The sequence below is a fragment of the Nonomuraea sp. NPDC049750 genome (assembly GCF_040659625.1).
Classification (GTDB): Bacteria; Actinomycetota; Actinomycetes; order Streptosporangiales; family Streptosporangiaceae; genus Nonomuraea.
This window is the reverse complement of sequence record NZ_JBFANB010000015.1, coordinates 216,898-261,823: the sequence shown is the minus strand read 5'-3', so window position 1 is coordinate 261,823 and position 44,926 is coordinate 216,898. Positions and strand designations below refer to the sequence as shown.

At 68.5% G+C, this 44,926-nt stretch carries 48 protein-coding genes, 1 tRNA gene and 2 pseudogenes (1 of these 51 cut by a window edge); 27 read left to right on the top strand and 24 right to left on the bottom strand.

Going from position 1 to position 44,926, the window contains the following annotated elements; translation table 11 throughout:
• A partial coding sequence (locus tag AB0J16_RS34365) for a non-reducing end alpha-L-arabinofuranosidase family hydrolase (protein WP_358547192.1) occupies nucleotides 1–330 on the top strand: 330 nt, incomplete at its 5' end.
• A gap of 116 nt (nucleotides 331–446) precedes the next feature.
• Here AB0J16_RS34365 and AB0J16_RS34360 read toward each other — a convergent pair.
• Nucleotides 447–2,426, bottom strand: a complete 1,980-nt coding sequence (locus AB0J16_RS34360) for a right-handed parallel beta-helix repeat-containing protein (protein ID WP_358547191.1) — start codon at nucleotides 2,424–2,426, stop codon at nucleotides 447–449.
• Between the two features lie 876 nt (nucleotides 2,427–3,302).
• Between AB0J16_RS34360 and AB0J16_RS34355 the strand changes: the two genes are divergently transcribed.
• The 3 genes from AB0J16_RS34355 to AB0J16_RS34345 all read left to right on the top strand — a co-directional run bounded on the left by AB0J16_RS34355 (nucleotide 3,303) and on the right by AB0J16_RS34345 (nucleotide 8,809).
• Nucleotides 3,303–4,415, top strand: a complete 1,113-nt coding sequence (locus AB0J16_RS34355; RefSeq protein ID WP_358547188.1) for a hypothetical protein — start codon at nucleotides 3,303–3,305, stop codon at nucleotides 4,413–4,415.
• A gap of 21 nt (nucleotides 4,416–4,436) precedes the next feature.
• Nucleotides 4,437–5,168, top strand: coding sequence for a hypothetical protein (locus AB0J16_RS34350; protein ID WP_358547186.1), 732 nt, complete (start codon nucleotides 4,437–4,439; stop codon nucleotides 5,166–5,168).
• Nucleotides 5,169–5,326: 158 nt separating this feature from the next.
• Nucleotides 5,327–8,809: a serine/threonine-protein kinase gene (locus AB0J16_RS34345; RefSeq protein ID WP_358547183.1), complete on the top strand. Its 3,483-nt coding sequence runs from the start codon at nucleotides 5,327–5,329 to the stop codon at nucleotides 8,807–8,809.
• A 58-nt stretch (nucleotides 8,810–8,867) separates the two neighbouring features.
• On the opposite strand, the gene AB0J16_RS34340 is transcribed toward AB0J16_RS34345, so the two are convergent.
• The 3 genes from AB0J16_RS34340 to AB0J16_RS34330 form a co-directional block, all read right to left on the bottom strand.
• Complete coding sequence (locus AB0J16_RS34340) at nucleotides 8,868–9,251, bottom strand: hypothetical protein (protein WP_358547181.1); 384 nt, start codon at nucleotides 9,249–9,251, stop codon at nucleotides 8,868–8,870.
• Between the two features lie 118 nt (nucleotides 9,252–9,369).
• Entirely contained in the window at nucleotides 9,370–9,699 is a 330-nt protein-coding gene (locus AB0J16_RS34335; RefSeq protein WP_358547179.1) for a hypothetical protein, read from the bottom strand.
• A 78-nt stretch (nucleotides 9,700–9,777) separates the two neighbouring features.
• A complete protein-coding gene (locus AB0J16_RS34330) occupies nucleotides 9,778–10,371 on the bottom strand; it encodes a TetR/AcrR family transcriptional regulator (protein WP_358547177.1) in 594 nt (197 codons plus the stop codon).
• 119 nt (nucleotides 10,372–10,490) lie between these two features.
• Between AB0J16_RS34330 and AB0J16_RS34325 the strand changes: the two genes are divergently transcribed.
• On the top strand, nucleotides 10,491–12,665 hold the full coding sequence (locus AB0J16_RS34325; protein WP_358547175.1) for an MMPL family transporter: 2,175 nt from the start codon (nucleotides 10,491–10,493) through the stop codon (nucleotides 12,663–12,665).
• A 58-nt stretch (nucleotides 12,666–12,723) separates the two neighbouring features.
• Here AB0J16_RS34325 and AB0J16_RS34320 read toward each other — a convergent pair whose 3' ends face one another.
• The 4 genes and pseudogenes from AB0J16_RS34320 to AB0J16_RS34305 form a co-directional block, all read right to left on the bottom strand.
• Complete coding sequence (locus tag AB0J16_RS34320; RefSeq protein ID WP_358547173.1) at nucleotides 12,724–13,386, bottom strand: ATP-binding protein; 663 nt, start codon at nucleotides 13,384–13,386, stop codon at nucleotides 12,724–12,726.
• A 412-nt stretch (nucleotides 13,387–13,798) separates the two neighbouring features.
• Nucleotides 13,799–14,005, bottom strand: a pseudogene (locus AB0J16_RS34315) (Tn3 family transposase); the annotation flags it as partial.
• On the bottom strand, nucleotides 14,006–14,554 hold the full coding sequence (locus tag AB0J16_RS34310; protein ID WP_358547171.1) for a GNAT family N-acetyltransferase: 549 nt from the start codon (nucleotides 14,552–14,554) through the stop codon (nucleotides 14,006–14,008).
• A gap of 3 nt (nucleotides 14,555–14,557) precedes the next feature.
• Nucleotides 14,558–15,856, bottom strand: a complete 1,299-nt coding sequence (locus AB0J16_RS34305; RefSeq protein WP_358547168.1) for a helix-turn-helix transcriptional regulator — start codon at nucleotides 15,854–15,856, stop codon at nucleotides 14,558–14,560.
• A gap of 201 nt (nucleotides 15,857–16,057) precedes the next feature.
• On the opposite strand from AB0J16_RS34305, the gene AB0J16_RS34300 reads away from it, so the two are divergent.
• From AB0J16_RS34300 to AB0J16_RS34285, 4 genes are all read left to right on the top strand, one after another.
• Nucleotides 16,058–16,390: a hypothetical protein gene (locus tag AB0J16_RS34300; protein WP_358547165.1), complete on the top strand. Its 333-nt coding sequence runs from the start codon at nucleotides 16,058–16,060 to the stop codon at nucleotides 16,388–16,390.
• A gap of 246 nt (nucleotides 16,391–16,636) precedes the next feature.
• Nucleotides 16,637–16,831, top strand: a complete 195-nt coding sequence (locus tag AB0J16_RS34295) for a hypothetical protein (protein WP_358547162.1) — start codon at nucleotides 16,637–16,639, stop codon at nucleotides 16,829–16,831.
• Entirely contained in the window at nucleotides 16,828–17,454 is a 627-nt protein-coding gene (locus tag AB0J16_RS34290; RefSeq protein ID WP_358547159.1) for a hypothetical protein, read from the top strand. The genes AB0J16_RS34295 and AB0J16_RS34290 overlap by 4 nt, the downstream gene beginning before the upstream one ends.
• Nucleotides 17,455–17,470: 16 nt before the next feature.
• Nucleotides 17,471–17,764, top strand: coding sequence for a hypothetical protein (locus tag AB0J16_RS34285; protein WP_358547158.1), 294 nt, complete (start codon nucleotides 17,471–17,473; stop codon nucleotides 17,762–17,764).
• Between the two features lie 62 nt (nucleotides 17,765–17,826).
• On the opposite strand, the gene AB0J16_RS34280 is transcribed toward AB0J16_RS34285, so the two are convergent.
• On the bottom strand, nucleotides 17,827–17,961 hold the full coding sequence (locus tag AB0J16_RS34280) for a hypothetical protein (RefSeq protein ID WP_358547156.1): 135 nt from the start codon (nucleotides 17,959–17,961) through the stop codon (nucleotides 17,827–17,829).
• A 131-nt stretch (nucleotides 17,962–18,092) separates the two neighbouring features.
• On the opposite strand from AB0J16_RS34280, the gene AB0J16_RS34275 reads away from it, so the two are divergent.
• Nucleotides 18,093–18,386 (top strand): tyrosine-type recombinase/integrase, encoded by a 294-nt coding sequence (locus AB0J16_RS34275; RefSeq protein ID WP_358547153.1) that lies wholly within the window; start codon nucleotides 18,093–18,095, stop codon nucleotides 18,384–18,386.
• A 5-nt stretch (nucleotides 18,387–18,391) separates the two neighbouring features.
• Here the strand turns inward: AB0J16_RS34275 and AB0J16_RS34270 are convergent.
• Nucleotides 18,392–18,465: transfer RNA gene (locus AB0J16_RS34270), tRNA-Pro, on the bottom strand.
• 63 nt (nucleotides 18,466–18,528) lie between these two features.
• The gene (locus AB0J16_RS34265; protein ID WP_358547150.1) at nucleotides 18,529–19,422 is read right to left on the bottom strand and encodes a metallophosphoesterase; all 894 of its coding nucleotides are present in this window, start codon (nucleotides 19,420–19,422) and stop codon (nucleotides 18,529–18,531) included.
• Nucleotides 19,423–19,521: 99 nt separating this feature from the next.
• Here AB0J16_RS34265 and AB0J16_RS34260 point away from each other — a divergent pair, with 99 nt between their 5' ends.
• On the top strand, nucleotides 19,522–19,977 hold the full coding sequence (locus tag AB0J16_RS34260) for a GatB/YqeY domain-containing protein (RefSeq protein ID WP_225302470.1): 456 nt from the start codon (nucleotides 19,522–19,524) through the stop codon (nucleotides 19,975–19,977).
• 48 nt (nucleotides 19,978–20,025) lie between these two features.
• Here the strand turns inward: AB0J16_RS34260 and AB0J16_RS34255 are convergent, their stop codons facing one another.
• Nucleotides 20,026–22,203 carry a transglycosylase domain-containing protein gene (locus tag AB0J16_RS34255; protein WP_358547146.1) on the bottom strand — a complete coding sequence of 726 codons (2,178 nt, stop codon included), beginning with the start codon at nucleotides 22,201–22,203 and terminating at the stop codon, nucleotides 20,026–20,028.
• A gap of 277 nt (nucleotides 22,204–22,480) precedes the next feature.
• Between AB0J16_RS34255 and AB0J16_RS34250 the strand changes: the two genes are divergently transcribed.
• The gene (locus AB0J16_RS34250; protein WP_148036282.1) at nucleotides 22,481–22,777 is read left to right on the top strand and encodes a WhiB family transcriptional regulator; all 297 of its coding nucleotides are present in this window, start codon (nucleotides 22,481–22,483) and stop codon (nucleotides 22,775–22,777) included.
• A gap of 44 nt (nucleotides 22,778–22,821) precedes the next feature.
• Here the strand turns inward: AB0J16_RS34250 and AB0J16_RS34245 are convergent, their stop codons facing one another.
• Nucleotides 22,822–23,949, bottom strand: coding sequence for an ArsA family ATPase (locus tag AB0J16_RS34245; RefSeq protein WP_357954467.1), 1,128 nt, complete (start codon nucleotides 23,947–23,949; stop codon nucleotides 22,822–22,824).
• Nucleotides 23,946–24,941, bottom strand: coding sequence for an ArsA-related P-loop ATPase (locus AB0J16_RS34240; RefSeq protein WP_358180291.1), 996 nt, complete (start codon nucleotides 24,939–24,941; stop codon nucleotides 23,946–23,948). The genes AB0J16_RS34245 and AB0J16_RS34240 overlap by 4 nt, the downstream gene beginning before the upstream one ends.
• Before the next feature lie 112 nt (nucleotides 24,942–25,053).
• Here AB0J16_RS34240 and AB0J16_RS34235 point away from each other — a divergent pair, with 112 nt between their 5' ends.
• The 4 genes from AB0J16_RS34235 (at nucleotide 25,054) to AB0J16_RS34220 (ending at nucleotide 27,321) form a co-directional block, all read left to right on the top strand.
• Nucleotides 25,054–25,209 (top strand): hypothetical protein, encoded by a 156-nt coding sequence (locus tag AB0J16_RS34235; RefSeq protein ID WP_165959776.1) that lies wholly within the window; start codon nucleotides 25,054–25,056, stop codon nucleotides 25,207–25,209.
• The gene (locus AB0J16_RS34230; RefSeq protein WP_358547143.1) at nucleotides 25,206–25,664 is read left to right on the top strand and encodes a RidA family protein; all 459 of its coding nucleotides are present in this window, start codon (nucleotides 25,206–25,208) and stop codon (nucleotides 25,662–25,664) included. Before AB0J16_RS34235 ends, AB0J16_RS34230 begins: the two co-directional genes overlap by 4 nt.
• Nucleotides 25,665–25,732: 68 nt before the next feature.
• Nucleotides 25,733–26,536, top strand: a complete 804-nt coding sequence (locus tag AB0J16_RS34225; protein ID WP_358547140.1) for an NUDIX hydrolase — start codon at nucleotides 25,733–25,735, stop codon at nucleotides 26,534–26,536.
• On the top strand, nucleotides 26,533–27,321 hold the full coding sequence (locus AB0J16_RS34220; RefSeq protein WP_358547137.1) for an MBL fold metallo-hydrolase: 789 nt from the start codon (nucleotides 26,533–26,535) through the stop codon (nucleotides 27,319–27,321). The genes AB0J16_RS34225 and AB0J16_RS34220 overlap by 4 nt, the downstream gene beginning before the upstream one ends.
• Before the next feature lie 3 nt (nucleotides 27,322–27,324).
• Here AB0J16_RS34220 and AB0J16_RS34215 read toward each other — a convergent pair whose 3' ends face one another.
• The gene (locus tag AB0J16_RS34215; protein WP_185069893.1) at nucleotides 27,325–28,005 is read right to left on the bottom strand and encodes a Crp/Fnr family transcriptional regulator; all 681 of its coding nucleotides are present in this window, start codon (nucleotides 28,003–28,005) and stop codon (nucleotides 27,325–27,327) included.
• Between the two features lie 62 nt (nucleotides 28,006–28,067).
• On the opposite strand from AB0J16_RS34215, the gene nth reads away from it, so the two are divergent.
• On the top strand, nucleotides 28,068–28,769 hold the full coding sequence (nth, locus tag AB0J16_RS34210; protein ID WP_358547134.1) for an endonuclease III: 702 nt from the start codon (nucleotides 28,068–28,070) through the stop codon (nucleotides 28,767–28,769).
• 66 nt (nucleotides 28,770–28,835) lie between these two features.
• A complete protein-coding gene (locus AB0J16_RS34205; protein WP_358547208.1) occupies nucleotides 28,836–29,456 on the top strand; it encodes a CoA pyrophosphatase in 621 nt (206 codons plus the stop codon).
• 53 nt (nucleotides 29,457–29,509) lie between these two features.
• Here the strand turns inward: AB0J16_RS34205 and AB0J16_RS34200 are convergent, their stop codons facing one another.
• Complete coding sequence (locus AB0J16_RS34200) at nucleotides 29,510–30,046, bottom strand: HEAT repeat domain-containing protein (protein ID WP_358547129.1); 537 nt, start codon at nucleotides 30,044–30,046, stop codon at nucleotides 29,510–29,512.
• Nucleotides 30,047–30,126: 80 nt separating this feature from the next.
• Between AB0J16_RS34200 and AB0J16_RS34195 the strand changes: the two genes are divergently transcribed.
• Complete coding sequence (locus AB0J16_RS34195) at nucleotides 30,127–31,317, top strand: MarP family serine protease (protein WP_358547126.1); 1,191 nt, start codon at nucleotides 30,127–30,129, stop codon at nucleotides 31,315–31,317.
• On the opposite strand, the gene AB0J16_RS34190 is transcribed toward AB0J16_RS34195, so the two are convergent.
• From AB0J16_RS34190 to acs, 5 genes are all read right to left on the bottom strand, one after another.
• Nucleotides 31,314–31,757 carry a DUF309 domain-containing protein gene (locus AB0J16_RS34190; RefSeq protein ID WP_358547123.1) on the bottom strand — a complete coding sequence of 148 codons (444 nt, stop codon included), beginning with the start codon at nucleotides 31,755–31,757 and terminating at the stop codon, nucleotides 31,314–31,316. The two genes, AB0J16_RS34195 and AB0J16_RS34190, sit on opposite strands and share 4 nt — an antisense overlap.
• Complete coding sequence (locus tag AB0J16_RS34185; protein ID WP_358547120.1) at nucleotides 31,754–32,674, bottom strand: alpha/beta hydrolase; 921 nt, start codon at nucleotides 32,672–32,674, stop codon at nucleotides 31,754–31,756. Before AB0J16_RS34185 ends, AB0J16_RS34190 begins: the two co-directional genes overlap by 4 nt.
• Nucleotides 32,664–33,080: a phage holin family protein gene (locus AB0J16_RS34180; protein ID WP_358547118.1), complete on the bottom strand. Its 417-nt coding sequence runs from the start codon at nucleotides 33,078–33,080 to the stop codon at nucleotides 32,664–32,666. Before AB0J16_RS34180 ends, AB0J16_RS34185 begins: the two co-directional genes overlap by 11 nt.
• A gap of 31 nt (nucleotides 33,081–33,111) precedes the next feature.
• Nucleotides 33,112–34,320, bottom strand: a complete 1,209-nt coding sequence (gene nhaA / locus AB0J16_RS34175; protein ID WP_358547115.1) for a Na+/H+ antiporter NhaA — start codon at nucleotides 34,318–34,320, stop codon at nucleotides 33,112–33,114.
• A 310-nt stretch (nucleotides 34,321–34,630) separates the two neighbouring features.
• Nucleotides 34,631–36,604, bottom strand: a complete 1,974-nt coding sequence (gene acs / locus AB0J16_RS34170) for an acetate--CoA ligase (RefSeq protein WP_358547111.1) — start codon at nucleotides 36,602–36,604, stop codon at nucleotides 34,631–34,633.
• Between the two features lie 227 nt (nucleotides 36,605–36,831).
• Between acs and AB0J16_RS34165 the strand changes: the two genes are divergently transcribed.
• The 5 genes and pseudogenes from AB0J16_RS34165 (at nucleotide 36,832) to AB0J16_RS34145 (ending at nucleotide 42,080) form a co-directional block, all read left to right on the top strand.
• Nucleotides 36,832–37,563, top strand: a complete 732-nt coding sequence (locus tag AB0J16_RS34165) for an oxidoreductase (protein WP_358547108.1) — start codon at nucleotides 36,832–36,834, stop codon at nucleotides 37,561–37,563.
• A 929-nt stretch (nucleotides 37,564–38,492) separates the two neighbouring features.
• Nucleotides 38,493–39,533 (top strand): septum site-determining protein Ssd, encoded by a 1,041-nt coding sequence (gene ssd, locus AB0J16_RS34160; protein WP_358547105.1) that lies wholly within the window; start codon nucleotides 38,493–38,495, stop codon nucleotides 39,531–39,533.
• Between the two features lie 83 nt (nucleotides 39,534–39,616).
• Nucleotides 39,617–39,835, top strand: coding sequence for a hypothetical protein (locus tag AB0J16_RS34155; RefSeq protein WP_358547102.1), 219 nt, complete (start codon nucleotides 39,617–39,619; stop codon nucleotides 39,833–39,835).
• Nucleotides 39,832–40,662: pseudogene (locus tag AB0J16_RS34150) on the top strand (TadA family conjugal transfer-associated ATPase); the annotation flags it as partial. The gene AB0J16_RS34155 and the pseudogene AB0J16_RS34150, both read left to right, overlap by 4 nt.
• Before the next feature lie 32 nt (nucleotides 40,663–40,694).
• Nucleotides 40,695–42,080, top strand: coding sequence for a recombinase family protein (locus tag AB0J16_RS34145; protein WP_358547099.1), 1,386 nt, complete (start codon nucleotides 40,695–40,697; stop codon nucleotides 42,078–42,080).
• Here the strand turns inward: AB0J16_RS34145 and AB0J16_RS34140 are convergent, their stop codons facing one another.
• From AB0J16_RS34140 to AB0J16_RS34130, 3 genes are all read right to left on the bottom strand, one after another.
• Nucleotides 42,081–42,812 (bottom strand): hypothetical protein, encoded by a 732-nt coding sequence (locus AB0J16_RS34140; RefSeq protein ID WP_358547095.1) that lies wholly within the window; start codon nucleotides 42,810–42,812, stop codon nucleotides 42,081–42,083.
• Nucleotides 42,809–43,255 (bottom strand): hypothetical protein, encoded by a 447-nt coding sequence (locus AB0J16_RS34135; protein ID WP_358547092.1) that lies wholly within the window; start codon nucleotides 43,253–43,255, stop codon nucleotides 42,809–42,811. The genes AB0J16_RS34140 and AB0J16_RS34135 overlap by 4 nt, the downstream gene beginning before the upstream one ends.
• A gap of 116 nt (nucleotides 43,256–43,371) precedes the next feature.
• Nucleotides 43,372–43,854, bottom strand: a complete 483-nt coding sequence (locus AB0J16_RS34130; RefSeq protein WP_358547089.1) for a hypothetical protein — start codon at nucleotides 43,852–43,854, stop codon at nucleotides 43,372–43,374.
• A 147-nt stretch (nucleotides 43,855–44,001) separates the two neighbouring features.
• On the opposite strand from AB0J16_RS34130, the gene AB0J16_RS34125 reads away from it, so the two are divergent.
• The 3 genes from AB0J16_RS34125 to AB0J16_RS34115 all read left to right on the top strand — a co-directional run.
• A complete protein-coding gene (locus AB0J16_RS34125; protein ID WP_358547086.1) occupies nucleotides 44,002–44,238 on the top strand; it encodes a helix-turn-helix transcriptional regulator in 237 nt (78 codons plus the stop codon).
• Nucleotides 44,239–44,356: 118 nt separating this feature from the next.
• Nucleotides 44,357–44,509, top strand: a complete 153-nt coding sequence (locus tag AB0J16_RS34120; protein WP_358547083.1) for a hypothetical protein — start codon at nucleotides 44,357–44,359, stop codon at nucleotides 44,507–44,509.
• A 40-nt stretch (nucleotides 44,510–44,549) separates the two neighbouring features.
• Nucleotides 44,550–44,926, top strand: the 5' portion of a protein-coding gene (locus AB0J16_RS34115; RefSeq protein ID WP_358547080.1) for a lamin tail domain-containing protein. It continues 88 nt past the right edge of the window; the window shows 377 of its 465 coding nt (coding positions 1–377); it begins with the start codon at nucleotides 44,550–44,552; its stop codon lies off the right edge, out of view.

Sequence of the window (44,926 nt, the reverse complement as noted above, 5' to 3'; positions counted from 1 at the left end):
CAGCTCCAGGGCCAGAACCGATACCTCATGCTCGTCGAGGCGATCGGCTCGCAGGGCCGCTACTTCCGCTCGTTCACGGCCACCAGCCTGGGCGGCACGTGGACACCGCAGGCCGCGACCGAGGGCAACCCCTTCGCCGGCAAGGCCAACAGCGGCGCCACCTGGACCAACGACATCAGCCACGGCGATCTGGTCCGCACCAACCCCGATCAGACCATGACCGTCGATCCCTGCAATCTGCAGCTGCTCTACCAGGGACGTTCCCCCAGCTCGGGCGGCGACTACGGCCTCCTGCCCTACCGGCCGGGTGTGCTGACACTGCAGCGCTAACGGCGGAGGTGATGATCTCATGAGAGCGGCTGCGACACGGGGTTCCGCGTCGCAGCCGCTCTTTCGCGCGTAGCGTGTCAGGAAGGTCGGCGAAGCGCCGTCACCGGGTCTTTCGCTCAAGCATTCCCGGGACGGATCGCCACATCATCAATCTGGAACGCGGGCCCGGCGGTGCTCGCGTTCCAGACAAAGGTCCAGTCGACGCGGGTCGTGCCCGCGGGCGGGGTGAACGTGCCGGCCGCTTCGGTCCAGGCGGTCTTCTGGGCCAGGGAGATGGCGTCGGTACGCAGCACCGTGCCGGACTCGTCGCGCCAGCGTACATTCCACGTGACGGCGGGCATGGTCGCCACCGCCTCCCGATACCACAGCGACACGTGGTAGCTCGTACCGGCGACCACACCGCTGTAGCCGGGGTAGTTGTCAAGCGCTACCGCGCTGCCGCCCGACTGAGTGCTGGTCATCTGCAGCGAGCCCGTGCCACCGTGCGCGCCGCCGGTCTGGTGCGCCACGCCGGCCCCGTACCACGGGGCGTAGGGCGAGGTCGTCGAGCCGGACTCGAAGTCCTGCTCGGTGATCGCCGGCGGGGCGGGCGTGCCGCCGTCGAACGTGCTGCCGGCGTCCTGGCCGTACTGGGGGCCGACCCACAGCCCGGGCACGATGCGATTGCCCATGTCGGTGACCCTGAACTGCCACGGTCCTGTGTAGGTGTTGTCGTGCCAGGAGTTGTGCGAGTCGTGGACGATCGACTGCTGGATCACGGCGCCCTTGTACGGGGACCAGTCTGGGTAGGTGCCCCAGTTGGACAGCAGGGCCATGTGCCCGCAGTACTGCGTCGGGCAGCCGCCGTTGACGGCGCTGGGGTCGAAGGCGAACGTGTTGTGGTGGACGTCGACGTTCTTCGTCCACCAACGGCAGTTGGTGTAGAGCGGCTCGCTGGCGATGGCGGGAGCCGAGCACTGTGAGGTGTTGGTCGGCCCGACGATCAGCGTGCAGTCGCCGGTCGTCGAGGCTGGGCTGTTGCAGAACCGGTCGGCGTTCGCCCACGCGGTGATCCCGCCCCAGTTGTTCTCGAGCCGGTTGCCGGTGATCTCGATCTTGCTGGTCCGCGCCTTCAAGCGGGGCTCACCATCCGCCTCGGACAGGTAGATCGCCGCTTCGGGGAACGGGTCGCCCTTCGCTGCCCGCTCGGCACCGGAGGCCCAGGCGTTGCCGCGGATGGTGTTGTTCCGGATCACGGCGTTGTAGCTGATCTCGTAGAAGATCGCGAGCGACTCGTTGCGCTCGATGAGGTTGTCCTCGATGAGGAAGTCGTTGTTGTTGGTGTCCGCCCAGACCCCCGGCCCGTGGTTGCCGTGGACCCAGTTTCCGGTCACGTCGGCGCCGTTCACCGCCCAGAACTTCATGCCACCGGTACATCCGCACCCGGGTTCCTGGTGCTCCCAGTCCTCGGTGTTGTTGCCGGTGAACTCGTTGTCCGCCACAACCAGGCCGGTGATGGTGTTGCCGGACTTGTAGGCGTTCAGGCCGTACTGCCCGTTGTCTTTGAGGCAGTTGCCACGGATCTGGTTCGTGGCCCCGGCCATCAGCCCCGCGCCCGCGTTGTCGCGGATCGTGTTGTGCTCGACGACCCAGCCGTCGCCGGAGTCGTGGTTGACCACACCCTGATCCTTCGGTGCGACGAACCCGGTGATGGTCAGGTACCGGATCGTGACGCCGGTCGCCTGCTGAGTGAACGCGAACAGATTCAGCCGCTGCCCGTCCAGTACCGCGCCGGGCGCGCCGATGAACGTCGCGCCGTTGCCGGGCATGATCTGGGAGTACTTGTCGGTGCCCAGCGTGTGCGTGCCGGTCTCGAAGTAGTACGTGGTGTTCGCCTTGCGTAAGTCCACGCCGCTGTTGTCGCCCTTGGGGACCACGACCGCGCCGGCGGGCGGTGTGGTCGGGCCGTTCAGCGACGAGCTGCCGCAGACCGCTGCCGTTGCCGTTGCCGTCGTCGAATCGGTTGTCGCATCGACCGCGTCGCCACTCGCCGGCGTCGCGCCGCCCATGACAACCGTGGCGAGGGCCATCAGCGCCAGTGGCCAGGTTCTTCGCATTCCCGTTCTCCTCTGGATTTTCGGCCAGCCTTAACTGCATTTGGCTGCTGGCCGTCGCCACTGTAGCCAGATCGCGCCTGCCCCTAAGATCGAACTCTGAAAATGGACTGCGGGCCGGTGCCGGCGTCCTGCGGATCAGGGACAGCGATAGACATCACGTCCCTGAGATGTCCCCCACCTGCGGCGCACACGTCCGCAGGTCAGGCGTGGATGAGGGGCAGGGACAGCGGAGACTGAGGGTTTCGGCTTCCGGCCGTATCCGCGACTTCCGGGACGTGACCTTCCACCGGCCGAACGCCCCAACTGGCCCCACGCCAGCGACAACCGGGCCCTGTTCCTCAACGCCAAGGGCGGACCACCCACCCGTATCTCGGCTGGACCCGGGGCCGGCCTGCGCCCCGTCCCATGCCGGTCCCCTCAACGAATCCTCAACAAGTTCTCAACACCGTCCGGCGCACGATGTGGATCGCCAGCTGGTCAACAGGACAAAGGGAGGCAACATGCGATTCGGCACCAAGACGGTTGGCATGCTGGATACGGCGACTTGATGAGATGACGGCGTCAAAGCCCTTTGTGCGAAGCGGGCCGAAATTGGACAGGGGGCCGACGAATGGCTGATAAGCCGAGAGCAGCGGCGACCCTTTTCCTCAAGGCTGCCCATCTATTGGCGCCCGATACGTTCTGTTTTCAAGGAGGATTCGCGTGAATCGGCCCAGGCGCGTAATCGTGGCAGTGGTGGCCGCAGGTCTTCTCACCTCCTGCGGAGGAGGTGCGGGAAGCGATGCCTCGGGAAAGTCGCACGGTCCCCGGACCGGCACGCCGACGCCGTCATCGTCCGCCTCCCCTGAGCGTGTCGCGCCGAAGACACAGCTGTCGGTGCCCAGCCTCTATGACACCTCCCGCGGCTGGGAGTCGGACCTGCCTGGGGACCAGCTCACCCTGCCGCACTCCGGGGCGGTCGCCGTCTTCCGGCAGGGCGGCAAGAACGACGGCACCTTCACCGTGCTCGATGTGACCAGCGGCCAAAGTCTGTGGAAGAGCGAGGTGAAGGGCCCTGGCCTGATGTCAGCGCTCTCGGTCACCGTGCAGGGAATGGACTACCTGGTCGCCTCCGCGTCCGGCTTTCAGGGCGCGGACGTGGTCAGCAAGGGTCGGCAGGTCACGACGATCGACATCTTCCCGGCCCGTGCCGCTGGAGACGGCGTCAAACCGGCTCACCATCTCGAACTGGACGGCGAGGGTGCGGTCGTCAACGGCGGTGGCGGACTGCTGGTGCAACTGGACAACGACGTGGTGGTGACCGTGGATCCGGCCACCGGCGCGACGAAGACGTACGACCTGAGGAAGATGAAACCCCCAGCCAGCGAGTGCAGGCTGTGTTTCGCCTCGACCAAGGCCGTAGCCGTCACCCCTCGCGGGCCGTTGCTGGCTACCAACACCCAGCCCCGCCGCCACTACTGGGTGCCGGGAGCCTGGTCAGGCGGAACTCTCACCACCGACAGCGACCACAAGCTCTTCATCGCCCCGGTCAAGGACTCCCTCGTCGCGCAGTGGCGCGATGAAGGCGTGCCCAACGACACGTGGGCCGTCCTGGACCCCGCCACGGGAAAGGCTCGCGCCAAGGTCGACTGCGCGCCGGATCAGGGCGTGACGGCCGACGACTCCAAGGGGGCCTCCCTGTCTGCCGACGGCCGCTATCTCATCCGCGGCCACACGGTCTTCGACTTGGACAAAGGCACCGGCCACTGCTTCGAGGAGACCGACCGCGACAAGCCGGTCCACCTGACCGCTGTGACCGATGACGGCGTCGCCTTCGGCATCGGCGCCTCGACTGCCGACCAGGCCGACCCGCGGGTCACCATCGACCTCGCCACAGGCCAGGTCCAGCTCGGCAACTACGTCGTGGCTCCCTTCGGCGACTACTCCGGATACGGTCTGTTCTGGGAAGACTCCACGAACACCATGGTCGCCTATCCACACGCCAAGTGACCTCACGCGTAGGAGCAGCCCGTGAACGAACTGGTTGACGTCATCGCCACGTGGCTCGACGGCCGTTCGACCACGGGCATGGTGGTGTGGGGGTGGCCCATGCTGGTGTGGGGCCGTGTCGGGAAAGTCATGTTGTACTTCGCCGCGCTGTCTATCGTGTTGGACCTTCTCGACCCCGAAAAGCTGCGGAGGCGGGGCGGCGAATTGAAGGTTCGCGCTACCGACGCTCTCGACCGTGCCCGGCTCAGGCTGTCTCAGGCCGGCGTGGCCCGCCTCAACACGAATGTCCGCAACCACTTCACGTACGGAATAGCCACTGATCAGTGGGGCGTTACCGCCCACGTGTTGCCTGTGCGCGATAGTCCGGGCTACGTCCCCCGCGCGCTGGGCTGCTCGCTTGAGGAGTACCAGGCGTTCCATCAGAGCGTCATCGCAGAGCTGCCCCGCGTCCACGCGGGAGACGACGACAATCCGTGCGCCGGCGCACATGAAGATCTGTGCGCCGGACAGCATGATCACATTTCTCTGCGGATCGCCGCGTTCCTGGCGGAACACGTGCCTGACGATCGGCAACGGTTCTTGAAGGGCGGCTGGAGCTGGCTGCTCGCCAAGGCAGCGTGGTGGGCTGTGAGGGGCGCTTTCGAGATGCTTCTCGGCGCGCTCCTGCATCGCACCCGGCCGTTGCATCTGTTCCGCTGGGTGGCGTTCGCCCTGGTGCTGGTCGGCGGACCGCTCGACATGCTCGCCGCATGACTTGTCGCGCCCTGGCCGACCCCGCGTACGCTCACCAGCGTGCTTGGGCTCCACGCCGGTGTTCAGCACCCGGTTGATGTCCTTGACCTTCAGCCCATCCGGAGTTTCCCGAAATGGCACGCTCAATAGCTCCTCTCACCCCATCCGACCCGCGGCGTTTGGGGCGTTACTGGCTGGCCGGCCGGCTGGGCGCGGGCGGCCAAGGCGTCGTCTACGAGGGCTACGGGGAGGCGGGAGAGCGGGTCGCGATCAAGGTCCCCAGGTACGACAGCGCCGAATCGCGCACCAGACTCGCGAAGGAGGCGGCGGCGGCCCAGCAGGTGGCCTCGTTCTGCACCGCCAAGGTGATCGAGGCACAGGTCGATTCGGCGCCGCTTTACATCGTCAGCGAGTTCGTGCCAGGGCCGAGCCTGCGGCGGGTGGTGGCGGAGTCGGGGCCGTACGAGAAGGACGCGCTGCGCCGGCTGGCGATCGGGGTGGCGACCGCGCTGACCGCCATCCACCAGGGCGGGATCGTGCATCGCGATCTCAAGCCGGACAACATCATCATGGGGCCGGACGGACCGCGGCTGATCGATTTCGGCGTGGCCCGTGAGGTGGGGCCGACGACGAGCGGGCCGATCATGGGCACGCCTGGATACATGCCGCCGGAGGTGTTCTCGGGGCGGGGCGCGAGCGAGGCGGCCGACCTGTGGGCGTGGGCGATGGTGGTGCTGTTCGCGGCCCGGGGCAAGGACGTGATCGAGGAGGGGGATCCGGCCGCCGTCATTGGGCGGGTGATGGAGTTCGAGCCGGACGTGTACGGCCTGCCTGAACCCCTGGATGCGCTGGTGGCCGCAGCGCTTGCCCGCGATCCCACGGAGCGGCCGGCCGCTGGGAAGGTGCTGCTGCGGCTGCTGGGCCATGGCGGTGAGGCGCCGCTCGGCCGCGGCGATGACCTGCTCGAACGCGGCCTTACGCAGGCTGGTGCCCTGACCGGACGGTCCGAGCCCGATCTGGGCGCGATCGCGGAGGAGCTCTACGGTGAGCTGACCGAGGCCGAGCGTGTGACCGCGCCCGAGGTGTTCCTGCGGATGATCGACGGTGACGAACTCCGGCCCGTCGGCAGGGACGAGCTGCCGGACTCGCAGGCCGTGGACGCGATGCTCACCGTGTTCGGCGCCGCGGGCCTGGTCACCCGGTCCGGTGCCGCGTACGAACTGGCCGCCCCCGGGCTCCTGCACGCCTGGCCCCGGCTGCGCGATTGGGTGGCGGGCAACCGCGAAGGGCTGCCCGTCCACCGGCGACTCGCCGAGGCGGCCGCGCTGTGGAACGAGCACGGCAGAAGACCGGTCGACCTGCTGCACGGCTCGGCACTCGACCGGACGCTGCAGTGGGCCGCCACCGCGCACAAGGACCTCACGCTGGGACGGCGCGAACGCGAGTTCCTCGACGAGGCGGTGAGCCTGGCCCGTACGAGGGCGAGGAGACGCCGTCTGGTCGCGGCGGCCCTGGCCGTACTGCTCGTGGTCGCGCTCGGCGGGCTCGGCACCGCAGAGTACCTGCGCAGGGAGTCGAGCCGTCAGCGCGACGACGCGCTGGCGCGGGAGCTCGCGCTGCGAGCCGCCGACCTGCGGCAGAGCGATCCTCAGGTCGCGAAGCTGCTGAGCGTGGCCGGCTGGCGGTTGAGTCCGGAGCTGCCCGAGACCCGCGGCGCGCTCTACGACTCGCTCTCTCAGACCGCGACCTCCGTCTTCCTCGACCCCGACTACACGGCCGCGACCGTGCAGAACCTCAGCCAGGACGGGCGCGTGCTCGTGTCCGTGGACGGCGGGACGGCCAGGATCTGGGATGTCACCGGCCAACGGCGGATCGGCGTGCTGTCCGGGGTGAGCGCGGAGGTGTTACAAGCCGCGCTCGCCCCCGATGGGCGCACCCTGGCCCTCCTCGACCAGGAGGGGGTACGACTGTGGGACACGCGCACCGGAAGACCGCTTGGCGCCCCCATCGCCCGTCAAGGCAGGCGATCGGGCGGCGGCACATTGAGCTTCGACGGCTCCGGGCGCTACCTCGCCATCCCCTGGGGAGCGAAGGCCCTGCCCGAATGGTGGGACGTCGCCAAGCGTAAGCGGCTCACCGCTCCCTCGGGAGCCGCGCTCAACGCGATCAGCCGCGACGGCCGCTTCGGCTACGTGGTGAAGGGCTATAACGCGGAGTTGTGGGACCTGCGCCGGGGCAAGAGGACGCCGATCGCGCCCGAGCGGGACAAGGGCGTCATTAACCAGACCACCTTCAGCGATGACGGCAAGATGATGATGACCACGGAGCTGGTGAATTCGAGAGAGACGAGCAGGATCCGTATGTTCGAGGTGCCGTCCGGTGAGGGGGTGATGGGCCAGGAGGGCGGGGCGGGCCCGGGGGGCGGGGTGGGGCCGGAGGCCGGTTTCGTCTTCGGCGATGCTTTCATCGCGAACTGGGGCGGCCGGGAGCAGCTGACTTTTCAGCGGCGCTCCACCTATGGCCCGGGATACAGCCAGGCCATGCCCGGCTTCTTTGACACGGTGTACAGCCAGGCCCTGCCCGCCTTCGTCGGCGGGCTCCGCTTCGACCTCGCCGACCGGGCCGTCCGCTATCTGGACGAACATGGCGCCGTTCACACCGAGGACGTCTCGATGCTGTTCGACCGGCCGATCGGCGGCGGCAGCGAGAGCGGGAACGTACGGCTGGCCCCTTCCACGCGCGTGCTGGCCGCGATCTGGGGGGACCGGATAGAGGCCAGGGACACGGCGACGGGCCGCGCTTTGCTGAAACTGATCAGCCGGTCGGGCGGTGGCGGCGCGACCGCCTTCAGTCCCGACGGCCGCCGGCTCGCCCTGGCCGCCGACGACACGGTCCACATCGTCGATCTGACCGGGTCTAAGGTGTCGGCCCGGCTCAAGCTGGGGGGCGGCGTCGAGCAGGGCGCCCAAGCGCTGGCGTTCAGTCCGGACGGACGCACGCTGGCCGTGTCGCGTTACGGGGAGCACGGTCGCGTCGAACTGTGGGACCTCGAACGCGGATCTCGACGAGCGGAGACCGGGACGGGCGCGAAAGACCTCGCCTTCCGCCCCGACGGACGGCTGCTGGTTACCGGAAACCCGCTCCAGCTCATCGATCCGGAGAAGGGCGCCACCCGGCCTCCCGAACAGGGCACCGGGCAGCTCGCCGGCGCCTTCGCCTTCAGCCCGGACGGCCGGCAGGTGGCCTTCTCCGGGCCCGGCCGGCTCACTCTGTGGGACGGCGACGTCAGGACCAGAATCGCCGAGTTCCCCGCGGTGCCGGGCAGCGAGGTCACCATGCTGGCCTGGTCGCCTGATGGGCGCACGATCGCGACGTACGAGAAGGGCTTGCGTGTACGTCTCTGGGACGTGCCGAGCCGGCGACCGCTGGGCGTCGTCTTCGACGGCAAGCAGGCGGCGGACGGCGCCGATGGCGGGTGGGTGGCATTCTCCGCGGACGGCACGAAACTCCACACCGCCGCCCCCGACGGCACGATCCGTGTGTTCGACGTGGACGAGCGGCACGTGGCCGCGACCCTGTGCGTGCGCGCCGGTCGTACGCTCACCGCCAGTGAATGGTCCCGCCACCTGCCTGGCATCGAACCATTCACGATGTGCCCCTAGCTAGTAGAGCCTTGCTGTTTCCACGACCTTGGATTGCGACGGACGCGCCGGCGCAAAACTAGCCGAAGGCCCTTCGGGGTACTGTGGCGCTCACCGTGGTGCCATTTCCTGGTACGCCATTGACGGTGAGGCGGCCGCCTATTCCCGCGAGCTTGACCCGTCTGCCGCTCAGGCTGGCCTCATACGCCTTGGCCGACGTGCCGAGGCCGTGATCGCTGACGGTCAAGCGCAGCCCCCCGGGAGCCACGGTGAGGGCGATGGAGACGGTACGGGCCCGTGCCTGCCGTTCCACTTCCTGCAGAATGTCACGGATCGTGCCATGGACGATCTCGGTGATGAGGGCGGGAAGGGGTTGTTCCGGCAGAGCCCATATCTCCACGGTGATCCCGGTCCGCAGCGACCATTCCGCCAGGTGATCTTCCAAGGCGTGTGAGGTGGCCATGCGACTGCCTGATTCAGAGCTATTGATCATCTGCTTCTTCCACTTCTGGGCAATAAGTCGAGTACGCCTGATCAGGCCCGTCCGGCGGGCAGTCGCGGGCTGCTCTGCGCGATTCGGCCTAGCGGACCATCTTGAGCCCGGTGTGCCAGACGTACCCGTGTCCCCCGCCGCCCAGGTTCCAGACTTCGGTCCACTTCCAGGTGGGCTTGTTGTCCCAGCAGTAGCCGTGGAACTTGGTGCCCTTCTTGGCCACCCGGTAGCTGGAGCTGAGGCTCTTGCGCTTGTGCACCTTGACCGCCCACTTCGCCTGGACGACGCAGGGCCACAGAGCGGTCGAGGCCTTGGTGGCGCCTTCGGTGGCGCTGGTGGCGTGCGCTGAGGAGACCAGCACGCCGGAGGTGAGCGCGGTCGCCACGGCCAGTGTGGCGATCTTTCCTACGGATCTCATGTCCGGAAATGTAGGTTTACAGGTGTTGAGGATTTGTTGAGGATCCGTCGAGTAGTCACAGAACTCAGGAAACGGCCCTTAGCTCAGGTAGCTCACGAGCATGTGCTTGAGCTCGTCCACGAGCTCGGCGCTGCGCTCGGGCGACTCGGTGGTGATCATAGGCATCACCGCCTTCACCATCGACAACACCATCGTGCCCATGAGCAGGGCCCGGTGCTCGGACAGTCCCGGCCGCAGGCGGCGCAGCATGCCCGCGATCTGCCCGGCGATGTCCTCGTGCAGCCGTTGCGAGGCCGCGGCGAACCTGTCGCCCGTGGCCGAGCCGTAGAGCAGCGACCAGTACGCCGGTGAGTGGCTCTTGAACCGCACGCTCTCGTCCACGAGCTGCCCTACCAGCACCTCCAGCGGGACGTCCGGGGTGACCTCGGCCAGCTTGACGGCCCAGAACTCCTGGCGGTCGTCGGTGTAGCGGGACACCAGCCCGTCCAGGATCTCCTCCTTGTTGCGGAAGAACTGATAGAGCGAGCCCGGTGACATCCCCGCCCGCGCGGCGACCTGGTTCGTCGTCATGTCCGGGTATCCGACCTCGGCGATCACCAGTTCGGCGGCGTCGAGGATCTCCGCCATGCGCTTCAGACCCCTCGCCTGTCGGCGGACCGTGCGTTCAGCCATGCGGCACCTCGTTGACAAATACGAGCATTTACTTGTATTTCTGGTTCGAGACAGCAAACACGAGTAGTTTACCGAGTTTTGATCGGAGACCCCATGCGAACCGCCCTGGGACTCACGCGATGACGGTCGGCACGCGGCTCCGCCCCGTCCACGCGGCCACCGCGGAGCCGCCGCTGCGCAGGCTCGGCTACTTTCTGGTACGCCGCCGCCGGCTCGTCCTGACGCTGGCCCTGCTCGGCCTGATCGCGGCCGGAGTGCTCGCCGCGGGCGCGGTGCCCCGGCTGTCGCTGGCCAGGTTCGAGGCCCCGGGCTCGGAGTCCGACCGGGCGCAGGCCGAGCTGGTCGAGCGGTTCGACACCGGCAACCCCGACATGATCTTCCTGGTGACCGCCAAGAGCGGGACGGTGGACGATCAGGCGGTCGAGGCCGCGGGCAGGGAGCTGACCGCCCGGATCGGGGACGAGGCCGACGTCGCCGAGGCGGACTCGTACTGGACCCGCGGCAGACCCGCCACGATGCGCAGCGAGGATGGCAGGCACGCGCTCATCGTGGTCCGCATCCCGGGGGACGCCGACCATGTGCGGACACAGGTGCTGCCCAGGCTCGTCCCCGAGATCACCCGAGGCACGGACCTGCTGGGGGTGCGGGCCGGGGGAGGGGAGGAGGTCTTCCGTGAGACCGTGCCGCTGGCCAGGCAGGACTTCGTCCGGGCCGAGCTGGTCATCTTCCCGCTGGCGTTCGTGCTGCTCTGGCTCTACCAGCGGCGCGCGATGGCGGCCCTGGTGCCGATCCTGGCCGGCCTGTTCGCGATGATGATCGGGCTCGCGCTGCTCCGTGGCGTCCTGACGTTTACCGAAATTTCGACGTTCGCCCTGAATCTCACGCTGGCCATGGGGCTCGGCCTCGGCATCGACTACTGTCTCTTCGTGATCCACCGCTTCCGCGAGGAGACGCGGGGCGGCAAGGACCGGGCGGCGGCAGTCGCGGGGGCGGTCGAGCACGCCGGCCGGACCGTGCTGTTCAGCGGCCTGACTGTGGCCACGTCGCTGGCCGTGCTGTTCGCGTTGCCGTTCGACTTCCTGCGCTCCTTCGCGTACTCGGGCATCGCCGTCGTCATCGGCGGCCTGGTCGCGGCCGTGCTGGTGCTGCCCGCCGTACTCGCCTCCATCGGCGGCACGATGCTACCCAGACGGGAGCGGCCGGAGCGGGCGACGGGGTTCTGGCACGGGCTGGCCACCCGCGTGATGCGCCGGCCGCTGGTGTTCGGCGGCCTGGCGACCGTACTGCTGCTGGTGCTGGCCTCGCCCTTCCTGGGCCTGCGCTTCGGCGTGGCCGACGACCGCATCCTGCCCCTGGAGGCGTCCTCCCGGCAGACGCAGGAGGTCGTGCGTCAGTCGTTCCCCGCCGAGGAGACCGACGCCATCCAGCTGGTCTCGCGCGAGGCGGTGACGGCGGACGTCACAGCGTACGCGACGAGCCTGTCCCGGCTGCCCGGCGTAGCCCAGGTGGACTCCGCCGCCGGGTCGTTCGCCGGCGGGCGGCAGGTGGGCGACGGAGACCCGTCCAGGTTCCAGGGCGAGGGCACGTGGCTGTCGGTGGTCCCGTCGGCCGCGGCCCTGGCCGACGACCCCGTGCGGCTCGTCCAGGCCGTACGCGCGGTGCCGCCGCCCTTCGAGGTGCTGGTCGGCGGCTATCCCGCCGAGCTGTCCGACTACCGGGCCTCGGTGGTGGACCGGCTGCCGCTGGTGCTCGCGCTCATGCTGGGCGTGACATTCGTGGTCCTGTTCCTCATGACGCGCAGCCTGATCATCCCGATCAAGGCGACCCTGCTGAACGTCCTCAGCCTCGGCGTCATGTTCGGCGCCATCGTCTGGATCTTCCAGGACGGCAACCTGTCGGGTCTCCTCGGTTTCACCCCGACGGGCACGCTCGACCCCAGCATCCCCATCCTCATGCTCTGTGTGGCCTACGGCCTGTCGATGGACTACGAGGTGTTCCTGCTGTCGCGGATCAACGAGGAGTACGACAGGACCGGCGACACCGAGCAGGCGGTGGCCGCCGGCCTGCAGCGGGGCGCTCCGCTGATCACCGCGGCCGGCGGCATTCTGGCACTCACCTTCGCCGCGTACGCCACCGCGCAGGTGATGTTCGTGCAGATGCTGGGCGTCGGCATGGCGGTGGCCGTGCTGGTGGACGCGACCGTGATCAGAGCGGTACTGGTGCCGAGCCTCATGCGCCTGGCCGGACCGCTCAACTGGTGGCCCAGAGGTCGCGCGTCCACCCCTGCTAGGTGACGGCGATCCCGGATCCGTCACTCGGTCACTCGGCCGCCGGCCAATGTCGTTTCCGCGGCTAGGAGGCGTTGCCGTGTGCGAGCGAGGGCCATCGGTCCGCGGCCCACTCCGGCCAGCCCAGCCACCCCGGTGGCGGGCCGGGGATGTCGCCGCCGCCGAGTTCGCCGGCATCTGGTGCCTGGAACTGCTTCCGCCATTTGTCGATGTCCGCCTCGCTCATCGGAAATGTCGTGTGCGGTGCGGTTGCTTGGCGATGTGCGATCCGGGCGCGTTGGACGTCCTTGTCGATAGGCAGGTAGATGACTTGGCAGGATGCCCCGGCTGATGATGCCAGCCAGCGCAGTGCCGACCGTTCGTCGCGGCTCCAGAGCCCGAAGTCGAGCACGACGTTGGTGCCCAGTCGCAGCGCTCGCAGGGCTAGTGCGATGAGCCGTCCCTCCAGCATGTCGCGCTTGCCGTCGGGCTGCGACCCGTCGAACAGGGAGATCATCCACTCGTCCGGGGTCAGTCGCAGCGCGCGGTGCGCCGCGGCGAGTTCTTCGGCGCGGGTGGTCTTTCCGGCGCCGGGGAGCCCGACCATCAGGAGAAGCTTGGCGGGTTCGGGCCGCACCTCATGGTTCGGCTTCGCGTTCGCGGTGGCCGCGGCCGGCTTGTCGGCGACGGACGCCTTGCACGTGCGAGGGAAAGGATCTTGGTGCGTCGGATGGAACTGCTGGGACATGGATTTGCTCCCCGGATCACGCAGGACGATCCGGCAGCGCGGCGAGACACGCGATTGGGCTGCCGGCGGGACACTGATCCGGCGGTACGCCCTGGCACCGACCCCAGCGGGCAGGCGATGAGGCCGCGGTTTACCGCAACCGCGATACCGCCGCTAAGCGGCGGCGCGGATGTTCATAGCGGCGAAGCAACCCATGCCGCCACCATAACCGACAGCACCAGCATGGTCGTCGACCGCGTCCGCGATCAGTGACCGTTCGGTACTGCCACTGCCGATCAGCGCGGCGGCTCCAAGCCGTCCTCATCGTCGTCTGTGTCCACCACGTTGAGGGCCAGGGCTTCGCGCAGCCGGCCGAGTTCGTCAGGGTAGAGCGCCACGGTGGTCCACCGGCGGATGGCCCGCCGTGGGTGTCGATGTGATTGGCCTCGACGTCCATCGCGGTGTCATGGTGCATTGCCCCGTCGATCATTGCCGCGACCTCGGACGCGGAGCAGTTGATGACCTGCGAGTGGATCACCATGGACTTGCGTTCGATGTGCAGCAGATCAACTAGCCGGATTAAGAATGTAACCCCGTAACTCCGGACCTTAACTCGGGAGAGGCTCCCCGATGGACCCATTCACAGCCCTGCTGATCGCCGCGAGAGGTCGATCACCATCGCGTCGGTGACGACCGCATCCGGTGCGGACCGGACGGTGCCGACGATCTGCCACCCCCACCGCTGGTACATCGCGTGCGCTGGCGTGTCCGGCCGGGACAGCAGTGTCGCGCATGACTCATCGCGGGTGTCGAGGAGCTCCACCAGCAGCTGCTTGCCGACACCGAGCCCACGGTGCTCTGGCAGGAGATCCAGCTCGACCACGGCGAGCTTCGGCGCATCTAGAGCGCCCTGGGGAGGTGGCGTGGCCTCGCCGCCCCACCAGCGGCCAGCCGCCATGGTGAACCCGAACGCGAACCCGACCGGTTCGCCGTCAAGCTCGGCGGCCACCAGTTCGAAGCCGGGCAGCTTTACCTGCTTGCCCGTGCGTTCACGGAAGCGCTCGGGCGAGTAGTTCGGTCCCGAGTTGTATGGCGGTTCTGCCCGGATCGCCAGGTAGATACTCACGTATGGCTCGCCCAGGACGGCCTCGGCCTTCTCCCCGACCATGTGCCGGAACGCGAATCCCACCACTCACGCCCTCTCACTCGGCGGCAACTGCAGGTAGGCGCGGTATTCCATCGCTGGCGGCCTCGTCCGCTCGACGGCAGGCACCGCCTCCAGAACCGTCCCGGCGAGGTGCCGCAAGTAGCGTGTGCGACCGGGAGGGAGCGCGGTGAGCACGTCCTGAGCCTGCTCGATGCCGTCCGAGATGGCGCCGCGGCGGATCACGGTGATCGCCTGATGGAGTCGTATCTGTGCCATCTGCCGAGCATGCGCGGCAGATCCAGATACGCCCGGATATGCGGCCAGGGCTTCCTCCTGCGCCGCCGGGGCAGCCTGGTGGCCGAGGAGCGTGTACACGAGGGATCTGGTGTGCTGCATCCGCTCCACTGGCCAGCCGTACACCGAGGTCCGATCCTGCGTCACGTCGGCGGGCAACTGCTCGAAGACGCGCGCCTGCTGCGCGAGTGCGGTCTCCGCGCCGACGCGGTCGCCGAGCAGCGCGAGCACGTGGGCGCGGGCGCCGTACGCGCTGGCGGCGGCTCGGCATGGCCGATCCTGTACCGCGTGCAGAGCGGCATCAATCCTGGTGCTCACCAGCGGCAGGGGGCGTTGTTCGTACAGCGCCTGGACCGCCTCGATGGCGTTGATCGCGCCCAGCAGTTCGGGCTCATCAACGCGGGCCGCCGCTCGACGGGCGCTCGCCCACCATTGGCGCGACTCGCGCTCGTTACCGACGTTGCCGAGCGCGAACGCCAGGAGCATGGCCATGCGGGCGTTGACGACCTCCCAAGCCCGCACCTCGTGCGAGGGGGCGCCAAGCGTCAGGCGCTGCAGGGCAAGGAGGTCTTGGGACAGGTCAGTGATGATGTCGACGCGTTCTCGCACGATGAGGGCGTATTCCCAGGCGAGCTCTTCCCACTCGCTGAGCTGCGAGGAGCCGAGGCGATCGTCGACGAAAGTACGGAGGTTGTCGAGGGCGCCGAGGATGTTGGCCGCGGGCCCGGCTGCGCCGAGCGCCGCGAGCCCGCTGAGGAGCTGTCTGCGTATCTCGTCCATTTCCCCGCTACTGATCGAGAGGTTTGGTTTGACGTTGCATGCCCGCAATTCGACTAGTTCCGACATTACGGCATAGAGATTCGCCAATCGCCCGTTTGTGTTGAGTGTGGTGTCGATCTTCTGGATGGCGTCAATGGGTGGCCGATGGACACCTCGTTCCCATTTTCCCAGCTGGGAGTAGTCCACTGGGATGGCCGCCGCGACCGCGCGCAAACCCATACCGGTGCGTTCGCGTTCTAGGCGCAGGAGGGCCCCAAAGAGGGGCCACACGGATGCGTCTGACTGCGATGGTACGCCCACTGTGTCCTCGGATTCCGTGGCGCGTTGACCTGCGCCACGCCGACACTCTGGCGACGCCCAGTTGCCTGTCACCACTATGGCATCACCGAATGCTGACGCCGCGAAGAAGCAGAAACTCACGCATGCGGCAAGCAACAGGAAAAGGCCATTCGAGGAAGTGACTTCTAGCCGATGAGGAACGCCGAGCCGTACACAACCCTTGAAGTCGTTGACCCGGACATAAGCCTGGTGGTGACGCAGGAGGCGCCCGTACTGGACTGGACGGCTCGCCAGCTGTCGGTGCTGTGCAACACCTATCCCGGCTGGGACATCGGCTATGACCGCGACTCGACCGGCAAAGTGCGGTGGACAGCTGAACTGCGCCGGATCATCACCCTCGACATGGTGAAGGCCGGGGTTGTGCGGTACATACGACAGCCGGATGCGATTGCGCTCGCCGCGACGCTGGCTTGGCAGTCGTCTCTCGTCCACAACGGTCGAGCCCATAACGACTTCGGCAAATGATCTCCCCGGCGCACCGTGTCGCCCCCGTCACGGTGCGCCGGGTGGGTGGCCCCGCGACTCGTTGGCCCGCAGCCCAGATGGCTGTGGCCGGAGGGACGGCGCGGGGCCACCATCAAGGCTTCCGGCACGCCGCCTGGTCCCTGTGGGTCGTTGCCGGATGCGTCCTCGCCCGTTCCGGACCGGCAGGGGCTGGCCGGGGCCCGTATCCACCGCACGGGGCCCCGGCCCTCGACCATAGGGAGAGCGGTGCCAAAAGATCCGCCGAATCCGCCGCCAGAGCCACAGGAGTCCGGCTGTCCGTCGTGCGGCCCGTTCAATGTCAGGGTCGCCGACGGCGTCACCATCTCGACATGCAGCAAGTGCGGGCTGACCCTGCCGTGGCTGGCCGCCGGATTGGTGAACGAGGCCATGTGGCACATGGACGCGTTGGAGGCGGCATGACCACGACCGCCGTCCGGGTGCCGTACATCACCGCCTACAGCGAAGAGCTTGCACCGCATCCTCTCGCGTTCACCGCGGACCCTGAGGCGACGGACGGGGTGCGGCTCAGCTACGCCGACGCCGTCCCGCAGGACTGGATGTACGGCGTGCTCTGGGCGCGGCAGGGACTACACCGACGAGGCCGTCCTGCGTGGAAGGTCGTCAACACGATCCGGCAGCGCCGGTGCATGCTCCGTCTGCTCTGCCAGGTGTGCGGCGAGGCGGCGGCCGATTCCGTGGACAGCCGGATCTCGTGGGTGCTGGCCGACGATCCCGGCGACACGTCCGCCGGGGCGGGCTACACCAACGCACCGCCCACGTGCGCCCGCTGCATCCCGGAGGCGATCGCCGGCTGCCCGCGCCTGCGCCGTGGTGCGGCCGTCTACAGCGTGGGCAGCGCCGAGCCGTACGGCGTCATCGGCGATGTTCTGCAGCTGTCACGGGATCGGCCGGTCGAGCTGGAGCGCAATGTCGTCATCTCTCTCGACTCCTTCGGCCGCTTGGAGTACACGCTCGCCAAACAGCTGCTGGTCGTGCTCGAAGACCTGCGGCCCACCCCGATCCAACACTGGCCTTCAACCTGACCGCAAAGGGAGATCCGTGGAGCCACAAGACATCACCAGCCGCCGTGGGGCGTTCACCGTCATTGTGGGTATCGTGGCCACCCTTACCTTTACCGGGGCGATCGTCGGAGCGGTGCCCGCCGTTGACGGCGGCGGAATGGCTGACGGGCCGGTCGTTCCGCTGCTCATCGCCGCCCTGCTGGTACAGGTCGCGATCATCATCTTTCTGTGCGGGTACATCCTCGACGAGAAGCGTGCCCCGAACTGGCTGATCGTTTTGGCACTCAGCGTGAGCATCATCCTGGCGGCCACAACGGTCGCGGTGACATGACAATGGCCCCCGCCACCTCCCGCAGGAAGTGATGGGGGCCGAGTGCGGCGCTCCGTCCGTGGCTACCGAAGCGGCGGCGTGGTGCGCAGCCACGACGGCAGCAGCGCCTGCACGCTCGAGAGCGCCATGACGCGGACGAACCCGCCAGCGACCCACGGCAGCGCCTCGGGGATACCCGACGATGGCCGGAGAGCCACGGCGAAGCCCACAGCCGCTTGTAGGACAGTGCGCAGGGGACTGCTTGGCGTTGCCGTTCACGTGCGCCTCCTGTGAGGGGTTGGAACCCGACCGGCAGGGAGCTTGAGAGGCGCGCAGTAGAAGGTGCGCGATGCCCCCGGCTCGCAAGATTCGCCGGTACTCGCCGTGCGTCATGCGGCACACAGTTGCTTCGTGGCTCGTCCAGGCCGGCGTCCCGCTCTACGACGTGCATGTGTTGTTTGGTCACGAGGCCTACGAGACTACGCAGCGTTACCCGCATCTGCCTCCCGAGGTCCACGGGAAGATCTTGGGAGTGTGGGAGCGGCGCACACTCTCAGCGGTAGGGGAAGGAAGCGTTGGAGGGCGTAGTCACTTAGGAGACAAGAAAGGCCGCTTCCGATCTTCGGAAGCGGCCTTCTGCTAACTGGGTCGGGGTGGCGGGATTTGAACCCACGGCCTCTTCGTCCCGAACGAAGCGCGCTGCCAAGCTGCGCTACACCCCGGTGCACGCCCTCTTGCGCGTGCTTGAGAAGTCTAGCTGACTTCGCGGGTGCTTGTGACCGCGTTTATCGGCGCGGGACCAGGGTGAGCAACGAGGCCTCCGGGAAGCAGGCGAAGCGGACCGGGGCGTACGGCGAGGTGCCGAGGCCGGCCGAGACGTGCAGCCAGGCGCTGTCGTGGCGGTTGAGGCCCTTGACGCGGGGCCGGTCGATGCCGCAGTTGGTGACTAGGGCGCCGTAGAACGGGATGCACAGCTGGCCGCCGTGCGTGTGGCCGGCCAGGAGGAGTTGGTAGCCGTCGGCGGCGAAGCGGGTCATGTTGCGGGGCTCGGGGGAGTGCATGACGCCGAGGCGGAGGTCGGCGTCGGCCGGGGCGGGGCCGGCGACCAGGTCGTAGCGGTCGCGGTCGATGTGGGAGTCGTGGATGCCCGCCACCGCCACGTCGAGGTCGCCGATCTTGAGGCGGGCGGTGGTGTTGTTCATGTCGAGCCAGCCCTCGGCCGCCATGCCGGCACCCAGCTCCTCCCAGGGGAGGGTCGGGACGTGCTGGCGGCGCTCGTTCTTGGAGGTGCGCCAGAGGTAGCGGGCCGGGTTCTTGGGCTTGGGGGCGTAGAGGTCGTTGGAGCCGTACACGAACATGCCGGGACGGGCCAGCAGGGGCTCCAGGGCGTGCAGGAGCGCGGGTACGGCCTCAGGGTGGGCGATCGAGTCGCCCGTGTTGACGACCAGGTCGGGCTCCAGGGAGCCGAGTGAGCGGACCCAGTTGATCAGCATGCTGCGGCCCGGCGTCAGGTGCAGGTCGGACAGGTGGAGGATGCGTACGGGTCGCTGCCCGCGCTCCAGCACGGGCACGTCGAAGCGGCGCAGCCGGAACCAGTTGCGCTCGACGACGGAGGCGTAACCCAGACCGGCCAGGCCGAGGCCGAGGATGGACAGTGGTATGGCGGCAGCTTTCCTCACCCATTCATGATGCCCGACATCCGGCCCCGGGCGTCCCGAGTACGTGAGATGGGGCTCCGTGAGCGCGTAGCCGTCTGTACAGGCGGCAAGATGGACCGCATGAGCGCATTGAAGGACAAGCTGAAGGCCGATCTCACGGCCTCGCTGAAGAGCCGGGACGAGGTACGTCTCCGGACGATTCGTATGGCACTGGCGGCGGTCAACGTCGAGGAGGTCGCCGGCAAGGCGGCCAGGGAGCTCTCCGACGACGAGATCGTCAAGGTGCTGACCAAGGAGGCCAAGAAGCGCCGCGAGGCGGCCGAGGCGTTCGGAAACGCCGGGCGGGCGGAGCAGGCGCAGGCGGAGCTGGACGAGCAGGCGGTGCTGGAGGAATACCTGCCGGCGCAGCTCTCCGACGAGGAGCTCGGCCGCCTCGTCGACGAGGCCGTCGCCGAGACCGGTGCCGCCGGCCCGCAGGCGATGGGCCAGGTCATGAAGGTCGTCAACCCGAAGGTCGCCGGTCGCGCGGAGGGGGGACGGGTCGCCGCCGCCGTTCGCGCGCGACTGTCCGCCTAACCAAGTCTCGGGTGCCCGCCACGAACGCGGGCACCCAGGGCACTCAGGTCAGCCGCGCCCGCGACCGCGTCCCCGGTCGTTGTTGTCGCGGTTGAACTGGTCGAACTGGTCGAAGAAGTCGTCCGGCGGGCCGCCCTGCTTGTCGTCCTTCTTCTCCTTCTTGGGCTTGGGGGCGCAGTTGTCGGCGCAGCCGCCGAACCGCTCGTGGTTGACCGGCGTGAACTCGGTGGGTTCGACGCCCTTGAGCGCCCCCATCATCGCCTGCTTCCAGATGCGGCCCGAGATCGACGCCCCGTACACGTAGCTGTAGTAGCGGCCCCCGATGGTGACGCCGATCAGGTTGTGGGTGAAGGCGCCGCGCGGGTCGCCGAGGCTGACGGCGGAGGCCAGGTTCGGGGTGTAACCGGCGAACCAGGCGGCCGTGTAGCCGTCGGTGGTGCCCGTCTTGCCCGCCGCGTCCCGGCCGATGCCGCCGACCTCACGCATCGTGCCCTTGGTGAACACGCCCGAGAGGATGCCGCTGACGGCGTCGGCGACCTCCTCCTCCATGACCTTGGAGCACTTGGGCTTGTACTGGGTGGCCTTGCCGTTGCGGTCCTTGATCTCGGTGATCGCCAGCGGCTTGCAGTACTGGCCGCGTGAGGCGAAGACCGCGTAGGTGCTGGCCACGGTGACCGGGTCCACCTCGTTGATGCCGAGCGTGAACGTCTCGAACTCGCGCAGCTTCGTGCCGTCGGCCCGCTTGAGCCCGATCCGCTTGGCCAGCTTGACGACCTTGCAGAGCGTGACGCGCTCCTCCAGTCGCATGAAGAACGTGTTGACCGAGCCCCAGGTGCCGGTCTGCAGCGTCTTGAAGCCGCCGCCGCCCTCGCTGGAGTTGCGTACCTCGTGCGTGGGGTCGCCGACCCGCTTGCCGTCGCAGTTCTTGAACGCGCCGTAGCCGGACGCGGTGAAGCCGGCGGGCGCCGGGTAGCCGTCCCCGTACTTCAGGCCCTCCTCGAGGGCTGTGGCGAGCGTGTAGGCCTTCGCCGTCGAGCCCTGCTGGAAGCCGCCGCCACCGCCGTGCTTGGCGTCGGCGACGACGTTGTAGCTCATCTCGTTCTTCTTCTTGCTGCCGCCGAACTTGCGCGAGGCCGCCATCGCCTTGATCTCGCCGGTGCCCGGCACCACCATCGCCTGCGAGGCCACCGGCTTGTCCTTGGTGCTGACGTACTCCTTGATGGCCTTCTCAGCGGCTTTCTGCATCTTCGGGTCGATCGTGGTCTTGATGGTGAGACCGCCGCGCTGGAGCAGCTTGAGGCGCTCCTTGGGGGTCTTGCCGAAATCCTCGTTGTTGAGGATCTCGTTCTGGACGTAGAGGCAGAAGTAGGGGTACTTGCTCTCCTCGCAACCGCCGGTGACCTTGGTGTCCTTGAAGACGAGCTTCTTGGCCTTGGCCTCGGCGGCCTCCTGCGGCGTGATCTTGCCGAGTTCGGCCATCCGGTCGAGGACGACGTTGCGGCGGGCCTTCAGCAGCTCCCTGGAGGCCTTGCTGACGTTCGGGTCGGTCCTGTTGGGGTTCTGGACGGCGCCCGCGAGCGTGGCCGCCTCGACGAGGTTGAGCTCGGAGGCCGGCTTGCCGAAGAAGCGCTTGGCGGCGGCCTGGATGCCGTGCGCGCCGGCGCCGAAGTAGGCGATGTTCAGATATTTCTCAAGGATCTGGTCCTTGGAGTACTTCTTCTCGACGGCCATGGCGTAGCGCAGCTCGTTGAGCTTGCGGCCGACGCTGGTCTCGATGGCCGCGGCCTGCTCCTCTTTGGTCTCGGCCGAGTTGAGGAGCACCTGCTTGACGTACTGCTGCGTGATCGATGAGCCACCCTGGGTAACGCCGCCCTGGGTGAGGTTCTTGACGAGGGCTCGGGCCGTGCCCTCTACGTCGATCGGGCCGTGCTGGTAGAACCGGAAGTCCTCGATCGAGATCAGCGCCGTCCGCATGATGGGGGCGACCTTGTCGAGACTTACCGATTCGCGGTTCTCGTAGAAGAACTGGGCTATCTTCTTGCCGTTGGCGTCCATCAGCTCCGTGCGCTCGGGCAACGGGGGTTCGGCCAGGTCCTCGGGCTTCAGGTTGATCCCCGTCATCGCGGACTTGGCGGATATCCCCGCCCCACCGACCGCGGGAAGGGCTATGGCGGCCGTGAGCACTCCCGCGACCGCGCCCGCGGCGATCAGCCGCGCGATGTTCAAGATCGGCGAGGAACGATCTTTGCCCTGAGCTTGCACAAGTCCAAGAGTACGTCGAATGAGTGACCTTATCGGTAACTCGGCACCATTTCGCCTTGACTGACGGGGGTGACTAGTCATTCCCGGTCAAGACTCCAGCGAGAAATTGGTCCTCTGGGGTCTGTCGGCCCGAACGTCTAGTTGCGTACGTTCTCCTCTGCGGCAACTGAATACGGAGGCTCGGCGCCCGCGCCCGTCGGCCCCAAATGACGACTGACCACCTAAGGGGAGTGGGGTCGAAATGTGGATCACGGATTGGACCTCCCGTGCCGCCTGTCGAGGAGCGGACCCGGACGCACTGTTCGTCCAGGGAGCCGCACAGAACAGGGCGAAGCTGATCTGCCGAGGATGCCCGGTCCGTACCGAATGCCTCGCCGATGCGCTGGACAACCGCATCGAGTTTGGCGTGTGGGGCGGCATGACGGAACGGGAACGACGGGCTCTGCTACGGCGGCGTCCTGACGTGGACTCATGGCGAGAGCTGCTCGAGTCCGCCAAGGAAGAGTACGAACGGACTAACGAGCTGATCGCAGGCTGACCCTGGCCTCGGGCGTACGGCCGGTGCTCGCACCGGCCGTACTCTCATGTGCTCGCGAGGAGTTCCCCGATCCGGCGCAGACCCGCTAGATCGTGGACATCCTCCGACATCGCACGTACCTGGACGACCGGCACTGTGGGGTGGGCCGACAGGAAATGGTCCTGCTCCCGGTGTTCGCGGGCGGCGAGTTGCATTCTGCCGGTGTGCAGCCGCAGTACGGCGGCGGTCAACTCGTGTTCGCCCCGCGACTCCAGGTCTTCCGCCGCGGCGGCGCTGCGCGCGGCCGAGAGCGCCGCCGCGGTGGGTTCGTGCACCCGGTTGACCACCAGGCCGGCCAGGGGCATGCGCTCCTCAGCGAGCCGCTCGACGAAGTAGGAGGCCTCACGCATCGCGTCGCGCTCCGGCGCGGCCACCACCACGAAAGCCGTACCCGGCGCCTGGAGCAGCCGATAGGTCATCTCCGCGCGCTGCCTGAACCCGCCGAAGACCGCGTCCAACGCCGACACGAACGTCTGCAGGTCCTTGATGACCTGCGCGCCCAGCAGCTTGGTCATGGCGCCCGCCATGATCCCGAACCCGGCGTTGAGCAGCCGGAACGCGCTGCGCCCTCCCGCCTTGGCCGGCGCGGTCAGCAGCCGGATGAACCTCCCGTCGAGGAAACGGCCGAGCCGCTCAGGGGCGTCGAGGAAGTCGAGCGCCGACCGCGAGGGCGGCGTGTCGACGATGATCAGATCCCACTCGTCCGAGCGGCGCAGCTGGCCCAGCTTCTCCATCGCCATGTACTCCTGGGTGCCGGCGAAGCTGGAGGACAGCGACTGGTAGAAGGGGTTCGACAGGATCTGGCGGGCCCGGTCGGGGTCGGCGTGCGCCTCGATGATCTCGTCGAACGTCCGCTTCATGTCCAGCATCATCGCGAACAGCTGGCCGCCGCCCTCGGGTGAGCTGATCAGGCGCGGGGTGTTGTCGAGCTCGGTGAGTCCCATCGACTGCGCCAGCCGCCGCGCGGGGTCGACGGTCAGCACGACCGCGCACCTGCCGCGCTCGGCGGCCCGCAGCCCCAGCGCGGCGGCCGTCGTGGTCTTTCCCACGCCGCCGGCGCCGCAGCAGACGATGATCCGGGTGCCCTGGTCGTCGAGAATGGCGTCGACGTCGAGTACGGGGGGCTTCTTCACGCTGCTCCCTGGGTGCGGATGGCCTCGGCCAGCTCGTACAGGCCGCTCAGATCGACGCCGTCGGCCAGCAGCGGCAACTCGTAGGACGGCAGCGTCGCCTCGGCCAGAGAGGCGCGCTCGGCCCGCTCCAGCTCGGTACGGCGGGCGTGTTCGGCGACCTCTTCCGCCAGAGCCTCCGCCACCGTGGAGGCGCCGTCGGACAGACCGGCCGCCTTGAGCCCGAGGGTGAGCTCGGCGACGTCGAATCGGCCCTTGACAGCACTGTCAAGTGCGGCCTGTGGAAGCAGTGATTCACGAACCATGTTGATGAAGATTCCGCCGGGCGGCAGCCCCGCCGACCGCAATTCGGCGATGCCGTCGAGCGTCTCCTGAACCGGCATCTCCTCCAGCAGGGTGATGAAGTGCACCGCCGTTTCCGGAGATTTCACGACCTTGCTCACCAGATCGGAGTGGTTCTTGATCGGGCCGACTCTGGCCAGCCCGGCGACCTCCTGAGTGACGTTCAGGAAGCGCGAGATGCGGCCGGTGGGCGGAGCGTCGAGCACGACGGCGTCATAGATCCGCTTGCCGTTCTTGCCGCGCCTGCGTACGGCCTCGGAGGTCTTGCCGGTGACGAGGACGTCGCGGAAACCGGGGGCGACGGTGGTCGCGAAGTCGACGATGCCCATCTTGGTCAGCGCCCGCCCCGCCCTGCGCATGCCGTAGAACATCTCCATGTATTCGAGCATGGCCTCCTCAGGGTCTATGGCCAGCGCGTAGACGTCGCCGCCCGATGGGGCCACGGCGATGCGGCGCTCCTCGTACGGCAGCGGTGGCAGGTCGAAGATCTGCGCGATGCCCTGCCTGCCCTCCACCTCGACGAGCAGCACCTTGCGCCCGCCCGAGGCCAGTGCCAGGGCGAGGGCCGCGGCGACCGTGGTCTTGCCTGTGCCGCCCTTGCCGGTGACCACGTGCAGTCGCACGCCGTCCCAATCGGTGTCCCGAGAGTCCACGTTTCGAGGCTACCGAACGGTCACTTGTCGAAAGCCGACGACCACCCTTTGAGATAGCTCACATCGTGGCGTGCGGTGCGCCACGGGTTGCGCTTCTCCTACGCTGGCCCTCATGAAGAAATGGGAGTACCTGACGGCTCCGGTGCTGATCCACAACACCAAGATGATCCTGGACAACTTCGGGGCCGACGGCTGGGAGCTGGTCCAGATCCTGCAGGGTGCCACGCCCGAGCAGCTTGTCGCCTACTTCAAGAGGGAGAAGCAGTGACGCCCGAAGAGAAGATCACCGAACTCGGGCTGACGCTGCCCGAGGTCGTCGCGCCGCTGGCCGCCTATGTGCCGGCCGTACGGACCGGCAACCTCGTCTACACCTCGGGCCAGCTGCCCATGGTCGACGGCAAGCTCGCGCAGACCGGCAAGGTCGGCGCCGAGGTCGGCCTCGACGACGCCCGCGAGCTGGCCCGGATCTGCGCGCTCAACGCCCTGGCCGCGCTGAAGTCCGAGGTCGGCGAGCTGGGCGACGTCGTGCGGATCGTCAAGGTCGTGGCGTTCGTGGCCAGCGACCCGGCCTTCACGCAGCAGCCCCAGGTCGCCAACGGGGCCAGTGAGCTGCTCGCCGAGGTGCTGGGTGATGCGGGCAAGCACGCCCGCAGCGCCGTGGGCGTCGCGTCCCTGCCGCTCGACGCCCCGGTCGAAGTGGAGCTGATCGCCGAGGTCTCCTGAGAGTTCGGATATGTCACCATGACCCGAGTGATGTTCTAGAAGCCCGAGTTGTTCTAGAAGGAGGTCATGTGACCGGTCTGCAGCTTCCAGACGAGCTCGCCGAGCGGGCGAGGGACATCCTCGCCGGACGCGTCCAGCCGGTCCCCGCGCGGGACGCCGCCACGGTGGTCATCCTGCGTGAGGGGCCGGAGGTCTACCTGCTCCGGCGCAAGTCCACGATGGCCTTCGCCGCGGGCGCGTACGTCTTCCCCGGCGGCTCGGTCGATCCCCGTGACACCGACCACGCGGTCGCCTGGGCCGGGCCGTCTCCGGCGGACTGGGGCACGGTCTTCGGCGCGGACGAGGGGGTCGCGCGCGGGCTGGTCTGCGCGGCCGTACGGGAGACCTTCGAGGAGTCGGGGGTCCTGCTCGCGGGGCCCGGGCCCGATTCGGTGGTCGACGACACCACGGGAGACGCCTGGGAGGCCGACCGGCTCGCGCTGATCGACCGGAGCCTGTCCTTCGCCGACTTCCTCGCTAAGCGCGGCCTGGTGCTCCGCTCGGACCTGCTCAAGCCGTGGGCGCACTGGATCACGCCGGAGATCGAGACCCGGCGCTTCGACACCCGCTTCTTCGCCGCCGTACTCCCTGAGGGGCAGCGCACCCGCGACGTCGGCGGCGAGGCCGACCAGGTCGACTGGAAGCGCCCGGCCGACGCCGTCGAGCTGGCGCACGAGGGCAAGATCTTCCTGATGCCTCCCACCTATCGCACGCTGACCGAGCTGGCCGCATGCGACTCCGTGGCGGACGTCCTGGCCGCGCGGCGGGAGATCGTCACGATCCTGCCCAGGGTCGTGGAGGTCGACGGCGAGTTCCAGTTGGTGACTTCGTGAGCGGTCTGCACATTCCAGCCGGTTCGCCCGACGGATCCCGTACGACCCACGCCGAGAACCTGCTCGCGCCCAACCCGTCGCCCATGACCCTCGACGGCACCAACACCTGGATCGTCGGCGACCGGGACACCATCGTCATAGATCCGGGCCCCGACGACGAGGGGCACCTGCGCCGGGTCGCCGACCACCTGGCCGAGCGCCGGGTGAGCTGGATCCTGCTCACCCACGGCCACCACGACCACAGCGGCGGCGCCCGGCGCTTCGCCGAGCTGGTCGGCGCGCCCGTGCGGGCCCTCGACCCCAAGCACCGGCTCGGCGACGAGGGGCTGGGCGACGGCGACGTGGTGAGCGCCGGTGACGTCGAGGTGCGCGTGTACGGCACGCCGGGGCACTCGTTCGACTCGCTCTGCTTCTGGCTGCCCCAGGACCAGGCCATGCTGACCGGCGACACCGTGCTCGGCCGCGGCACCACCGTGATCGCCCCTGACGGCGACCTGGCCGACTATCTGCGCAGCCTCGACCGGCTCAGGGCCATGGCCGACGAGCTGGGCGTGGCGGCGCTGCTGCCGGGCCACGGTCCGGTGCTTGCCGACCCGATCGGCGTACTGGACGGCTACATCGCGCACCGGCGCCAGCGCCTCGACCAGATCAGGGCGGCGCTGCGGCAGGGCGCCAAGACGCCCCGCCAGATCGTGGAGATCGTCTACAGCGACGTCGACACCTCGCTCTGGCCCGCGGCCGAGATGTCGGTACGGGCCCAGCTGGACTATCTCGGCTCGCTGTAGCGGCTATCTGGAGCGGTTGTAGAGGCGATCCATGTCGAGGATGACCACGGCCTTGGCCTCGATGCGCAGCCAGCCGCGCTGCGCGAAGTCGGCGAGTGCCTTGTTGACCGTCTCGCGGGAGGCGCCGACGAGCTGGGCCAGCTCCTCCTGGGTGAGATCGTGGTGGACGCGCAACCCGTCGTCGGTCTTGGTGCCGAACCGCTCGGCCAGGTCGAGCAGCTGCTTGGCCACCCGGCCGGGCACGTCGGTGAAGACCAGGTCGGCCAGCACGTCGTTGGTGCGCCGCAGCCGCTGGGCCAGCGCCCGCAGCAGGTGGAGCGCCACCTCAGGGCGGCCGGTGAGCCAGGGGCGCAGGTCGTCGTGGCCCAGCCCGGCCAGGCGCACGTCGGTCAGCGCGGTCGCCGAGGCCGTACGGGGGCGCGGGTCGAACAGCGACAGCTCGCCGAACATCTCGCTCGGGCCGAGCACGCTGAGCAGGTTCTCGCGGCCGTCGGGCGAGGTGCGCGACAATTTGATCTTGCCTTCGAGCACGACGTAGAGCCGGTCGCCCGTCTCGTTCTCGTGGAAGAGCGTCTGCCCCTTGGACAGCTGGACTTCGGTGATGCTCGTCCGTAGCGCCGCGGCGCTCTCGCGGTCAAGCGCGGCGAACAGGGGGGCCTTGCCCAGCACATCTTCGGTGTTCACTCTGCCTCCTCTGCTGCCATTGTGACGCACCCCACTCCAGGCGGCGCACGTAGGCTATGGGAATGCCCACTGAGTCCAGGCTCGCCCTCGTGCGTCGCGCACGCCGGATGAATCGCATCCTGGCGGAAACCTACCCCGAGGCTCATTGCGAGCTCGACTTCGGTACCCCGCTCGAACTGCTGGTCGCGACGATCCTCTCGGCGCAGTGTACGGACAAGAGGGTCAACATGGTTACTCCGATACTCTTCGCCAAGTACCCGACAGTGGATGACTATGCGGGCGCCGACCGAGCCGAGATGGAAGAGATCATCCGCTCGACGGGGTTCTTCCGGGCCAAGACCAACAGCATCATCGGCATGGCCCAGGCGGTGTGCGAGCAGCACGGCGGGGTGGTGCCCGGCAAGCTGAAGGACCTGGTCAAGCTGCCCGGCGTGGGCCGCAAGACCGCCAACGTGGTGCTCGGCAACGCCTTCGGCGTGCCCGGGCTCACCGTCGACACCCACTTCCAGCGGCTGGTCCGCCGCTTCGGCTGGACCGACGAGACCGACCCGGTCAAGATCGAGCACGTGGTGGGGGAGTTGATCCCCAAGCGCGAGTGGACGATCTTCTCGCACCGGGTCATCTGGCACGGGCGCCGCATCTGCCACGCGCGTACGCCGGCCTGCGGCGTCTGCCCGCTGGCCGCCCTCTGCCCCTCGTACGGCACCGGCCCCACGGACGCCGCCAAGGCCCAGAAGCTCGTCAGACCGGGCCCCTTTTCCTGAGTAGGGAAGTCCCCGAACCCCTGGTGTGTTGGAGATTGCGTGACTCAGGTGCCCGACTGGCTCGACATGCTCGCGGCGCAGGCCGTACGGACTTCGGTGCCCTCCGGGCTGCGCCCGCCCGCTGAGGGTGGGCGGCCCGCGGCGGTCCTGCTGCTGTTCGGCGAGGGCCCGCTCGGGCCCGACGTGCTGCTCATCCAGCGCAGCTCGCGCGGGCGCAGGCACGCGGGCCAGCCGGCCTTCCCCGGCGGCGGCGTGGACCCGGAGGACGGCGGGCCCGTCGGGGCGGCGCTGCGCGAGGCCGAGGAGGAGACCGGCCTCGATCCGCGGGGCGTGACCGTGCTCTGCACGATGCCCGAGCTCTACATCTGGCGCAGCGACAACCGGGTCACGCCGGTCGTCGGCTGGTGGCGTACCCCGTCAGCGGTGCACGCGGCCTCGCCCGCCGAGGTCGAGTCCGTGGAGCGGGTGCCGATCGCCGAGCTGGTCGATCCGGGCAACCGGTTCACGCTGCGGCATCCGGGCGGCTACGCCGGGCCCGCGTTCCGGGTGCGCGGGATGCTGGTGTGGGGGTTCACCGCGATGGTGCTCGACGGGGTGCTGCGCGAAGGCGGGCTGGAACGGCCGTGGGATCCCGAGCGGGTGGAGGAGATGCCGCCGGACGTCCTGGACATGGCCTCACGGGGCTGAAGCACCGCTTCAGACGGAGCTGTGGGCGGCCCGCTTTCCCGTGGCGCCCCGCTTCAGAAGAGCGGGTCCAGGCGGTCCTGATCGCCTGTGGTGAGGGCGACGCCGAGCGAGGCCCAGTCGGCCACGTCGGCGTCGCTGTCGGCCGCCAGCGCCCGCAGCGCGTTCAGCCCGGCCCGGTCCGGTGGGTCGCCCAGCACGTGCTGGAGCGCGTACGCGGCGCCGTACCTGACCCGTGGGTCCTCGTGCCCGGCCAGATCCATCACCGACGGCAGCGACCGGGGGTCGGCCAGGTGGCCGAAGGCGATGAGCACCGAGTAGAGCACCATGACGTCGTCCTCGCTGGCCGCCAGGTAGCGCAGGACGGGCAGGATCCGATCCACGTACGCCTCGAGCATGCCTAGGATGTCCACCCCGAGCAGGCGCTGGGTGACGTCGTCCGCCGCGCAGAGCCGCCGCGCCTCGATGAAGGACTCAAGATCGCCGCGCTGCCGTAGTACGGAGATCACGTGCCAGCGCACCGCCCCGTCGGGATCGTCGTCGCCGAGAGCCGCTTCGATGAGGCCGCGCACTGTTTCGTCGTTGGGCGGCATGCCGCCCACGGTAATCAGCGCGTGTCGCCGTCCTGAGGAAGACGTGCACACTTGACCGAATCGCTGGTTACCTTTGAAACGTGCGCGGTGATCTGCTTGACCTCATATTGATCGGCCTCGTGATCGCCTTCGGCGTCTCGGGTTACCGGCAGGGCTTCATCATCGGTGCCATGAGCTTCGTCGGCTTCGTCGGCGGAGCGGTGCTCGGGGTCTTCATCGCGCCCCCCATCTCCAAGGCCGTCGTCGACGGTGACACGCCGCAGGCACTGCTGGCCATCGTGATCGTCTTCCTGGCCGCGACGATCGGGCAGTTCGCCTCCTCGACGATCGGCGCCGTGGTGCGCAGCCATGTCACCTGGGAGCCGGCCAAGGTCGCGGACGCGGTCGGCGGTACGTTCGCCAGCGCGCTGTCGGTGCTGGTGATCGCCTGGCTGATCGGCTCGCTGATCGTGTCGACGGCGTTCACCCCGCTCGTCGACCAGGTGAAGAACTCCATGCTGCTCACCACGGTCGACGACTCGATCCCGCAGACCGCGCGCAACTGGCAGCAGCCGTTCAAGAAGTTCATCGACCGGTCGGAGTTCCCGCCGGTGTTCGACGCCATCGGCGCGGGGCAGCTCGTCGACGTGCCACCGCCGGCGCGCAGCATCCTCCAGGGCGCCAAGCTCGAACGGGCGCAACGGGCCATCGTCAAGGTCCAGGGCAACGCCGAGAGCTGCAACAAGCTCATCGAGGGCACCGGCTTCGTCTACGCCAGGGACCGGATCATGACCAACGCGCACGTGGTCGCCGGTGTGACGCGTGACCTGCAGGTCCTCGCCTACGACAACAAGCGCCACCCGGCCACCGTCGTGCGCTACAACCCGCAGCGCGACATCGCCATCCTGTACGTGCCGGGGCTGGGCCTGCCGCAGCTCTCCTTCGACGGCGAGGCGGAGAAGGGCGAGAACGCCATCGTCGCCGGGTTCCCCAAGGGCCAGGGCTTCACGGCCGAGCCCGCCCGCATCCGCAGCCAGCTCAACGCGGAGGGCCCCGACATCTACCGCAGCCGCAACGTCACTAGGAAGGTCTACGCGATTCGCGGCAAGGTGCTGCCCGGCAACTCCGGCGGCCCCCTCCTGACCGTCAACGGCCAGGTGTTCGGCGTCGTCTTCGCCGCCGCGGTCAGCCAGGAGGACACGGGCTACGTACTGACGGCCAACGAGGTCAGGCCCGACGCCGACCAGGGCCGAAACGACACCACCCCGGCGGGCACGCAGGAGTGCGACTAGCCAGGCAGCTGACTGAGGATCAGCTCGATGGCCTGCGCCGGGTCGCTGTCGTCGCTCAGGCCCGACGCCGCCCGCCCCACCGAGTCGTACGGCATCCCGTACGACTGCACGCGCGCGGCACCCCGGCTGAAGAGGGTCAGCGCTCCGCGCCCGTTGCCGCGCTGCAGGTGCGTCAGCCCGACGCAGATCTGCGCCAGCCCCTGCCACAACTCACGCTCGTCTTCAGGGGCGCACTTCCAGCGGCCCTCGAACACCTCGTGGGCGTTGAACGGCAGGCCCTCGCTCAGGAAGCGGCGCCCGTCGGACAGGGCCTGCGGCGTGGTGGGCGCGTAGTCATCGGGCACCCGGTCCACGCCGGTCGAGCCATAGGGCAGTGGCCGGCCATAGGCGTCGCGTGGCCGGGCGTTGCGCGGCTTGCCTTCGGGATCGCGGTCTCTCATCGGCCAGGCTCCGAATCGGACAGCCAGCCGATCAGCTCGGCGTCGAACACGTCGGGGGTCTCCTCGTGGGGGAAGTGGCCTGCGCCCTCGATCAGCCGCCACCGGTATGGGGCGGCCACGTAGCGACCCGAACCGAGGGCCGTACGCGGCAGCACCCGGCGGTCGAGGGCGCCGTGCAGGTGCAGGGTGGGGGCCTCGATCTGGGCGCGCATCGTCCTGGCGAAACGCAGGCCGTCGGGGCGGAACTGGGAGCGGCCGAACCAGCGGTGATACTCCAGCGCGCAGTGGGCGACGGTCGGGATGCGGATCGCCTCGCGATAGACGTCAGCGGTCTGCTCGTCCGGCCAGCCGGGCCCCGACCAGGCGTCGAGCATCTTGCCGACCAGCGAGCCGCCGTTACGGGTGAGCCGGCGCTCGGGCAGGAACGGCACCTGGTAGCCGATCGCCGGGCTGGTCGCCCTCAGCTGGCCGAACGGGTCGGTCAGCAGCGACCTGCGCATCCGCAGGGGGTGCGGCGCGGACACGGTGACCAGACGGTGTACGCACTTGGGGTCGAGCACCGCCATCGTCCAGGCGAGCAGCCCGCCCCAGTCGTGGCCGACCACGATGGCCCCGGTCTCGCCGAGCGCCCGGATCAGGCCGCTGGCATCCCCGGCCAGCGTGGGCAGGTCATAGCCGCGCGGCGGCTTGTCGCTGCCGCCGTAGCCACGCAGGTCAACCGCGGCCGCGCGGTATCCCGCCGCCGACAGCGCCCGCAGCTGGTTGCGCCATGTCCACCAGAACTGCGGGAACCCGTGCAGCAACAGGACCAGCGGCCCCTCACCTGCCTCCACGACGTGGAAGCGGGTGCCGCCGGCGTGCACCTGCCGGTGCTTCCACGGTCCCTCGATCTGGACGACCGACTCGTCAGGTGCCATCACTGGTCACCGGCTCTATCTCCTTCTCCGGACTGGCGATCTCCTTGAGTCCCTTGATCGACCGGGCCGTACGCTTCATCCCGGCCAGCCCCTTAAGCCTACGGATCCCGATGAACACCAGCAGCCCGGCCACCAGCAGATAGAAGACGGTGACGATGAGGAAGGCCACCCAGTTCGGCAACCATTGGGCGAGCACGAAGGCGATCGTGAACGAGGCCAAGATCAGGCACAGGTGCGCCATGAAGGCGGCGGCGGCGAACAGGCCGCCGGCCGTGCCGATCCGCTTGGCGTCGAACCTGAACTCGGCCTTGGCCAGCTCGATCTCCGAGCGGATCAGGGTCGAGATGTGATCGCTCGCCTGGGCGACCAGCGAGCCCAGGGATTCTTCCTCGGGAGTCTGGGGCATGAACGTCTCCTATCGAGGCCTGGTGGCCGTGTCAAACATCATCCAGCGCGATGCGCCGCTTGCGCATCCGTACGTGAAGCAGTAGCGCCGCCAGGACGGACGCGGTGAGGCTGGCGAACAGGATCCCGGTCGTCACAGCGTCGACCCGCTCCCGGTCGGCGCCGAACGCCAGATCGCCGATCAGCAGCGACACCGTGAACCCGATCCCGGCCAGCAGCGACACCGCCGCCATGTCCCGCCAGTGGAGCTCTTTGGACAGTTTCGCCAGGCCAAGCCGTACAGACAGCCAGGCACCGCCGAACACACCCACAAACTTCCCGATCACGAGCCCGGCTATCACTCCCAGAACTACCCGATCGGAGAAGATACCGCCGATGCTGGAGCCGTCGAGCTTCACCCCCGCCGACAGGAACGCGAAGACCGGCACCGCGAGGCCCGCGGAGATGGGGCGGAGATAGTGGTCGGCGGCCTCCGCCGGGGAGCGGGTCTCGTGCTCTCGCGTCGTGACACGGGTGAGCAGGCCGAGCGCCACTCCCGCGACGGTCGCGTGTACGCCGCTGGCCTCCACCGCGTACCAGGCGCCTACGGCCAGCGGCAGGTACATCCACAGCCGCCCGGCGCCCGAGCGCTGCAGGACCCAGTAGAGGGCGATCAGGGCGGCGCCGGCCAGCAGCATGAGGAGGTTCAGATGGGCGGTGTAGAAGGCGGCGATGATGGTGATGGCACCGAGGTCGTCGACGACCGCGCTGGTCAGCAGGAACGCCCGCAGCGCCGGAGGCATCGAGCTCGCGGTGACGGCCAGCACGGCGAGCGCGAAGGCGATGTCGGTAGCGGTCGGAATCGCCCAGCCACGAGCCGCGCCCGGCGCTCCCCAGCTCACCGCGAGGTACACGAGCGCGGGCACGACCATGCCACAGAGGGCGGCGAAGATGGGCAGCGCGGCCTTGCGCAGATTGGCCAGCTCCCCGTGGACGAACTCCTCCTTGACCTCCAGCCCTGCCACGAAGAAGAAGATCGTCAGGAGGCCGTGCTGCGCCCACTCGTAGAGCTCCATCGGGCCGAGCGCGGTGTGCTGGAGCGCGGTGTAGCCCTCATGAGCGACGTTCGCCCAGATCAGGGCGGCGACCGTGGCCGCCAGCATGACGATGCCGCCGATCGTCTCGGCACGCAACGCCTCGGCAACGGTACGGGCGTAGCGAACGGTCGGTTGGAAAGGCCACATTTCGGCGGTTGGACGCACGGGGTCTCCTCTGGAGGCTGTCGCGAGGATCGCTTCCCCGTGACGCCGACCCGACTTCCCGGCACACCGATATCCACCCTAACCCGGTAACCGGCCAAGCCAGCCCGGTAACCGGCCAAGAACGCGCACGTCACGGCGGCCGACCCCGTGCGGGCTCAGCGGCCGTTCCCCTGGAGACCACCCGCCACGTACGGCGGGTGGCGCCAGGTCGGCCACCATTCCCCCTGAGGCCGCCCGCCACCTACGGCGGGTGGCCTCAGGTCGCCGTCCCGCAGAGGAGCGGGTTTCGCTTTCGCCCTTCGTTCCCCCGTCAGTCTTCGCTCTTCGCCGACGGGAGCTTCTCCGAGATGAGGTCCATCACCGTGCTGTCGGCCAGCGTCGTGACATCGCCCACACTGCGGTTCTCCGCGACGTCCCGGAGCAGCCGTCGCATGATCTTCCCCGAGCGGGTCTTGGGCAGCTCCGGCACCACCAGGATCTGGCGCGGCTTGGCGATGGGCCCGAGCGCCTTGGCCACGTGGTTGCGCAGCTCAGAGGCGATGTCCGCGCCCTCCTCCGCGGCCCCGCGCAGGATCACGAACGACACGATGGCCTGCCCGGTCACCGGGTCGGTCGCGCCCACGACGGCCGCCTCGGCGACCTTCGGGTGGCTCACCAGCGCGCTCTCCACCTCTGTCGTGGAGATGTTGTGGCCTGAGACGAGCATGACGTCGTCGACGCGGCCGAGCAGCCACAGGTCACCGTCGGAGTCCTTCTTGGCGCCGTCGCCGGGGAAGTACATCCCCTCGAACCGGCTCCAGTACGTGTCGATGTAGCGCTGGTCGTCGCCCCAGATCGTCCGCAGCATGGCCGGCCACGGCTCGCGTACCACGAGGAAGCCGCCACCCCCGTCGGGCACGCTGTTGCCCTGGTCGTCGACCACGTCGGCGTTGATGCCCGGCAGCGGGCGCATCGCGGCGCCCGGCTTGCCGCTGGTGACGCCCGGCAGCGGGCTGATCATGATGGCGCCGGTCTCGGTCTGCCACCAGGTGTCGACGACCGGGCAGCGGTTGTCGCCGATGTGCTCGCGGTACCAGACGTACGCCTCGGGGTTGATGGGCTCGCCGACCGAGCCGAGGATGCGCAGGCTGGACATGTCGTACTTGGCGGGGATGTCGTCGCCCCACTTCATGAACGTCCGGATCGCCGTGGGGGCGGTGTAGAGGATCGTGATCTTGTACTTCTGCACGATCTCCCAGAACCGGCCCCGGTGCGGGGTGTCCGGAGTGCCCTCGTAGATGACGCTGGTCGCGCCGTTGGCGAGCGGGCCGTACACGATGTAGGAGTGCCCTGTCACCCAGCCGATGTCGGCGGTGCACCAGTAGATGTCGGTCTCCGGCTTGAGGTCGAAGACCGCGTGGTGCGTCCAGGCCGTCTGGGTCAGGTATCCGCCCGAGGTGTGCAGGATGCCCTTGGGCCGGCCGGTGGTGCCGCTGGTGTACAGGATGTACAGGGGGTCCTCGGCGTCGTGCGGTTCGGCGGTGTGCTGGTCGCTCTGCCGCTCGACCAGGTCGTGCCACCACACGTCCTTGTCGTTGGTCGCCACGTCCTGACCGGTACGCCGTACGACCAAGACGTGCTCGACCTGCGGGCACTCGGCGACGGCCTCGTCCACGGTCGGCTTGAGCGCCGAGGGGGCGCCGCGGCGGTAGCCGCCGTCGGCCGTGATGACCACCTTGGCGTCGGCGTCGTCGATGCGGCTCTTCAGCGCGGTCGCCGAGAACCCGCCGAACACCACCGAGTGCACCGCGCCGATCCTGGCGCAGGCCAGCATCGCGATCGGCAGCTCGGGGATCATCGGCATGTAGACGGCGACCCGGTCGCCCTTGCGTACGCCGAGCTCCAGCAGGGCGTTGGCGGCCTTGCTGACCTCGGACTTCAGGTCGTTGTAGGTCAGGGTCCGGGTGTCGCCCTCGGGCTCACCCTCCCAGTGGTAGGCGACCTTGTCGCCGCGACCCTCTTCGACGTGGCGGTCCACGCAGTTGTAGGCGACGTTCAGCTCACCGCCGACGAACCATTTGGCGAACGGCGCGTTCCACTCAAGCGTGGTCTCCCACCGCTTGGCCCAGGTCAGCCGGTCGGCCGCACTCTCCCAGAACGCGAGCCGGTCGGCCGACGCCTCGGCGTACGCGGCGGAGGTCACGTTCGCCGCAGCCGCCAGGTCGGTCGGCGGTGCGAACCGGCGGTTCTCCTGCAGCAGGTTCGACAACGCCTGGGGCTCGTTGCCAGGGGTTTCCGGGGCCACCTCGTGCTCCTTCAAGGGCCAGATCGGACAGGTCGAGTCCCACTCCACCAGCTCACGTGCTCCGCACACAAGAGGTCTAGACAGGTCTGTACATGTGGCGCCGCACGGGTGATCCGGTTATCAACGGGACTAACAACTGCTATTGAACTGTTGTCATTTTGGCACCACACCAATATGGAACGGGCCAATGGGTGGGTTTATTGGGTCCCCCGCTAGGGTGGAATGCCGTGAGTGATCCACTGGCTGTCATCGCGGCACTTCCCGGCGTTCCCGAGGCCGTGGAGGAGGCCAGGCAGGCCGTCGACGGGCTCTATCGCCATCGTGTCCTGCGCCGCGCGAGCCCGGCGGTCTCGGCCGAGTCGTCCCTGCGCGGGGCGCGGGCGTCGGCGGCCATCGAGGGCGTCGACGTACCTCTGGACGAGCTGCGCCGGGGCTCGATCGAGGACCCCGTCGTCCAGGGCGCCCTGCGCGCGTCGGCGGAGCTGGGCCGGTTGGGCGCCACTTGGCGCAAGGCCCCCCGCCAGGTGCTCGCCCGCCTGCACACGCTCGCAGCGGCCGGCCTCACGGACTCACTCGGCCGCCCGCGCACCCAGGACCAGGAGCTGGCGGCGCGTCTGGAGAGCCTGTTCGGGCTGCTCGAAGCGCCCACGAAGGCGCCCGCGCTCGTGCTGGCCGCCGTCGTTCACGCGGAGCTGGCCGTGCTGCGGCCTTTCGGTACGGCCGACGGCGTGGTCGCGCGCTCGGCCGAACGGCTCACGCTGGTGGAGTACGGGCTCGACCCGAAGTCGCTGGTGGCCGTCGAGGTGGGGCATCTGGAGCTGCCTTATGCCGATGGCCTGCGGTCGTACCTGACGGGGTCACCCGAGGGGGTGGCGGAGTGGGTACGACATTGTGCCGCCGCGGTCACCCTCGGCGTACGCGAGACGACCGCGATCTGCGAGGCGCTGCAGAGGGGTTGAGCTGGAAGAGGGGCAGGTCGGCGAGGCGCTGACCTGCGCGGTGCCGCGAAGGGGCCGATCTTGGGGCGCCGCAAGGGTCCTGACATAGCTGACGGCGTCTCAGTCATGAGACGCCGTCTGCCGATACGTCACACCGGGTTACCAAGCGTGCACCTCTATTCGTCGGAGCGGGACAAGCCCGTCACGACGCGCCTCCCGCGGCTGGTCGCGCGTGGGTGCCTGGTTGACGCACCCGGACAAGTGGTCCGTGTCCCCTTTGTACGACGGATCCGCCCTGATGGGAACCCCTTGCACCAAGACCTTTACCCGTGCGGGGCCCTCCGGGGGTGAAGATTTCGGGGGGTCGTGGGTTTTGTTACGGTTATCAACCTGTGACGATCACGCAGAGTGATCTGCTTTATGTGATCGTTATGGGGGCGCGAAAAAAACTTGGCGAAAATGCGAGATTGCTCCTCGACGAAACTCGAGTCGATCGGGCAGCATACGGGGGTATCTCCGGAAACTGGGGCGACTGTGCACGGGTTTGGTTTGCCAGTCTCTTGCCAGGCTCCGGTCAAGTGATGAAAGCTTTCTTCTGAAACGGGACCGGCTCTACCCCCCCGGAGCCGGACCGATCAGGCGACCCCCGCTCTCCCCCCCGGCGGGGGTCGCCCCATTTCTGCCCGGGTCCGGTTCCGGGTGGGTCCTTCCGCACCTGGATCCGCGCGCCATTGGGGTCGCGCGCCGTCTCGCGAGGACTCCCGTCCTCTCGCAGGGCTCGCGTAATCCACAGGGATCCCGACCCCAAGCCCGTCGTCCCATAGAGGCTTGCGTTATCCACAGGGATCCCACCTCCAACCCCGTCATCCACAGAACCACGTTCGGCGGCCCGCCGCCCCACCCCCGCGACGCATGGTGTACCTCCCGATCCGCAGATCAGGAGGCCCCTCATGCACCGCCCACTGGTCATCACCGAAGACCGCGACCTGCTCGACGACCTCGTCCGCGTGGCCGCCGCTGCCGGAGCCCAACTCGACGTGGCCCACGCTCCCGCCCACGCGCGCCCTTTCTGGAACCTCGCGCCCCTGGTGGTGATAGGCGGCGACCTGGCCGACGCGGTGGCCGCCACCTCACCACCCGCCCGAGACGGCGTGCTGCTGGTCACCCGCGAACCTGAAGATCCTGAAAGCTGGCGCCGATGCGTGGCCGTGGGCGCCCAGGCCGTCGTCGACCTGCCGGGAGGTGAGCGGCGGCTGGTGGAGGAGTTCGCCGACGCCATGGAGCCCGATCCCCGCTCCGGCGTCGTGCTCTGCGTCATCGGCGGCCGGGGCGGGGTGGGGGCGAGCGTCCTGGCGGCCTGCCTGGCCTTGCGCGCCTCCGGCGACCGCCTGCGCACGCTGCTGATCGACGCCGACCCGCTGGGCGGTGGCATCGACGCGCTGCTGGGGCAGGAGGAGGCCACCGGCGCGCGCTGGGGAGACCTGGTGGCCCGCGAAGGCCGGGTCGGCTCGGCGGCCCTCCGGGCCGCGCTGCCCGCGTTCGGCGACCTGACGGTCCTGTCCTTCCACCGCGGCGAGGTCCGGGCGATCCCCGCCCAGGCCATGCGCTCTGTGCTGGAAGCCGGACGTCGCGGCTTCGACGTGGTGGTCGTCGACCTCCCACGTCACCTCGACCCCGCCGCAGTCGAGGCACTGACCAGGGCGAGCGGCACGCTGCTCGTGGCCATGGCCGACGTACGCGGCGTGCTGGCCGCCGCTCAGGTCCTCACAGCGGTAAACCAGCACACCTCGGACATTCGCGCGGTCATCCGTCCCGGAATCCTCGACGGCGCCGTGGTGGCCAGTTCCCTCGGCATCCCCTCTGCCGGCCACCTACCCGACCAGCCCCGCCTCCCCACCACCCTCAATCGCGGCGAACTCCCCAAACTGGGCCCCCGCACCGTCCTCGGCGCCCTCTGCACCTCCCTCCTACGCGACCTACTCCCATCGTGACCAGCCAGACGAACCTCCAGCACTCCCTGCGCCCTGACACGTCCGCTGCGCACGGTCCTCAGTTGTCCGCAATGAGGAGCGCGGTGGCGTCCGCATCCGTGCCCACGCCGACCCCCGCGCCGACGCCGACGCCGATGCCGACGCCCATCCCCACCCCCGCGCTGGCGCCGTTGCCGACGGGGGCGTCCGGTTCCGTACTCGGGCCCCTATCCGCGTTCGTGCCTGTGCCCGCATCAACAATCTCTGTACTCGCGCTGGGGCTGCCGCAACTGCTGGAGCGGACAACAGAGGTGAGCACATGAATGCAGGAGGCGTGTCACCCGAGCTGATCGAGGCCGTCCGCGTACGGCTGGCACGGACCGGCGTCGAGCCCAGCGCCGCCCAGGTGGCGGTAGCCCTACGAGCCGAGAAATCCGTATACGGGGACGCGGAGATCCTCGCCGTTGCCCGATCCCTCTGCGCGGACCTCATAGGAGCCGGCCCTCTGGAGCCCCTCCTTGCGGAGCCCGACGTCACCGACGTCCTGGTCAACGGCTCTCGCGAGGTATGGGTCGACGACGGCCACGGTTTGCGCAGAACCCCAGTGACGTTCGCCGACGACGGCGCCGTCCGCAGGCTGGCCCAACGCCTGGCCGCCGCCGCGGGCAGACGCCTGGACGACGCCTCGCCGTACGTGGACGCCAGGCTGGCCGGAGGCGTACGCCTGCACGCCGTGCTCCCACCGATCGCCTCAGGCGGCACCTGCGTGTCGCTGCGCCTGCCTCCGAGACGTACATTCACGCTGCCCGACCTCGTGGCGGCGGGCACGATCCCGCAGTCGGCGGTGCCGCTGCTGACGGCCATCGTGACGGCCAGGCTGGCGTTCCTGGTCACAGGTGGCACCGGCACAGGCAAGACAACGCTGCTGTCCGCCCTGCTGTCCCTGGCCGACCCAGGCGAACGCCTGCTGCTCGTGGAAGACTCGGCCGAGCTCCGCCCGCTCCACCCGCACGTCGTACGCCTGGAGTCCCGTCCGCCAAACCTCGAAGGCGCCGGCGGTGTCGGCCTGAGAGACCTGGTACGCCAGGCTCTGCGCATGCGTCCCGACCGAGTCGTGGTCGGGGAGGTCAGGGGCGCAGAGGTAGTGGAGCGTAAAGTCAAGACAGTACCTACACTTTGGGCATGCCTCAGAACGTGGCGATTTACTGCCGCCTCTCCTACGCCCCCGACGGATCGCTGGAGAAAGTCGAACGCCAGGAGGCTGACTGCCGTCAGCTCGCTGACCGCCTGGCCTGGCCGATCTCCGAGCAGCACGTCTACAAGGACAACTCCCGCAGCGCCTGGCAGCGCAATCGCAAGCGGCCTGCATGGGACATGATGCTGGAGGCGATCGAGCGGCGGGAGGTTGATGCGATCCTCGTCTACCATGGCGACAGGTTGATCAGGCAGCCGTGGGATCTTGAGTTGCTCCTGAAACTCTCTGACGAGTATCAGCTACATCTGGCTTCCCCGTCCGGCGTTCGTAACCTGAGCAATGAAGATGACCGGTTCATCCTCCGAGTCGAGGCGGCACAAGCGTGCAGAGCCAGTGCCGACACCTCGCGCCGGGTCAAGCGTGGCTGGAAGGCGCGCGCGGAGAAGGGGCTGCCAGGCGGCGGCGGCAAGCGGCCCTTCGGGTTCGAACCCGACCGGACCACCCGACGAGAGCCCGAGGTGGAGGTAATCCAAGAGGCCGTCGCCCAGCTACGCGCTGGGCGGTCTCAGGGCAGCGTGATCCGGTGGCTGAACACGGTGTCCACCACGACGGAGGGTAATCCGTGGACGTCTCGTAACTTCCACCAGCTCCTGTACTCGCCCCGTATCGCAGGGCTGGTGGCGAACGGCGGCCAGCTGCACAAAGCGGCGTGGGATCCGATCATCTCCGGGGAGGAGTGGGAGGACGTCAAGCTGATCCTGCGCAAGCAGGCAGAGGAGTTCCCCTATCCGGGACGGGAGCGCCGATGGCTGCTGGCCGGGGTGGCGACGTGCTACTCGTGCACAACCCCAGTGACGACGAAGCCCTCCGGCGGCCGCAACCAGAAGAACGCCCGCCTGTACTACTGCAAGAACCCCCTGTGTGAGGACCGGGTGGCCCGCAACCAGGCGCACCTGGACCGATATGTCGAGGGTCGGGTGTTGCGCCGGCTGCAGGATCCGGACCTGATGGATCAGGTGCTTGCCCCTGACCCGAGCATCGCGCCGCAGATCGCGACGCTGGAGCGTCGCCGCCAGGAGCTGAAGGCGTCCTTTGCCAAGCTGGTCGACCATCCGGACCTCGATCCAGTGGTGATGGCCGACCAGCTGACACAGCTGTCGCAGCGCATCTCGTCCCTGCGAACGCGGCACGCCGAGACGAGCCGCCAGCACCTTCTGGCGCGGATGGCGGGGATCACCCAGGAGCAGTGGGAGGGCACGCCGATTGAGGTGCGGTCGGACACCGTGCGTGCCCTCTTCCGCGTGGTGATCCTTCCGGCAACGTGGCGCGGACCAGGCTTTGATCCGGCCTCTGTGCGGCTGGAGCCTGTCTAATCAGCCGAGCAGGCAGGCGTCGACGTTGAGCAGTCGGTCGACGTCGACCTGTAGGCCGAGGCCGCCGCAGGCCGAGGCCGCCTGCTCCAGGGTTGCATCGGTCGACGGGAGATCCGCTGGTGCATCTGCCTGGTCGGCGGTCGCCCGAGAGGGCGCAGGCGTGAGTTCGACGGCGGCTTCCTGGACCGCCTCCACGGTGGCAGGCGGAGAGGTGGTCCGTGACGCCCGCGGTGTAGCGGGTCCGTCGCTGCGCCGCGGCGGACTGGAGGTCGACCGGGCCGGACTGGAGTGTCCGCCGCTTGGTGTGGCCGGCGGCCGGGTGTGGTTCGCCCGCCGGGGGGACGGGTGAGGGCTGGCTGCCTTGGGGGTGGGGCGCGGTGTCGGCTGGATCGTGACGATGACCGGCCCGGCGGTCGGTGGCGGGCCGATGCCGTGGGGGGCGGTGACGGCGTAGACGGCCACAGCGGTCAGCGCGCTTGCGGTAACGGCCGACCCGAGCGGGCTGCGGGCCTTGTCGGCGAGCCAGCCGAAGGCCGCGAGAACAGGTAGTGGCACCCATGCCGGGTAGCCACCACGAAGGGCGGCGTAGGCGGCGCGCCGCGCTTGGCGGCGGCCGTCGGCGTCCAGGGCCTCGTTGATGACGAGGACCGGCGACTTGCCGGTTATGCGGATGATCCAGTCCTGGCCGTCAGGCAAAGGCCGGTAAATGACGCGAGGCAACCGGGAGATCACATGTCCTCCTCAGCCACTTCGCGGGCGATGTCGACGGACCGCTGCCAATCCCGCATCTCAACGATGGGGTCGACCACTGTGGAACGGTCCCGCCGCAGCCCGATGAGCCACTGGTCGCCATCGATTTCAACGGCGACAGGCCGGTGAGGCTCGGACTGCGGGGCGCGTAACGCCTTCAGGTAGTGACTGGGCGGCAACTCGTCCGGGTCGATGAGGAGTTCCCGGGCCTTGCTGCGCCTCCAGAAGGTCAACTCATCTTGTGCGAGTGTGAGCTCGGCGCTCATGCCGGCCATTTCTTCACGGAGCCCGGCGACCTCGACGGCCCACTGTTCTGCCCAGCGGGCCATGGTGTTGATGTGGCGCATCCGGGTTTGGAGGCGGTCGAGAAGCTGGTCGGCGTTGGCCAGCCCTTCCCCCGTGGGCTGGTGGTGCTGATGGTGCATGGTGAAGCGGCCTCCCCGTTGAGGTGTTCGCGTCCCAGGCGTCGGCATCCATAGCACGCTCAACGGGGGTAACTTTCAACCATCTACAGCGGTTGTGACAGATCTGTGATGTGTCGTCACCCGGTGCGACGTTCCTGCCCTTGATCTGGTTTACCGATGGATTCGGGCGATTCGCTGATCATTTCCTTCAGCACGCCGACGATGGCGCGGCGCTGAGTCTCGCGTGCCTGCGGCCACAACTCCAGAAGGCGCCGTAGCTGTGGATCAGCCGGCTCCTGGGCTGGCGCCGTCTTCGCGCGCTCCTGCCGAAAGATCTCCTGGAGGACCTCGGCGGCATCGGCTCGGCCGACCTGTTCTAGGCGGTCCGAGGTGAGCCCAACTACGTACGCCATGTGGGCGAGTGTGTCCTCGGGGGCGATGACGACCTTGTCTTTTCCTTCGGTTCCGCCCTCGATGTGGTACCACCGGCTCTCGCCGAGGCGGATGTCGGGTGCGCGCTCACGGACCAGTTCGACGGCCTTCTTGACGCTCAGACCTCGGGCTTTGCGAGCGAGCCGGATGAGGGCGCCTTCTGGTGGTGCCTGCTCTGCGGAGCTCATGTTGTGCCCTGTTCTCGCGGGGAAACTACAGGAAACTCTAGTCAACTGAGCTGGTCAGAACATGGCATGAGAGCAACATGGGGCTTACCGAAGAAAAAAGCATGAAACAGCATTGCGGAACTCTTCGGTTGAGCGTAGTTTTCATGCATGCACCAACGCCCTCTCGATCACGACCCGAAGCGCATCCGGCGTCGGCGCGTCGCGGCCGGGCTCGAGTCCCAAGAACTCGCTCGCCGCGTCGGCATCACCAAGAGCGCCATGTCGAAGATCGAGCGCGGCCGGAACAACGCCTCGCCCGGTGTGCTGGAGCGGATCGCCGAAGCACTCGGCTGTAGGACCACCGACCTCATGCCGGACGCAGCGCACGAGGTGAAGTCGACGTGACGCCGCCCCCCGTCCCCAACCCTCAGCCGCCGGCCCAGCCGATGAAGACCTGCTCCGAATGCGGCACAGCGAATGAGCCAAGCCGCCGCAAGTGCAGGAACTGCGGCGAGGACCTCTGATGGCGACCTCGCGCATCTGTCGCACCCCCGAGGACGCCTTCGTGGCGGGCTGGGAGGACGGCGCATCCGATCCGCCCCTGACCGACGAGCAGCGCACGCGCCTTGCTGCGCTGCTCGCCCCCTACGTCCGCCTGACCCAAGAGGCGGCATAACCGGCGGGGTCACCCGCCGCAACCTCACAGAAAGATCACGATGAAGAAGCTCATCCTCACCTGCGCCGCCGTGGCGGCCGTTCTCGGCCTGTCGTTCAGTGTCACCGCCGCCTCGGCCGACGAGCAGGGTGCTGGCCTGCAGATCGTCGGCGTGGACTACAACGTCAAGGGCGTGGACACGGCCTCGAACGCCTACAAGGAGGCGGTCAAGGTCCAGAACAAGAGCGCCGCGTCCGTCTCGCTGGCGGGCTGCACGCTGGAGGACCTGACCGGCCACACCTACCGGTTCCCGGCCGCGCGCACCCTGGCCTCCGGCGAGTACGTGTACGTCCGCACAGGCAAGAGCCCGTCGGTCGACCCGGCGAACTGGTGGAACACCCCGGTCAACCTCTACTGGAACCGGTCCAGCCACCAGTA

What these genes read in the sequence shown, in the direction of transcription:
- AB0J16_RS34300 (WP_358547165.1), top strand. Translation starts at nt 16,058, where the DNA reads ATGAGGAACGCCGAGCCGTACACAACCCTTGAAGTCGTTGACCCGGAC.
- AB0J16_RS34290 (WP_358547159.1), top strand. Translation starts at nt 16,828, where the DNA reads ATGACCACGACCGCCGTCCGGGTGCCGTACATCACCGCCTACAGCGAA.
- AB0J16_RS34335 (WP_358547179.1), bottom strand. Translation starts at nt 9,699, where the DNA reads ATGAGATCCGTAGGAAAGATCGCCACACTGGCCGTGGCGACCGCGCTC.
- AB0J16_RS34120 (WP_358547083.1), top strand. Translation starts at nt 44,357, where the DNA reads ATGGCGACCTCGCGCATCTGTCGCACCCCCGAGGACGCCTTCGTGGCG.
- AB0J16_RS34320 (WP_358547173.1), bottom strand. Translation starts at nt 13,386, where the DNA reads ATGTCCCAGCAGTTCCATCCGACGCACCAAGATCCTTTCCCTCGCACG.
- AB0J16_RS34190 (WP_358547123.1), bottom strand. Translation starts at nt 31,757, where the DNA reads ATGAGAGACCGCGATCCCGAAGGCAAGCCGCGCAACGCCCGGCCACGC.
- AB0J16_RS34235 (WP_165959776.1), top strand. Translation starts at nt 25,054, where the DNA reads ATGAAGAAATGGGAGTACCTGACGGCTCCGGTGCTGATCCACAACACC.
- AB0J16_RS34340 (WP_358547181.1), bottom strand. Translation starts at nt 9,251, where the DNA reads ATGGCCACCTCACACGCCTTGGAAGATCACCTGGCGGAATGGTCGCTG.
- AB0J16_RS34360 (WP_358547191.1), bottom strand. Translation starts at nt 2,426, where the DNA reads ATGCGAAGAACCTGGCCACTGGCGCTGATGGCCCTCGCCACGGTTGTC.
- AB0J16_RS34205 (WP_358547208.1), top strand. Translation starts at nt 28,836, where the DNA reads ATGCTCGCGGCGCAGGCCGTACGGACTTCGGTGCCCTCCGGGCTGCGC.
- AB0J16_RS34325 (WP_358547175.1), top strand. Translation starts at nt 10,491, where the DNA reads ATGACGGTCGGCACGCGGCTCCGCCCCGTCCACGCGGCCACCGCGGAG.
- AB0J16_RS34135 (WP_358547092.1), bottom strand. Translation starts at nt 43,255, where the DNA reads ATGCACCATCAGCACCACCAGCCCACGGGGGAAGGGCTGGCCAACGCC.
- AB0J16_RS34125 (WP_358547086.1), top strand. Translation starts at nt 44,002, where the DNA reads ATGCACCAACGCCCTCTCGATCACGACCCGAAGCGCATCCGGCGTCGG.
- AB0J16_RS34130 (WP_358547089.1), bottom strand. Translation starts at nt 43,854, where the DNA reads ATGAGCTCCGCAGAGCAGGCACCACCAGAAGGCGCCCTCATCCGGCTC.
- AB0J16_RS34330 (WP_358547177.1), bottom strand. Translation starts at nt 10,371, where the DNA reads ATGGCTGAACGCACGGTCCGCCGACAGGCGAGGGGTCTGAAGCGCATG.
- AB0J16_RS34200 (WP_358547129.1), bottom strand. Translation starts at nt 30,046, where the DNA reads ATGCCGCCCAACGACGAAACAGTGCGCGGCCTCATCGAAGCGGCTCTC.
- AB0J16_RS34275 (WP_358547153.1), top strand. Translation starts at nt 18,093, where the DNA reads ATGCCCCCGGCTCGCAAGATTCGCCGGTACTCGCCGTGCGTCATGCGG.
- AB0J16_RS34260 (WP_225302470.1), top strand. Translation starts at nt 19,522, where the DNA reads ATGAGCGCATTGAAGGACAAGCTGAAGGCCGATCTCACGGCCTCGCTG.
- AB0J16_RS34145 (WP_358547099.1), top strand. Translation starts at nt 40,695, where the DNA reads ATGCCTCAGAACGTGGCGATTTACTGCCGCCTCTCCTACGCCCCCGAC.
- AB0J16_RS34180 (WP_358547118.1), bottom strand. Translation starts at nt 33,080, where the DNA reads ATGCCCCAGACTCCCGAGGAAGAATCCCTGGGCTCGCTGGTCGCCCAG.
- AB0J16_RS34250 (WP_148036282.1), top strand. Translation starts at nt 22,481, where the DNA reads ATGTGGATCACGGATTGGACCTCCCGTGCCGCCTGTCGAGGAGCGGAC.
- AB0J16_RS34185 (WP_358547120.1), bottom strand. Translation starts at nt 32,674, where the DNA reads ATGGCACCTGACGAGTCGGTCGTCCAGATCGAGGGACCGTGGAAGCAC.
- ssd (WP_358547105.1), top strand. Translation starts at nt 38,493, where the DNA reads ATGCACCGCCCACTGGTCATCACCGAAGACCGCGACCTGCTCGACGAC.
- nth (WP_358547134.1), top strand. Translation starts at nt 28,068, where the DNA reads ATGCCCACTGAGTCCAGGCTCGCCCTCGTGCGTCGCGCACGCCGGATG.